A 55,973-nucleotide genomic window follows, 5' to 3' on the forward strand; every position below is an offset into this window, starting at 1 on the left:
CAAGAGCTTCCGCTCGTAAACGAGCGGGTTACTTTTGTTTCGGCAAAAGTAACCAAAACCATTCGCTCCTGACGCGATCCGCCGCTACGCGGCGGTTCCCTGCGCTCCTCACTGGAAAGGGAGCGCCGCGCGAACGGACCTCGCCACATCCATGTGGCGAGCCTGCGCTCTGCGCAGGCGCCTGCGGCGGTCCAAATCGTTCCAGACGATTTGTCGCTGCGCTCAGACAGCGCGCGGCTCTTCGCCCCTTTCCAGCTCCGGTGCTCGGCTCGCTTTAAGTCGCTGGCAGATCACGAGCGTGAAGCGCAGAGCCAAAGCAGGAGCGCAACGCGCGAACCCAGGTCGTCGTCCCGGCGAAGGCCGGGATCCAGGCCCGTACGCTCGGGCACACTTCAACAACAAACGATCACATCGTCATTCCAGCGAATACTGGAATTCATTTGTTGTTGCTTCTGCGTGGTGGCGAAGAGCACCGCGAGTGCCATCGTGAACGCTCGCCCCAACCCTCACCCCAACCCCTCTCCCGGTGGGAGAGGGGCTAAAACGCGCACCGTCTTTCCAGCGAATGTCGGGATCCACCTGATCCTGCTGTTGCTGTTGCTGTTGCTGTTGAACAGCCTGACAAGTCGCAAGCCCCGAGGGGCGCCGCACAGGATGTGCGGCGGTGAGCGCTGAGCCATGGATGGCGAATCGCGAACGCGCCTACTCGCTTTCCGGTCGTGGGATTGATTTGGGCAAATGGAAGGCCCTTTCTTTTGGTTACTTTTCTTTGGGCAAACAAAGAAAAGTGACCCGAACGCCGTAGGCGATCGGAAGCTTGGCTAGTGATTCTTCTTTCTTTGCCGGGCTACGGGGAAAGCGTGGAACGTCCCTGGATTCCCGCCTTCGCGGGAATGACGGTGAGGTGCAGAACCGTCGAGAGAGTGCCCGAACGCTACAGGCCTGGATCCCGGCCTTCGCCGGGATGACGGTGAAGTGGATTACCGGCACAAGAGTGCGCTAGCTCTACGGGCCTGCGTCCCGGCTTTCGCCGGGATGACGATGAAGGGCGGCATGACGCGTGAGGTTGGCCGAACGACGGCCAGCCGGCTCACATCCGGTTGACCCGGAACTTCCGCCCCTTGATCTTCCCCTCGCGCAAGCGCGACAGCGCGTGCGTCGCCTGCCCGCGTGCAACCGCGACGTAGGAACGCGTCGGGAACACGTCGATCTTGCCCACGGAATCGGCCTTCAGGCCTGCGTCGCCCGTCAGCGCGCCGAGGATGTCGCCGGGGCGCAGCTTGTCGGTGCGGCCTGCGTCGATGCGCAGCGTCACCATCGCGGCAGGCGGCACGTTGTTCGGCTTGCCGGAAAGCGGCGTCGCCTTGAACCAGTCCAGCGGCGCGCCCTGCCGTTCCTCGATCGCCGACACGCGGCCCTGTTCGCGAGGGCCCACCAGCGTCAACGCGAGGCCATCGCGTCCGGCGCGTCCCGTGCGGCCGATGCGATGCACGTAGGTGTCCGCATCGGAGGGCACGTCGAAGTTCACCACCATCGCCAGCTCCTTCACGTCGAGCCCGCGCGCGGCGACGTCGCTGGCGACGAGCACGTTGCAGCTTCGATTCGCGAACTGCACGAACACTTCGTCGCGATCGCGCTGCTCCATGTCGCCGTGCAGCGCGAGCGCGGTGAAGCCGTAATGCGACAGCGAACCGGCGACCTCGTCGACGTCGCGGCGCATGTTGCAGAACACGACGCACGATTCCGGCTTCTCCTGCAGCAGCAGCGCGGCGAGCAACTGCACCTTGCGCGCGGGATCGACCTCGTAGAAACGCTGTTCGATCGCGGCATGACGTTCGCCGCCCTCGACGGTGACTTCCACCGGATCGCGCAGCATCGCGCGGCTGATCTCGCGCACGGCATCCGGGAACGTCGCCGAAAACAGCAGCCCCTGTCGCGACGAAGGCGTGGCGCGGACGATCTCGCGGATGGGTTCCTCGAAGCCCATGTCGAGCATGCGATCGGCTTCGTCGAACACGAGCGTGCGCACGTTCTTCAGGTCCAGTGCGCGCTTGCGCAGCAGTTCCTGCACTCGACCCGGCGTGCCGACGACAATCTGCGGCGCGTGCTGGGCCAGCGAATCCAGCTGCGGCTGCAGCGGCATGCCGCCGCACAGGATCGACAGCTTGAGGTTCGGAATCGCGAATGCGAGCTTGCGCAGCTGGCGGCCGACCTGGTCGGCGAGTTCGCGCGTGGGGCACAGCACCAGCGCCTGCGTCGCGGTGGAGGCCGGATCGAGGCGGTGCAGCAGGCCCAGGCCGAAGGCGGCGGTCTTGCCGCTACCGGTGGGCGCCTGCGCGATGAGGTCGCGGCCGTCGAGGATCGCCGGCAACGCCTGCGCCTGCACCGGCGTCATCTGCGTGTAGCCCAGCGCCTGCACGCCCTGCAGCAGCGCGGGCGTGAGCGGGAGGCGGTCGAAGGCGGCCGCCGGGGCCGCGGAGTCGGGGGAATCGGTCATGCCGCCATGATCGCAGCTGGCGGCGTGAATGCGCCACGCGGCGGCGGTGTTTATCCTCGCGGCATCGGCTACAGGCCCTCGCACGCGCCATGGAAACGACCGTCGCCGCCAGCGATCCGCAGTTCGCGCACATCCGCATCGTGCTGGGCATCGTGCTGGGCCTGGCGCTCACCACCCTGCTCAAGGGAATGGCGAAGTTCGTCCAGCACCCGGGACGCGAGCGCATCTACGGCGTGCACCTGGGCTGGGCGCTGTCGATGTTCATCCTGCTGGTGCATTTCTGGTGGTGGGAATTCGGACTGGTGCGCGTGCACCCGTGGAGCTTCACGTCCTACGCGTTCCTGGTCCTCTACGTGGTGGTGCTGTTCCTGCTGTGCACGCTGCTGTTCCCGGACGACCTGGCCGATTACAGCGGGTGGCGCGATTACTTCCAGTCACGACGCAGCTGGTTCTTCGGAATCATGGCCGCGCTGTACGTGATCGACTTCGTCGACACGCTGATCAAGGGCAAGCCCTACTACGAGCACTTCGGCGTCGAATACCCGATCCGCAACGCGATCATGGTCGTACTCAGCCTCGTTGCGATGAAGGTGCGCAGCGAACGCTTCCACCGCGCGTTCGTGATCTTCGCGATCGTCTACGAGCTGTCGTGGATCTACCGGCTGTACGATTACCTGCCATGAGTTCCGACGCCGACATCGCCGCGCCCTGGTACGTCTACCTGCTGGAATGCCGCGACGGCAGCCTGTACACGGGCATCACGACCGATGTCGCGCGGCGCTACGCGCAGCACTTGGCGGGAAAAGGCGCGCGCTACACGCGCTCGCGCCCGCCGGTGCGGTTGCTGGGGCAGTTCCCGCATCCGGACCGCGCATCGGCCAGCCGCGCCGAACACGCGATCAAGCAGCTTCGCCCCGAGCAGAAACGTGCGCTCTGCGCGGGCGCATGAGCGTATCCTGAGCGCCCTCGCACGCCGGCCCTTTCCATGCAGCACATCGATTTCGAACTCGACCGCGACCACGACCACGTCGAACTCAACCAGCTGCTCAAGCTGGTCGGCCTGTGCGACAGCGGCGGCGCGGGCAAGGCGATCGTCGCCAGCGGCGCGGTGGCGGTGGACGGCGAGGTCGAGCTGCGCAAGACCGCCAAGATCCGCGCGGGGCAGACGGTGGTGCTGGACGACGTGGAAATCCGCGTCCGCGGCGTCTGATCAGACCAGCATCGAGAACAGTTTCCGCACCAGGTCTTCCAGCGGCATGACCAGCAACCCGAGCGGCAGCAGCGGGATCACCGTCGCGCCGATGAACTGCAGCAGGATCCAGCGCTGCACCGGCACCGTCCCCATGCTGCTCGCCGTGGCATAGACGGCGGTGAGGTCCGCCAGCGCCGAGGGGTCGCCGCCATCGAGGATCGGCGCCGCCTTCCGCCGCGCAAGGCCGAGCCAGCGGTGTTCGAATTCCTCCGACGAATCGGTGCCCAGCGCGCCGTAGGCGAGCAGGCTGTTGCGCTTGAGCGCGGCGAGCTTCGGCGTGAGCAGCAGCAGCGGCGCGAGTATCACGCCCAGCATGAGCACGGCGTAGCCGCCGAGGAGCATGTGCAGGCTGGCGAAGGGAACGCCGAGGTATTTGACCTCCACCGCGCAGCTGCCGGCGACGAGCAGGCTCGCGACCAGCGGCATCACCAGGAACGCCGCGTGCGCATAGCCGAGGAAACCGACGCCGCCGTAACCGTCGGGATGCGACGCATGCAGCGAGAGGTTCAACCGCGAGAAACGCGTGAGCAGGACGACCCACAGCACGAAACGCCACAGCCACAGGAACGCCAGGAACCGGAACACCGGGAAACCGACCCACCACAGCCACGCGCCCGCACGCGTGAACTGCGGGCCGTCGTTGCGCCAGTTGGTGGCCTGCTCGTACAGCGGCAGGGACGGCGCGCCGAACGAGGCGCCGATCGCCAGCGCGAACAGGATCAGCTCGGGCCACGGCGAATCGCGCAAGCGCCGCAGCGTCGAGAGTGCGCGTTTGAAGTTCGCGTTGTCGCCTGGCTCCACCAGGTTGCGCAGATGTTCGAGCGAACGCCACATGCGCTCGTCCGCGAGCGGCGCGGCGAGAACGAGCATCGGCAGCGCCAGCACGAACCGCGCCCAGACGTTGTAGTCGCGCAGCAGCGGCACCGATACGCCACGCAGGAGGCGCCCATCCACCGCGCTGAGCACGATCACCGGAAGCAGCACGATCAGCAGCAGTGCACCGGCGATCCACGGCGCGTATGCGCGCGCGGTCCACGCGACGCCTCCGGCATGCGACAGCCGGTACAGCAGGCCGCCGCGCATCAACGACAGACGCTCGTCCATTCGCGCACCACGCAGGGTGGGTGGATTGCGGCGAACCTTAGCAGGCGCGGGTTGACGCGGAGTGAGAACGTCCCGCCGTCAGAACGGCTTGGCGAGCACCAGGAAGACGATCGCCACCAGCAGCAGTACCGGCAATTCGTTGAACCAGCGCAGCGCCGTCGACGACGGCAGCGTGCGGCCGGCATCCACGCCCTTCAACCAGCGCCCGGCGACGGTGAAATGGGCGAGCATCAGCACGACCAGCGCCAGCTTCGCGTGCAACCAGCCGGCACCGGGGCCGACCATCGTCGGGAAGCCCGGCAACACCTTGTAGCCCAGCCACAGCACCAGTCCGAACGCGAACGCCAGCCCGAACATCATGTGCCCGAAGCGGTACAGGCGGCGGCCCATCAGCACCAGCCGCGCACGCACCGCGGGCTCGTTCCCGGCTTCGGCGATGTTCACCAGGATGCGCGGCAGGTAGAACACCCCGCCCATCCAGGCCATCACGAACACGAGGTGGGCGGTCTTGATCCAGAAATAGGCCATGGAAATCCTCGGCGGATGGCAGGTGGCTGTCGCGAGCGGCGCACAGGATCGCATAGCGCACGCGCAGATCGCTCACGGTGAGCGCGCCCGTACAATCGCCCGATGACCAAACACTACGATCAGGCCTACTTCGAACGCTGGTATCGCGAATCCTCGAAGAAGGACCACGCCGTCGGCAGCGCCGCGCGGCTCACGCGCAAGGTGGCCCTCGCCGTGGCCACTGCCGAGTACCACCTCGAACGCCCGATCCGCACCGTGCTCGACATCGGCTGCGGCGAAGGCGCATGGCGTGCGCCGCTGCTGAAGCTTCGGCCGAAGGCGTCCTACCTCGGCTTCGACAGCAGCGAGTACGCGGTGCGTCGCTTCGGTGCGCGACGCAACCTGCACTTCGCGCGTTTCGCCGATTTCGCGCAGTTGCGCCCCTGCCCGCCCGTCGACCTGCTGGTCTGCAGCGACGTCATGCACTACCTGGAAAGCCGCGAGCTCGATCGCGGCCTGCCGGGTCTCGCGGAGTTGTGTGGCGGCGTCGCGTTCCTGGAGACCTTCACTGGCGAGGACGAGACCGACGGCGACAACGTCGATTTCCATCCTCGCCCGGCCCGGTTCTATCGCCAGCGGTTCGCGAAGGCGGGTTTCGTGCCGCTGGGCTCGCACCTGTGGCTGTCGCCGGCCATGACCGACCGCCTGGTCGCGCTCGAACGACCGTCCTGAGGCACCTCACGCCCATTCAGCCGCCCCATTAACGTGTCGCCCGGATCGTTCCGTTATGCTGCGACGCAGCATGCGGCCCGACCCGGGCCCGCCACCGGATTCGAACCGATGCTCTATCAGATGCACGAACTGGGCCGCGCGTGGATGGCCCCGATGACGTACTGGGCTGAAGCGTGCGCCAAGATGTTCGGCGCGCAGGGCGGTTGGCTGTCGTCCCTGCCCGGCGCCGCGCAGACCGCGGCCGGATGCGAGCTGCTGTACCGCATCGGCAAGGACTACGAGAAGCCCGAGTTCGGCATCCACTCCATCGACATCGACGGCACCGTGTATCCGGTGATCGAGCGCGAGATGGCGCGCAAGCCGTTCTGCCGGCTGCTGCGCTTCAAGCGTTACGCCGACGACGCCGGCAACCTGCGCGACCTGAAGGAGCAGCAGCCTGTCCTGGTCGTCGCGCCGCTGTCCGGGCATCACGCGACGCTGCTGCGCGACACCGTGCGCACGCTGCTGCGCGACCACAAGGTCTACATAACCGACTGGGTCGACGCGCGCATGGTGCCGGTGGGCGACGGCGAGTTCTCGCTCGACGATTACATCGAGTACGTGCAGGACTTCATCCGCCAGATCGGCGCCGAGACGCTGCACGTGGTGAGCGTGTGCCAGCCGACGGTGCCGGTGCTCGCCGCGATCTCGCTGATGGCGGCACGTGGTGAAACGACGCCGCGCTCGATGGTGATGATGGGCGGCCCGATCGACACGCGCCAGAACCCGACGAAGGTCAACGACCTGGCCACGCACGAGCCGCTGTCGTGGTTCGAGGACAACCTGATCCAGCACGTGCCGGCGAACTATTCCGGCCACGGTCGCCGCGTGTATCCCGGCTTCCTGCAGCACGGCGGCTTCGTCGCGATGAATCCCGAGCGGCATTTCCAGTCGCACTGGGATTTCTACATGCACCTGGTGAAGGGCGACCTCGACGACGCCGCTGCGCATCGCCGCTTCTACGACGAATACAACGCGGTGCTCGACATGCCCGCCGAGTACTACCTGCAAACGGTGCGCATCGTCTTCCAGGAACACCTGCTGCCGCGCGGCGAGTGGGACGTGCGCGGCGAACGCGTGGATCCGTCGAAGATCCACCGCACCGCGCTGCTCACCATCGAGGGCGAGCTGGACGACATCTCCGGCCAGGGCCAGACGCGCGCCGCGCACACGCTGTGCACGGGCATCGCGGAAGAGGATCGCGAACACCTCACCGTGGACGGCGCCGGGCATTACGGCATCTTCAGCGGCCGCCGCTGGCGCACGCAGGTGTACCCGCAGGTGCGCGACTTCATCGCCCGCCATGCTGAACGGCGCGTTCCGGAAGCGCCTTGACGTAGGGGCCGCGCGCCCTGAAAACAGGGGTTCCCCCGACGCGAGGCCCCCCCCCATGGATTGTCCCGTCTGCCGTGACGTCAAACTGGCGATGACCGATCGCCAGGGCATCGAAATCGACTACTGCCCGCAATGCCGCGGCGTCTGGCTGGATCGCGGCGAGCTCGACAAGCTGATCGAACGCGCCTCCGCCGATGCGCCGCCGTCGCGTGCGCAGGCCTCGCCGCCTCCGCCGCCTCCGATGCGCGAGCAGCCGCGCGGGTATGGGCACTCGGACGAGTACAAGTCCGGACACTACAAGTCCGATTACAAGTACAAGAAGAAGAAAAATCTGCTCGGCGAGTTGTTCGATTTTTGAGGAGCATTGCCACTCCCACCGGTCATCCCGGCGAAGGCCGGGATCCAGGCTCCTGGCGCTTGGGCACTGCATCGACGATGCACGGTGTCATCGTCATTCCAGCGGAAGCTGGAATCCATCTCGCTTCTGCGTTCGAGACCTGAAGCAGCAGCGCAGCGCTGCATGACACGGGTCGTTCGCCACTGCGGCTTCGTTGCCCCTCACCCCAACCCCTCTCCCGCTGGGAGAGGGGCTGAAAGCGGCCAGACTCACGCCCGCAACTGCAGGAACTCATCCACCGTCACCGGATGCCCCAGCCAGTAGCCCTGGGCGAAATCGCATCCGCGTTCGCGCAGGATCGCGTACTGGCCTTCCTTCTCCACGCCCTCGGCGACGACCAGGATGCCCAGCGAATGCGCCATCGCGATGATCGCGGTCGTCAGCGCCAGGTCGTCCGGATCGCGCAACACGTCGGCGACGAAGCTGCGGTCGATCTTCACGCCGTCGACCGGTACGCGGCGCAGGTGGCTCAGGCCCGAGAAGCCGGTGCCGAAATCGTCCAGCCACACGCGTACGCCCATGCCGCGCAGCTCCGACAGCAGCGCGCTCGCGTGCAGTTCGTCGCCGATGACGGCCGTCTCGGTGAGTTCCAGATGGAGCAGGTCGGCGGCCAGTCCCGTGTCGCGCAGGCACGCCGATACGACGTTCGGCAAATCGCCGTTGCGCAGCTGGCGCGGCGAGACGTTCACCGCGACGAACAGCGGCTCGGCATCCTTGCGCACCTTCTGCCACGCCACCGCGTCCGAACACGCCGCGTGCAGCACCTGCGGGCCGAGCACTTCGATCAGGCCGCTCTGCTCGGCCACGTCGATGAAGACCGACGGCGCGACGAAACCCAGTTCCGGATGGCGCCAGCGCAGCAGCGCTTCGGCGCCGATCATCGCGCCATCGACCAGGCGGAACACCGGCTGGTACACCAGGCTCAGTTCGCCGCGATCCCACGCGCCGCGCAGTTCCTGTTCCAGGTGCACGCGACGCTCGACTGCCTGGTTCATCGCGCGGCTGTAGAAGCGGAAGCAGTTCTTGCCGGCGACCTTCGCCTGGTACATCGCGATGTCGCCGTTCTTCATCAGCGTGGTACCGCTGGCGGCGTCTTCGGGGAAGAGAGTGATGCCGATGGACGTGCCAAGGAACACCTGCCGCCCCTGCACTTCCACCGGTGCGCCGAGGTCGACGACCAGCGTTTCGGCGAGCTTCGTCGCCAGCGTGCGCACGTCGTCCTGCGGGTCGTCCTTGCCCTGCACGAGGATCACGAACTCGTCGCCGCCGAAGCGGGCCAGCAGCGCATCCTCGCCGCCCACGCGCGCGACCGCGCTCTCGATGCGGTGCGCGCACTCGAGCAGGACGTCGTCGCCGGCATCGTGGCCGAGCGTGTCGTTCACACGCTTGAAGTCGTCGATGTCGGCGAACAACAGCGCGAGCTGCCGGCTGTCGCTCTGTGCGAGGCGTTCGTCCAGCGATTCGCGGAACGCGAGCCGGTTCGCCAGCCCCGTCAGCGCATCGGTGTAGGCCATGCGGCGGATCTCGCGATCGTGCCGCGCGAGGCTGCGGCTCATGCGATCGAACGCGCGCATCAGGTCGCCGACTTCGTCGTTGCGGCCGTCGGCCGGCGTCGTGGTGTCGAAGTGGCCGGCTTCGATTTCCTGCGCCGATTCGGCCAGTCGCCGGATCGGTCGCACCAGCAGGCGCTGGATCAGCCACAGCGAAAGCGCGCCGAACACCAGCAGGCCCACGCCGAGCAGGCCGATCCAGATCACGTGCCGCTGACCCAACGTATCCAGCCGCGAGCGCAGCCGGTCGACGGACTGGTCCTGCAGGCGGCGCATGGCCTGCATGTCGTAACCGATGCGCACCCCGCCCACGCGCTGCTGGCCGATGAGGATCGGCATCGACACGTCCATGACGCGATCGTCGAACTGCGTGTGCAGCGCGGTCGATGCGATGACCTGCTTCGCCATCGCGTCGTCCATGTGGCGACCGTAATGCGCGATGTCCTCGCTGCCGTCGTGCACGACCTTGCCGTCCTCGTCGTAGACGATGACGTAGCGCACGTCGGGCGCGGCGAGCGTCGAGCGCGCGAGCGCGCCGACGGCATCGAGGTCGGAGTAATACAGCGGGTTGGTCAGGCCGGCGGCGAGCTGCGTGACGGCCGCTTCGCCCTGACGGCGCAGGCTCTGCCCGACCATGGTGCGCATGGCCTGGCGGCTGACGCCTTCGACCTCGCGGCGCATCTGCTCCTGCCGGTTGAGCAGCAGGGCGACCAGCGCGATCACCACCAGCATCGCCACGCCCATCAGGGCGAGGAAGCGCGCCTGCAGCCCCATGCGCAGCTTCATTCGACCTCCGCGCGCACGCGTGCGACGCCTTCGGAAATGCCGTCGAGCGCCTTCTGCGACGCCGGATCCACCGGCATGAAGCGCGTGGTGTTGAAGAAGCGCAGCAGTGCGTCGCCGGCGTCGGGATCGCCGGCGGCGTCGATCAGCACCTCGCGCAGGCGGGCCTGGACGCGCGGATCCAGGCCGTCGCGCACCATCTCCACCGCGCGGGGGTAATCGACGGTCTCGCCGATCACCATCAGATCGTCGCGGAACGACGGCGGCATGCGGTGCGGGTTGGCCCAGTCGAGGTTGCTCATCACGCCCACGTCGGCCAGGCCCTTGTGCACCCAGGTCGAGATGTTGAGTTCCGACCAGGCGAACAGGTAACCGACCTCGTCGCTTGCGATGCGGTCTTCCGGCGACAGCAGGATTTCCAGCGAGAGCCCGCGGCGCAGCAGTTCGGCCGCCGGCACGAAGTACGCGCTGGTCGAGTTGGGGCGCTGGAAGGCGATGCTGTGTCCGCGCAGGTCGTCCAGCGAGGACAGCCCGCTGTCGCGGCGGGCGAAGAAGACGCTGCGGTAGTGGCTCACGCCATCGCGCTCGGTCAGCAGCAGCGTGCGTGCGCCGGCTCGCTGTCGCAGCAGCATCGCGGTGCCGGCGGTCTCGGTGACCCAGTCGACGCGGCCGCGGCGCAGGTAGCTGGCCATCTGCTGCGTGTCCTTGGCCATCAGGATCCGGCCCTCGCGGATGCCCACGTCGGCCAGGCGCGGAACCACGTAGTCCAGCAGCGGCTTGAGCTGCTCGTAGTTCTTCTTCGGATCGTCGCTGATGCGGCCAAGCACGAGCACGCCGGAGTCGTCGGCCGCCAACACCGGAAGCGGCGCCGCGGCCATGGCCAGCATGCAAAGGGTCAACAGGGCGGTACGACGCAGGCTGGCGATCAAGAACGACGACCCATCGGGATGCCGTCCGGCAGCGTAATCGAAAGGCGTGCGACCCGAAACGGCAAACCGCCCGGCCATCAGCAGATCAGCGTTTTGACCCGGCGAGCATTGCCATGCGCTGCGCGTCGGCCAGGATCCCGCGCAGGATCCGGACCTCGCGCGCATCCAGACCGGCGCGCAGGTACAGCCGGCGCAGCTTGCGCATCGCCGACTCGGGCGCGCGCCCCTTGTGGAAATCGATCGCGTCCAGGGTTTCGGCCAGCTGCGCGAAGAAGCCTTCCATCTCGGCGTGCGAGGCCGGCAGGTCGCGCGGGTCTTCGCTGCCTGCGCTTTCCCCTTCGGCCGAGGCGCCTTCGAGCAGCGCCAGTCGCAGCTCGTAGCTCAGCACCTGCACGGCGGCGGCAAGATTCAGCGAGCTGTAGTCCGGATTGGCCGGGATGTGCACGGCAGCGTGGCAGAGCTGGAGCTCCTCGTTGGTCAGGCCCGTACGTTCGCGGCCGAAGACCAGCGCGACCTCCGCCCCGCCGGCGGCCTGCGCTACGGCGCGGCTCGCGGCGTCGCGGGGCATCAGTTCCTCCAGCTGGACGCGGCGGCTGCGCGCGGTGCAGCCCAGGACCAGGCGGCAGTCGGCGACCGCTTCGGCCAGCGTCTCGCAGATCACCGCGTCGCCCAGCACGTCGTCGGCGCCGGCGGCCAGCGCGTAGGACTCCTCGTTGGGACGTTTTTCCGGGGCGACCAGGACCAGGCGGGCCAGGCCCATGGTCTTCATGGCCCGGGCGGCGGAGCCCATGTTGCCGGGATGCTGGGTGCCGACCAGGACGATGCGCAGGCGCTGTGCGGGCGTATGGGAAGGATTCACGGATTTCGATTCGGAACTCATGGCGCGCAATGGTAAACTCCGCGCCCCGGCCACAGCGCCGGCGACGCTCTTTCACCCCCGCCAGTCCATTCTCCCCCGTCCCCCGAACGAGGCGCCGTACCCATGCAGAAACCCGCAATCACCCTCATGGTCAAGGCCGCCCGCTCCGCCGGCAACGTGCTGTTGCGCCACATGAACAAGCTCGACGCCCTGAACATCATCGAGAAGGACCGGATGGACTACGCCAGCGAAGTCGACGGCCTGGCGGAGAAGGAGATCATCAAGGAATTCCGCCGCTCCACGCCGGACTACGCGATCCTGGGCGAGGAAACCGGCTCGATCGGCCACAACCGCTTCACCTGGGTGATCGATCCGCTCGACGGCACCAGCAACTACCTGCACGGCATCCCGCATTTCTGCGTGTCGATCGCGCTGGTGGAAAACGGCGAGCCGATCCACGCAGTCATCTTCGACCCGCTGCGCAACGACCTGTTCACCGCCAGCCGCGGCAGCGGCGCGACGCTCAACGAGCGCCGCATCCGCGTGGCCGACCGCAAGGAACTCGGCGGCGCGATGGTGCTGACCGGCTTCCCGCCGCGCGAACGCGAGCGCGTGTCCGCGCAGCTCAAGTGCATCGACAACCTGCTGCTGGAGGCGGAGGACATCCGCCGCACCGGTTCGGCCGCCCTGGATCTGGCGTACGTCGCCTGCGGTCGCGCCGACGCGTACTTCGAGGCCGGCGTGAAGCCGTGGGACATCGCCGCCGGCGTGCTGCTGGTGCGCGAGGCGGGCGGCAAGGTCAGCGACTTCCGCGGCCGCACCACCGGCCCGATGGACAACCGCGGCCTGGCCACGCGCCAGCTCGTCGCAGGCAACCTCAAGGTCGCCGACCTGCTGCAGCAGAAGATCGTCAACACGGGGTATGCGGCGGCGTTTGATTGATCGGTCGCGTCCCGTTCGTGTCGTTACGAAAAGCCGCGCATTGCGCGGCTTTTTATTTGGTCGGGATGCAGTTCGGGAATATTTTGGCGCGCACCTATGCGCCGTCTTCCAGAAAACTGGAGTCCATTTCGTCCTTGCATTCGCGACGGGAAGCAGCAGCGCAGCGCTGTAAGACACGGTTAGTTCACCGCTACGGCTTCGTTGCCCCTCACCCCAACCCCTCTCCCGCTGGGAGAGGGGCTCAAGGCAAGTCCCGTCCAGCCCTGCAGAGGCTGGGTTTCAGGCTTGCAACGTTCAGGTACGCCATCAACGGCGAACCATCTCACCGTCATTCCAGCGAAAGCTGGAATCCATCTGCTGTTGCTGTCGCTGTTGCTGTCGCTGTTGCTGTCGCTGTTGCTGTCGCTGTTGCTGTCGCTGTTGCTGTTGCTGTCGAACAGCCTATCCGTCGCTAGCCCCGAAGGGCGCCGCACAGGATGTGCGGCGGTGAGCGCTGAGCCATGGATGGCGAATCGCGAACGCGCCCTTTTGCTTTCCGGTCGTAGGACTGGGTTGGACTTGTACGCACTTTCTTTGGGTTACTTTTCTTTGTGCGAGCAAAGAAAAGTGACCCGAGCGCCGCAGGCGATCGGAAGCTTGGCGGGTGATTCTTCTTTGCTTTGCCGGACTACGGGGAAAGCGTGGAAAGTCCATGGATTCCCGCCTTCGCGGGAATGACGAGCAAGAGCAAGAGCAAAGGCAAAGGCAACATCACGATGGATTCCAGCTTTCGCTGGAATGACGGTGAGGTCGGTCACCGTAGTCGGAGTGCCCGAACGTTACGGGCCTGGATCCGGCCTTCGCCGGGATGACGGTGAAGTGGATTACCGGCACAAGAGTGCGCTGGCGCTTGGGCCTGGGTCCCGGCTTTCGCCGGGATGACGGTGAAGTTGGGCGCCGTCACACAGGAGCGCTGTCACGCAGCGATGCGCCGCCGCCGATCTCGGCCATCGCGACGCTTCGGCCGGAATAACGGTGACATGGTTCACCACGACCCGGTGCCCCGCGCGACAGCGCACACCAAACCGAACCCGCATCGCGAGCGCGCCTTCGCTCCCCAACGAAGGCGCGCTCCAGCGATGCGTGCCCGAAGGCTCCATTCCCGAACGTTGGTCAGGCCGCCGCGCGCGTGACCGCCGGTGTATCGGCGAGCACGAACTGACGCACCGCGCCGGCGAGCGCCCGCGCCTGTTCCTCCATGCTGTGCGCCGATGCGGACGCTTCCTCGACCAGCGCCGCGTTCTGCTGCGTGCCCTCTTCCATGCTCGTGATCGCGCCGCTCACCAGGTCGATGCCCGCGCTCTGTTCCTGCGATGCGGTGGAGATGTCGGCCATGATGTCGGTGACGCGGCGCACCGATGTCGTGATGTCGTCCATCGTCGCGCCGGCGCGATTCACCAGCGCCGAGCCGTCGTTGACCTTTTCCACCGACGCTTCGATCAGCGTCTTGATCTCCTTCGCCGCGTTGGCCGAACGCTGCGCCAGCGCGCGCACTTCCGAGGCGACGACCGCGAAGCCGCGACCGCTCTCGCCGGCGCGCGCGGCTTCCACCGCGGCGTTGAGCGCGAGGATGTTGGTCTGGAACGCGATGCCGTCGATGGTGCCGATGATTTCGGCGATGCGGTGCGAAGCCGTTTCGATCTCGCGCATGGTCGTCACCGCCTGGCCGACCACGTGGCTGCCCTGCGCGGCGACGCTGGCGGCGTCGATCGCGAACTGGTTGGCCTGGCGCGCGGATTCGGCGTTCTGGCGAACGGTCGAAGTCAGTTCCTCCATCGACGCGGCCGTTTCCTCCAGGCTCGCAGCCTGCTGCTCGGTGCGACGCGACAGGTCGGCGTTGCCGGCGGCGATTTCCGCCGCGGCACCGTCGATCGCGTCCGACGCGTGCTGGATGCGCCCGACGATGCCCGTCAGCTGCGCGACGGTCGCGTCCGCATCGTCGCGCATGCGGGCGAACACGCCATGGAACTCGCCGTGCATGCGCGCGGTGAGGTCGCCGCGCGCGATGGCACGCAGCAGGCGCGAGACCTGATCGAGGTTCGCATCGCTCACCGACATCATCGCGTTGAGGCCGTCGACCATCGCGCGGAAGTCGTGCTCGAAGCGCGCGGCATCGCCACGCACGCCGAACTCGCCCGCGGCGGCGGCGGCGGCCAGGCGCTTGATCTCGTCGTTGATCGCCGACAGGTTGGCCTTCACCGTATCCATGGTCTGCGTGAGCACGGCCTTCTCACCGGGCAGGCGGTCCATGTCGATGGACAGGTCGCCCACGGCGTAATGCCGCATGACGTCCACCAGCTGCATCTTCACCTCGATGTGCGCCGCGACGAGCGCGTTGGTGTCGCGCACCATCTCGCCGTACTGGCCCGGGAACGCGGCGTCGTCCATGCGGAAGCTGATCTGGCCGACCTCGTGGCGCTGCGACATCTCGCGCTGCGCGGCGATGACCGACTGCACGCGCTCGCGCATGCGGCCCATCGCCTGCTGGAGACGGCCGAGTTCGTCGTGCCGCGGCGGCGGCATCGCGCCATCGAAGCGGCCCTGCGCGACGTCGTCGGCGAGCCGCGCCACCTGCTCCAGCGGCTGCGTGACGATCCGGCGCACGCACCACCACGACACCGCGAGGATGACCAGCAGCGTCATGAACGAGGCGACGGCGATCATCGCCACCAGCGCGTGCGTGGAGGCGGCGATCTGCGAGACCGGTTCGGCGGCCACGACGGCCCATTTCCAGTCGGGGAAGGTTTCCACGGCGACGAGGGTCGGCTCCGCCTCGGCGTTCGGCTTCGCCGCGAGGTCGACGGTGGCGATGCCGCGACCGGCCGCGATCGCCTCGCGCAACGACTTCAGGCCCGCGGGATCGACGAGGTCGGAGAGCGCGGCGCCCTCGGCGGCCGGATGGATCGCGAGCGTTTCCACGCCGTCCTTCGAGGTTTCCACCACGAGGAAATGGCCGTGCTCGCCGATGTGCATGGCGCGCGTGCGTTCCTTCAACGCGGTCAGCTCGGCACCGTATTCCTTGCCGACGAACAGCACGCCGACGAGCGCGCCGGCGTCGTCGAGCAGCGGGCGGTAATGGACCATGTAGTCGCGCCCGAACAGGCGCGTCTTGCCGGTGTACGGCTGGTTCTTCGCGATCGGCGCGTAGGCAGGCGAATCGTGCGCGAGCTTGGTGCCGATGACGCGCTCGCCCTTCTCGTTGCGCAGCGAGGTCGAGACGCGGACGAAGTCGTCGCCGTCGCGGGCGAAGATCGTCACGACGGCGCCGGTGTCGGCGGTGAAGCGATCGACGGCGGCGAAGGTCGCGTCGACCGCCTGGCCCTGCAGCGACAGCAGCGGCGCGCCGTCCTTCGATTGCGTCAGGGCCACCGGCCCGCCGGACAGCGCGGCCTGCAATGCACCGCCCAGGGTCGCCGTCGATTCGGTCAGGCTCTGCTCGTAGGTCGCGATGTTGTCGCGCAGGATCGAGGCGGCCGACCGCAGGTCGTCGCGGGCGCGCGTCTCGACGGCCTGCGCGGCGTAGTGGCTGACCATCACGGTCAGACCCGCCATCATCAGGACCATCGTGGCGACCAGCGGCAGCCCGATCCGCCGGCCCAGCGAGCCGCGCAATCCCTGCCAGGCGCTGGCGGACGCCGTCGATCTGCGGTGTGGGGAAGCGGTGGTTGCGGCGGCGCGGTGGGCGTCGGGCAGTGGCATCGGGGCGAGTCGGTGTGGGTTCGACTCGGTATCGGCCGTCTTTGATGTGACTTGAGTCTCAGTTTTTCCCGGCCGCCCGATCGGGGCAGATCGGGGGCATCAGGGTGCCCCGGGACGGTGACGCTTCGATGACGCGACGACGCCATCCCGAAAAGAAAAGGGCCGCACAAGGCGGCGGAGTCCCGAAAAAGAAAGGGCCGCACAAGGCGGCCCTTTCCCGGAACGGCTTTGCAGCAGGCTTACGGACGACGCGCCAGCGCGGCCTCGTCCTTCGCCTTGGGCAGCAGGTCCTGCTTGCTCACCTTGAACGGGCCGATGGCGAGCATCGGCACGGCTACCAGGATCGTCGAGAAGACCACGATCGCCGCGCCGATCATGTGCGTCAGCGCGAGGCCTTCCATGGACGAGCCGCCGTACAGGTAGAGCGCGTAGGCCGACAGGAAGAACATCACCGCCGTGATCACCGTTCGCGACAGCGTCTGGTTGATCGAGCGGTTCAGCACTTCGATCGAATCCACGCGCAACGTGCGGAAGTTCTCTCGCACGCGGTCGAAGACCACGATGATGTCGTTGATCGCAAAGCCCATCACCGACAGCAGGCCGGCCAGCACGGTCAGGTCGAACTCGCGGCCGCTGATGTAGATGTAGGCCGCGGTGACGATCAGGTCGAAGAACGCCGTCAGGCTCGCCACCACCGCGAACTTCCACTCGAAGCGGAACGCGATGTAGATGAGGAAGCCGATGAGCATGAACGCCGTGGCGTAGATGCCGTCGCGCACCAGGTCGGCGCCGACCTGCGGGCCGATGAACTCGCTGCGCTGCACGCGCGCCGGGTTCTCCTCGGTGGACACTGCCTTGACCACCTGGTTGGCGATCGACTGGCTGCCGGTGGCGTTGTTGCTCTCGCCGTGCGGCTGCAGGCGGATCATCAGGCCGTTGCCGCCGCCGAACGCCTGCACCTGGGCGTTCTCGAAGCCGGCCCTCGCCAGGTTCTCGCGGACCTGGTCGACGTCGGCCGGCTTCTGGAACGTGGTTTCCACCAGCGTGCCGCCGGTGAACTCCAGCGCGTAGGCCTCCTTCTTGAAGCCGTACGTGCCGATGACCACCAGCGAGGCGATGAACAGCAGCACCGTGATCGTCATCGACACGTAGCGCGTACGCAGGAAGTCGATCTTGGTGTCGTTGGGGATGAGATGAAGCGGGAAAAGTTTCATTGATTCGTTCTCACCCGGTCAGATGGCCACGGACTTGAGCTTCTTGCGGTTGCCGTAGATCAGCTGCGCCAGCGCGCGCGACACGGTGATCGCGGTGAACATCGAGGCGAAGATGCCGATGATCATGGTCAGCGCGAAGCCCTTCAGCGGGCCGGTGCCGAACACGTACAGCGCCACGCCCACGATCAGGCCGGTCAGGTTGGCGTCCATGATGGTGCCGCCCGCCTTCTCGTAACCGGCCGCGATCGCCGCCTTCGGCGGCACGCCGTGGCGCAGCTCCTCGCGGATTCGCTCGTTGATCAGCACGTTCGCGTCGACCGAGAGGCCGACCGACAGCGCAAGGCCGGCGAAGCCCGGCAGCGTCATCGTCGCGCCGAACATCGACATCACCGCCACCACGATCAGCAGGTTCATCAGCAGCGCGACCGAGGTGATCACGCCGAACATGCGGTAGTAGATGGTGAAGAAGGCCAGCGTGAACACGAAGGCGTACAGCACGGCGGTGATGCCGCGCTCGACGTTCTCCGCGCCCAGGCTCGGGCCGATGATGCGTTCCTCGACGAAGTCCATCGGCGCGGCGAGCGAACCGGCGCTGAGCAGCTTGGCCAGCGTCTCGGCCTCGACCTTCTCGAGACCGGTGGTCTGGAAGTTCTTGCCGAACACACCGGCGATGCGGGTCGGCGACAGCGCCTCTTCCTGCACGCGCACGCTGCGCACTTCCTGGCCGTTGACCATGGTCACGGTCGGGATGCGCTCGATGTACACCACCGACATCAGCTTGCCGACGTTCTCGCTGGTGAAGTCGAACATGCGCTGGCCAGCGATGCTGTTGAGCGTGATGTCCACCGCCGGCAGGCCATTCTGGTCGCGGCCGACCTTCGCGCCGACCATCTGGTCGCCCGAGGCCAGCACGCGCTTGCTCAGCAGCACCGGCTGGTCGGTGTTGCGGATGGTGTAAAGGCGCGCGCCCGGCGGCATGACGCCGGTGCGCTTGGCTTCCATCGCGTCGCCATCGACGACGGCGCGGAATTCCAGCGTCGCGGTGGCGCCGATCAGGCGCTTGGCTTCGGCCGTGTCCTGCACGCCCGGCAGCTGGACGACGATGCGGTCCTCGCCCTGGCGCTGGATGATCGGCTCGGCCACGCCCAGCTGGTTGACGCGGTTGCGCAGCGTGGTGACGTTCTGCTCGATGGCGCCGGCGGCGATGGCACGCAGCTCCGCCTCGGGGATCGTGACCGCCACGTTGTTGCCGGTGACGTCGAAGTTGAGCACCGGCATCAGGCGGGCGAGCTCGTTGCGCGCGCGCTCGGCGTCCTGGCCCGGGGCGAGCATCGCGAGGATGCTGTTGTCCGGACGACGCTCGACCGACTGGTAGGCGATCTTGGCGTCGCGCAGGCTCACGCGGATGTCTTCGGCATAGGCGTCGACGCGCTTTTCCAGCGCGGCGCGCTGGTCGACCTGCATCACGAAGTGCACGCCGCCCTGGAGGTCCAGGCCCAGCACCATCGGCTTGCCGCCGAGGTTGGCCAGCCAGTCCGGCACGGTCGAGGCGAGGTTCAGCGCGACGGTGTAGTTCTCGCCGAGCGAGGTGCGCAGGGTGTTGTTGGCCTTGCTCTGCGCGTCCAGCGACGGCAGGCGCACCATCAGGTTGTCGCCTTCGATCTCCACCGAGCGCGGCGTGATGCCGGCCTGGGCGAGCTCGGCCTTGACGCGCGTGCGCAGGGCTTCATCGAGCTGGCCGCTGCGGTTGGCCGTGATCTGTACGGAAGGATCCTTCTGGTAGACGTTGGGCAGCGCATACAGCACGCCCAGGCCGAGTACGAGCAGGATCAGGAAATATTTCCACTTAGGAAATTCAAGCATCGCGGCATTCCGCGCGCGCCCGGGGGCGCACGCTCAGGTGGGATCGGGAAAGCGGGCTTACGCCGACTTCAGGGTGCCCTTGGGCAGCACGTTGGCGATGGCGCCCTTCTGCACGCGGATGCGCACGTTGTCGGCGATCTCCACGGTGATGAAGTTCTCGCCAATGTCGCTCACCGTGCCGGCGATGCCGCCGTTGGTGATGACTTCGTCGCCCTTGGAGAGCTTCTCCAGCATCGCGCGGTGTTCCTTCTGGCGCTTCATCTGCGGGCGGATCATGAGGAAGTACATGACCGCGATCAGCAGGATGGGGAACAGCAGCGACATGCCGAAGCCGCCGGCGCCAGCCTGCGGGGCGGCCTGGGCGTAGGCGGGGGAAATCACGAGGTCGAGCAGATTCATGACGGTCGTCCTGATCGAAAAATAGCGGGGGATTATGCCACGGGGCGGCAGGCGGGCCCCGGACGGCCGGAAGATCCGTCCCGCCCCTGCCCTGCGCTGCTCCCGCCCTCCCCGTGCGGGTCATGCGTAAACCGTGCGCGGATCCCTATTCCGGCGTCCGCGAGGCGTAGAAGGACTCGCGGAAGGCGGCGAAGGTTCCCTGCGCGATGGCCTCGCGCATCTGCGCCATCAGGCGCTGGTAGTAGCGCAGGTTGTGCAGGGTGCCCAGCATCGGCCCGAGCATCTCGTTGCAGCGGTCCAGGTGGCGCAGGTAGCTGCGGGTGAAGCCGTTGCGGCAGGTGTAGCAGTCGCAGCCCTCCTCGATCGGGCGCAGGTCGCGCTCGTACTTGGCGTTGCGCACGCGCACCGTGCCGAAGGAGGTGAAGTAGTGGCCGTTGCGGGCGTTGCGGGTAGGCATCACGCAATCGAACATGTCGATGCCGCGCGCGACGCCTTCGACCAGGTCCTCCGGGCGGCCCACGCCCATCAGGTAGCGCGGCTGGTCGGCCGGAAGCTGCGGGCAGGTGTGTTCGAGCATGTGGTTGCGCTCGGCTTCCGGCTCGCCCACGGCGAGGCCGCCGATGGCGTACCCGTCGAAACCGATGTCGACGAGCGCCGCCGCCGAACGCGTGCGCAGCGCTTCATGCACCCCGCCCTGCACGATGCCGAACAGCGCCGCGTCGCTGCCCTCATGCGCGCGCTTGCTGCGCTCGGCCCAGCGCAGGCTCAGTTCCATCGAGCGCCGCGCGACGTCCTCCGTGGCCGGGTACGGCGTGCATTCGTCGAAGATCATGACGACGTCCGAATCCAGCACCTTCTGGATCCGCATGCTTTCCTCCGGCCCGAGGAAGACCTTGCTGCCGTCGGTCGGCGCGGCGAAGGTCACGCCCTGTTCGGTGATCTTGCGCTTGTGCGCCAGCGAGAAGACCTGGAATCCGCCCGAGTCGGTCAGGATCGGCCCGTTCCAGCCGGTGAAGCGATGCAGCCCGCCGTGGTCGCCGATGACGTCCAGGCCCGGCCGCAGGTACAGGTGGAAGGTGTTGCCGAGGATCATTTCCGCGCCGAGTTCGCGGACCTGCTCGGGCAGCACGCCCTTGACCGAGCCGTAGGTGCCCACCGGCATGAACGTCGGCGTTTCCACCGTGCCGCGCGGGAAGGTCAGGCGGCCGCGACGCGCGGCGCCGTCCGTGCGCAACAGTTCGAAGGACAGCCGGCTCATTCGGCCTGCTCCCTTTCATCGTGCGACTGCGGGAACAGCAGCATCGCGTCGCCGTAGGAGAAGAAGCGGTAGCGCTCCGCGATGGCGTGGTCGTAGGCGGCGAACACGCGCGCCTTGCCGGCGAAGGCGGAAACAAGCATCAGCAGGGTGCTCTCGGGCAGGTGGAAATTGGTGATCAGCGCATCCACCGAGCGGATGCGGTAGCCGGGCAGGATGAACAGGCGCGTCTCGCCGGCGTACGGCTGGAGTTCGCCCTCGCCGTCGTCGTTGCGGCGCATCGCGCTTTCCAGCGCGCGAACGACCGTCGTGCCGACCGCGATCACGCGACCGCCCGCCGCGCGCGTGCGACGGATCTGTTCGATCAGCGCCGCGCCGACGTTCAGCCATTCGCTGTGCATGACGTGCTGGTCGAGTTCGTCCACGCGCACCGGCTGGAACGTGCCGGCGCCGACGTGCAGCGTCACGTGGCCGAACTCGACGCCGCGCGCCTTCAGCGCGTCCAGCAGAGCTTCGTCGAAATGCAGCCCGGCGGTGGGCGCGGCGACGGCGCCGACCTCGCGCGCGAAAACGGTCTGGTACCGGGTGTCGTCGTCCGTGCCAGCCTCGCGCTGGATGTACGGCGGCAGCGGCAGGCGGCCGGCATGCAGCAGGTACTTCTCCAGCGATTCGTCGATGTGGAACCGCAGGCGGTAGAACTCGCCGTCCCGGCCGAGCACCTCCGCCTCGCCACCGGCGTCGAGCGCGATGCGCGCGCCTTCCTTCGGCGACTTGCTCACGCCCAGCTGCGCGCGGACCTCGAAACCGCCGAGCATGCGCTCGATCAGGATTTCCACGCGGCCGCCGGTGGTCTTCTGCCCGTACAGGCGCGCCGGGATCACGCGGGTGTCGTTGAACACCAGCAGGTCGCCGGGCTGCAGCAGGTCGGGCAGGTCACGGAAGACGCGATCCTGGAAGCCGCTGTCGAAGGCATTGCCGCGCGTGGGCGGCACCACCAGCAGGCGGCTGGCCGAACGCTCGGGCAGCGGCGCCTGGGCGATCAGCTCCGGCGGCAGGTCGTAGTGGAAGTCGGATTTCTTCAAGGCGTTGGGCCGGCGAGACAGGCCGGTCGGGCGCGGGAGGGGGTTGGCTATTGTATGGGGTTCGGGCGAGGCGGCTTGTTCCGCCTTGTTCGACATCCCGGCGAACGCCGGGATCCAGGCTGATGGCGCTCGGGCACTCCCGGCTTGGCCGTCATTCCAGCGAAAGCTGGAATCCATTTTGATTTTTCGGGCGGTCAACAGGGACATCGCGAGGGCGAGCATGGCCGCATGCCCCGCCCCTCACCCCAACCCCTCTCCCGGCGGGAGAGGGGCTCAACGTCAGCGTCCGCCCCAAGCCGCCGCTGCTCAAACCCTCACCGCTCGAACTTCGCCGACAGCACGATCGCCGACGTCGTCCGCTCCACGCCGTCGATGGCGCCGATGCGGTCGGTCAACTCGTCCATCGCCTCCACCGACGGCGCCACGCCCAGCGCCACCAGGTCGAAGGGCCCGCTCACCGAATGCAGCGCACGCACTTCCGGCATCGCGTGCAGCGCGGCGGCGACAGACGGCGCCCGCTTGGGCAGGACGGTGATCATGATGTGGGCGCGGAGGTAGCCGCGCTCGGCGGCGTCGTGGACGCGCACCGTGTAGCCCTGGATGACGCCCTCGCGTTCCAGGCGATCGATCCGGCTGTGGACGGTGGTGCGCGAGAGCTTCAGCCGTCGCGCGATGTCCGCCGTCGAGGCGCGGGCGTTCTCGCGCAGGACCGAGAGCACTTGCTGGTCGGCATCGGTGATCTTCACGATTCGCCTTCACATTTCGTCGAAACGACGAAATTATCCACGAATTCGTACAAATCCGTACTGTCTATCGACGATTTAATCCAGATAATGGACGGGTCACCCCCCCTGTTTCGACCCCGGAGGACCTCATGGCCGTCATCGACCGTCTCGCCCCCCTGCGCGCCCATGGTGGCCGCCGCCGTACCCACGGCCTGGATGACGCGACCATCTCGCGCTTCGCCCACACGCATGCCGAGCTGATCGAAGCGATCGAAGCGGCCGAGCAGGAATACCAGCGCGTGAAGGACGACTTCGCCGACCTGCTGGAGCTCGATGAAGACGCCCAGGTGCACGCCGTCCAGGGCGGTTACGTCAATTTCTATCCCGACGACGCGGTGAACCCGTACGTCGCGCTCGTCGCGCGCGGCCCTTGGGTGGTCACGCTGAAGGGCGCCGTGCTGCACGATTCGGGCGGCTACGGAATGCTCGGCTTCGGCCATGCGCCCAAGCCCGTGCTGGCCGCGATGGCCCGCCCGCAGGCGATGGCCAACATCATGACGCCCTCGCTGTCGCAGCTGCGCTTCGACCAGGCGCTGCGCGCCGCCATCGGCGCCGAACGCGGCGGCTGTCCGTACGAGAAGTTCTTCTGCCTGAATTCCGGTTCCGAATCGGTCTCGCTCGCCGCGCGCATCGCCGATGCCAACACCAAGCTGATGACCGACACCGGCGGTCGCCACGCGGGGCGCACGATCAAGCGCGTCGTGGTGAAGGGCAGCTTCCACGGCCGCACCGAACGCCCGGCGCTGTATTCGGACTCCTCGCGCAAGACCTACCTGCAGCACCTGGCGAGCTTCCGCGGCGAGGATTCGGTGCTCACCGTCGAGCCCTACGATGTCGACGCGCTGAAGAAGGTGTTCGCCGATGCCGACGCGAACGGCTGGTTCATCGAGGCGATGTTCCTGGAACCGGTCATGGGCGAAGGCGATCCGGGCCGCAGCGTGCCGCCGGCGTTCTATGCCGCCGCGCGCGAGCTGACCCGTTCGCATGGCGCGTTGCTGCTGGTGGATTCGATCCAGGCCGGCCTGCGTGCGCATGGCGTGCTGTCGATCATCGATTACCCCGGCTTCGAGCAGCTCGATCCGCCGGACATGGAAACCTATTCGAAGGCGCTCAACGCCGGCCAGTACCCGCTGTCGGTGCTCGCCGTCGGCGCGCAGGCCGCGCAGCTCTACAAGAAGGGCCTGTACGGCAACACGATGACGACCAACCCGCGCGCGCTCGATGTCGCCTGCGCGGTGCTGGCGCAGGTGACGCCGCAACTTCGCGAGAACATCCGCGCGCGCGGCGTCGAGTCGCTGCAGAAGCTGGAAAAGCTCAAGGCCGAACTCGGCGGCATGATCACCAAGGTGCAGGGAACCGGCCTGCTGTTCTCGTGCGAACTCTCGCCGCAGTTCAAGTGCTACGGCACCGGCTCGACGGAAGAGTGGCTGCGCGAACAGGGCATCGGCGTCATCCACGGCGGCGCGAATTCGCTGCGCTTCACCCCCACCTTCACCATCACCAGCGAGGAAATCAACCTGCTGGTCGCGATGGTCGCTCGTGCGCTGCGGGAAGGCCCCCGCGCGCAGCAGGCAGCGGCGGCCTGACCTCCCCCGGACGCCGCCGCGAAGGCGGCGGGTGCCCCCACACCCGCCGTCTTCGCCTGCTCTTACGCACTACTCTTTCTTCGCCGTCATTCCCACGAAGGGGCAATCCATCGCCCAGCGATGGCAGCCTTTCCGCAGCCGTGATGACGCGGATGGATGGATCCCCGCCTTCGCGGGGATGACAGCAAACGACTTCGTTCTGCACCCGCGCGGCCAGCGCCCTGCTCGCGAACGCCATGTGCGCGAGCAGCTGCCTGACATCGCGGACGGACGTCACTCCGCCTTGCACGCCGGCAACGACAGCGCACGCGCGATGTCGCGCCAGTCGAACGCCGCGACCGCCTGGTCGTCGTCCACCGCGTAGAACACGCCCTGCGGGAAACGCTTGTCGCCGCTCTGGTCGAGCCACACGCCGTCGGTGTTGGCCGTCTTGTTGCCGGCGAACGCGCCCTGGTGCTGCAGCGTCACGCGATCGAATACGTGGAACAGGCTGCGATCCTTGAACTGGTCGGTGGCAATCCAGTAACCCGCACCCCCCTCGCAGCGATACAGCGCCATGCCTTCGGCCTGCGCCTTGAACAGGTCGGCTCCGATATCGCGACCGCGGTACGTGCCGTCCAGGCCGTACTCGCGAATGCGCGTGCCCGTGGCGATGTCCTCTTCGGCCAGCAGCAGGCGATCGTGGCGGATGTCGCCGAACACCGACTCGGCGATGCGGATCGCGCCCGCTTCACCCGTGTCGCCGAAGGTTTCCATCAGCCGCGCCTGCCAGCCGTCCGGCACACGGCGCAGCTGGTAACGCTTGAAGCGCTTGTCGAGTTCGGCCAGCGGCGGCGGCACGTCCTCGTTCTGCGGCGACATGTAGTTGTCGCTCACGATGACCTCGTAGCTGTCGCGCTGCGCACGCACCCATAGTCCGTACGGCTGCTTCAGGTCGTCGGCGCCGAACGCGAGCAGCGGCTTGAAATCCGGCAGCTGGAACATCTGAACGCGATGGTTGTCGCGTTCGACGACGAGCACGTAGTGGTCGATCACGCTGATGCCATTGGGCCGTTGCAGCTGGCCCAGCGCGGTGCCGGGGCCGCTGACGGTGCGCAGCGTCGCGCCGGTGTCGCCGTCGTACACGATGAGGCGGTCGCTCGCCTTGCCGGTCGCGATCAGCCAGCGCTTGCCGTCCGGCGCCCGCCAGCTGGCGGGCGAATCGACGTTCTCATTCGGCGTGGACGCAGTGAGGAACGCTTCGGCCACGACCTGGTGTGCGATGCCCGCCTGCGCGAGCAGCGGATCGACTTCCATCGCCTCATCAGGCTCGCGATCGTGCTGCGCCACCGGTGCGGTGCTCGTCGTCGCACACGCGGTCAAACCACATGCGAGCGCCAGCGCGGCCCATCGCATCTTCATCGAATCGGACATGCCTTCCCCTGAGCCGTCGTAACAAACCGCGAATTTCTACGCGCGCATTGTGACGCTCGCGTGTCATGCGGCGCGTGCGCACGTTGTCATGTTTCCGCCATGCGCCGCGGCTACAAAACGCGGCTTGGGCGGCCGCAGGGGGCGTGTCGCCTGCCGCCTTCCATTACCTGGGGATGCCACTTCGATGAAACGTAACGTGCTGGCCGCGGCGATGTCGCGTGCGCTGGTGTGCGCACTGATCGCGCCGATGAGCCTTGCTGCCGCCTTCAATACCGCTGTCGCCGCCGAGGCGCCGGCCGATGCGTCGCCGGATCCGAAGCAGCTGGATTCGGTCGTCGTGCAGGCGGACATCGCGTACCGCAACCGCACCGATTCGGTCGCGCCGGTGCTCTCGTATGACCTTGAGTACTTCCAGCGTTTCGAACCGCTGACCGTCGGCGACATGCTCAAGCGCGTGCCGAGCGTGGCATTCGTGTCCGACGTGCTCGAGTACGACGGCGCCCAGCTGCGCGGCCTGGATCCGGGCTATACGCAGATCCTCATCAACGGCAAGAAGGTGCCGGGCGCGGGCAACGACCGCTCGTTCTTCGTCGACCGCATCCCGGCCGAACTCGTCGAGCGCATCGAGATCATCCGCAGCACCAGCGCGAACCGCTCGGGCGACGCGGTCGCGGGCGCGCTGAACATCGTGCTGCGCGACGCGTACGAGTTCGACGGAAAGTACGTGCGCCTGGGCGCGCTGCGCTTCGACGACGGCGAGGTCAAGCCGACCTACGGCGCCGTCGCCAGCGGCGAAGTCGGCGGCGGCCGCCTGCTCGGCGGCTTCAACGTGCAGGGCCGCTACAACCCGAAGGTCAAGCGCAGCGACCGCTTCGAAGAGCCCGGCGGCGACTTCGTCGATCGCGAAGACCAGGACGACACGCGCGACGGCGACGACTATTCGGCCAACCTGTCGTACACGCGCGACATCGGCACCGGTCGGCTTTCGGTGGATGGCTTCTACGTGCGCACCGACCGCACCGAGACCGAGCATTCGGTCGAATACAACGACCCGACCAGCACCGACCGCGACAACCTGCTGTCGATCAACGACCAGGTCGAGAAGATCAGGCAGGACAACTGGTCGCTCGGCGTGGAATACGCGTTCGACATGGCCGGCGGTCGTACGGAATTCGACATCGATTACGCGCGCTTCGACGACGACACGCGTTCCACCGAGGAGGAAAGCGGTTTCGACGACGAGGACATGCCGCCGTCGTTCGACGAACGCGAAGGCACGCGCACGCTGACCGACACGCGCGACAGCGAAGGCTCGTTCAAGCTCTCGCACAAGCGCGGCGTGGGTGGCGCGACGATGGAGTTCGGCGTGAACTACCTGGACAAGCGCCGCGATACCACGCTCCAGGTCAGCGAGGTCGACACCGACGAGGAAGGCGCCGCGCTGCCGCCGTACGACGAGTTCGACCGCAACGACAGCCGTATCGACGAGACGCGCGTCGATCCGTACCTGATGTTCTCCGGCACCGCAGGCGCGCTGGCGTGGGAAGCGGGCCTTCGCTACGAGACGACCGATGTGGACGTCGCGTTCGATGACGAGGCCGCAAGCAACGACTACAACACGCTGCTGCCGTCGGCGCACCTGAAGTGGGATTTCACCGGCGCCGACCGCCTGCTGTTCTCCGTCGGCCGCACGGTGCGTCGTCCGAACTTCGACCAGATCCTGCCGCTCACGCTGGAAGAAGAATTCGGCGACAACGACTTCACCGGCAATCCGACACTCGATCCCGAGCGCGCCTGGGGCGTGGATTTCGGCTACGAACGTCGCCTCGGCGCGCGCGGCGTGTTCGGTGTGAACGTGTTCTATCGCGACGTGAAGGACCTGATCGAGATCGTCAACACGGGCGAGCCGAGTTCGACCGCGATCGGCGACTACGAGGATGAAGTGGAGGACTTCCTCGACGAGAATCCGGGCGCGACGCCGACCACGCCCGGCTATCCGCAGTTCGATCCGGACAGCTTCGTCTACACCGCGCGCAACGTCGGCGACGGCAGCGTGTACGGCATCGAGTTCGATCTGTCGACGCCGCTCACCGCGCTGGGCCTGCCGGACACGGGCCTGTTCGTGAACTACTCGTGGCTCGACAGCGACGTGAAGGACGACTTCGGCGAGCGCCGTTTCAACAACCAGGCGAAGTACGTCTACAACGTCGGCTTCATCCAGGACCTCCCCGAATGGGGCATGTCCTTCGGTGCGAGCTACCGCCGCCAGGGCGATGCGTTCTCGCGCATGCTCGCCGAGGAAGTGAGCACGCATTACGGCGGCGATCTGGAAGTCTTCATCGAGAAGCGCTTCGGCGACGACCTGTCGCTGCGCCTGACCGGTTCGAACCTTCTGGACGCGCACAAGGACGAGGTCTTCCACAAGTTCGACAACGCCGCCGACCAGTTCGACCGCGACTACGACGAGTTCGAGCTTGAGACCGAGTCATCCGGCCGGGTTTACCAGCTGATCATGCGGTACTCGTTCTGATCGGATGGGGCGTTCGCCCGTGCCCCTTCCACCCGGAAGGGGCTTCGACGATCACGGCGCGTGAGGCACACTGGCGGCTTCCCGCGCCCGGTATCGCCCATGAAAGTCGTCGAAGTCCGTCACCCGCTGGTGCAGCACAAGCTCGGCCTGATGCGCGTGGGCGACATCAGCACGAAGGCGTTTCGCGAACTCGCCTCCGAAGTCGCCACGCTGCTCACCTACGAGGCCACGGCGGACCTCGAAACCGAGGAGGCCGTCGTGGAAGGCTGGGCCGGCCCCGTGACGACGCGCCGCATCAAGGGCGCGAAGGTCACGCTGGTGCCGATCCTGCGCGCGGGCCTGGGCATGCTGCCCGGCGTGCTCGAACTGATTCCCGCCGCGAAAGTCGGCGTGGTCGGCCTGCAGCGCGACGAGCGCACGCTGCAACCGGTGGGCTATTACGAGAAGCTCACCGGCCGCATGGACGAGCGCACGGCGCTGATCCTCGACCCGATGCTCGCCACCGGCGGCACGCTGGTCGCAACGGTGGACATGCTCAAGGCGGCCGGCTGCAGGCGCATCAAGGGCCTGTTCCTGGTCGCCGCGCCCGAAGGCCTGCGCGTGCTGGAAGCCAGGCATCCGGACGTCGAGGTCTACACCGCGTCGGTCGATGAACGCCTGAATGACGTGGGCTACATCCTTCCGGGCCTGGGGGATGCGGGCGACAAGATCTTTGGGACTCGGCACGGGTAAGACGGGCTTTATCCGCGGCGCCTCCGCCCTTTTTCGGCATCCCCGCGGAGGGGGGATCCATGCGTCCGGCGCATCAGACTTTCCGTCGAGCGTGATGGGTCGGACAGATGGATTCCCGCCTTCGCGGGAATGGCAGCATGGGTGAGCGCGGCGCTTCGCTTCGCCGCGTCAGCTCTCCGCCGCGTCGCCGGTTGCCCGCTCTGCCGCTTCGCCGCTCCACCGCTTCGCCGGTCCGTCTCTCCACCGTCATCCCGGCGAAAGCCGGGATCCAGGCCGACAGCGCATTCGCGCTTCTCACGTCATCCCCGCGAAGGCGGGGATCGATGCGTCAGTTGCATCACGCTTTCCGTCGACCGTGATGGTTCTGACAGATGGATTCCCGCCTTCGCGGGAATGACAGCAAAAAGTTGAACTGCTTCCACTGCAAGTCGTGATGACCGCCGAAGGAAGCCGCGCTCGTGAACGCGCTCACCAGTTGTTCCGACCATCCATCTGCTCGATGGCGATCTTCGACCAGTCCAGGTCGTCGACGAGCCGCAGGTTGATCGCATAGATCCGCTGCGTCGGCATCGTGCCGGGCGTGAAGCCTTCCTTCGCGCTGCCGTCGGCGTTGTAGGCCGACGCCCAGTCCGGCGAGTCGCCCCAGGTCTGCATGCCGCAGACACCGCAGAAATGGTGCTGGTTCATGCCGCGCGCCGAATACGTGCGCTCGTCGTCCTGGGACAGGAAGGTCAGCTCGCCCGGCGCGTAATACGCCCACACCGCGCCGGTGCGCGCGCAGAAACTGCAGTTGCATTGCTTGGCCGAACGCGGCGTTTCGGCCGCCTGGATCTTCGTGGCACCGCAGTGGCAGGACGCGATCATCGACATGGCACGGCTCCTTTCCGATGGAGCCGCGATCATGGCACGGGCCACTGACAGGTTCTGGCAGCAGCGCGCGTGATTCCACCCATTCACGAGCACAGCCCGTGGTTTGCCGGTACAACGCGCTGCGGCGCGTTCATTTCGGTAGTTGTTTCACTTCATCGGCGAGCGGCGTGAACAGCAGGTCCTGGTAGTCGTAGCTGAAATCCGCGATCGGCGAGGCGGCCTTCAGCGTGATGCGATCCACCTTGCCCTCCGCACCCAGGCCGAAGGTGACGAACGCGGGCTCGATGGTCGCGTCGTCCCACACGGTCCGGAAGGTGTCGTGGTGAACATGCTCGAGGCGGCCGGCCATGCCGGGCGTCTGCGTGAAGTCGATGCGCAGCCCACCCTTGTCGTTCGTGATCCCGATGGGCCCATACCAGGCATCGCTGTAACGCCCTGCGTACTGCGCGATCGGAAGCGACGGCTTGCCGCCCGACGCCGGCTTCGTTTTCGCTGCCGCATCCAGTGCCTTGAGGCCGCCTTCGATGCGAAGGTCCATGAACTCGTCGAACGCCGCAACCCAATCGGTTTCCGGCAGGCCGAGCGCGTGATCGATGATTTCCAGCGCGACGCCGCGCATCGCCTGCGTGTCTTCCGAATTCATCAGCACCGCGACGCCGAAGTTCCGGTCGGGGATCATCGCCACGTACGCCTGCACGCCGAACACCGCGCCGCCGTGGTCGAGCATCTTCTCGCCGCGGTAATCGCGCACGTTCCAGCCCAGCGCGTAGGACGAGAACTTCGGCGCCGCGGACGCGAGCTTGCCGGGCCAGGTCGGCGTGGGCGTGAGCACCGCGGGCGTCCACATCTGCTTCGACTGCGCCTCGCTGAAGACCTTCACCGGCGCGCCGGCGTCATTCGTCCACGTGCCCTTGCCCAGCTGTACCTGCAGCCAGTGCGCCATGTCGTTCGCGCTGGACGACAGGCCGCCGGCCGGTGCGCCGTTGTCGCCCAGCGTCTTGCGTTCGTCGAGCACCGCCTGCGGCCCCATGCCGCGCATCACGCCGCTGGTGCGCGCATGCGGCCACGCGCGGTTCGGATTCGCGAAGCGCGCCGCCTGTTCGGTGACCGAATCGACCATGCCCGCAGGCTTGAGCACGCGTTCGCGCGTGAAGACTTCCCACGTCTGCCCGCTGACTTCCTCGATCAGCTGGCCGGCCACCGCATACAGCAGGTTGTCGTAGGCGTAACCGCTGCGGAAGCTCGTCGCAGGCTTGAGATGGCGCAGCGCGCGCACGGTGTCGGCGCGGCTGCGCGAGGACGACGGCACGAACATCAGGTCGCCCGCGCCCAGGCCGAGTCCACTGCGATGCACGAGCAGGTCGCGCACGGTCATCTCGCTGGTGACCCACGGGTCGTACATGCGGAACCACGGCATGTGGTCGATGACCTTGTCGTCCCAGCCTAGCTTGCCGTCGTCGACGAGGACGGCCAGCGCCGCGGCCGTGATCGCCTTTCCGGTCGAACCGGTCGGGAAGATCGTGTCGGCGTCCACGCGTTCGGTTCCGCCAAGCTTGCGCACGCCATAGCCCTTCGCGAGCACCGGCTTGCCGTTCTCGACGATGGCGATCGCCATGCCGGGCACGCCGTGTTCGCGCATCGCCGCGTCGACGCGCGCGTCGAGATCCGGCGGCGGCGCGGCGAAGGCGGGAAGCGTGCACAACGCCGCCGCGAGTGCGGCCAATCGAACCGGTGCGAACAGGGTCATGGTGGATGTCCTTGTGGAGTTCACGACAGGCACGCGTCGACCAGTTGCTCGAATGCGTCGCCGCCGCGCATCGGATCGGCGACGGGCAACCCGAGGCGATCGGATTCATGCGCGATCACGCGCGCCGCGGCGTTCGCATCTAGGCGCGCGGTGTTGAGGCTGACGCCGCCGCAGCGGATGCGCGGGTTCGTTCGCGACCCAAGGCGCAACGCGAGGTCAATGGTGTCCTCGATCGATGGCAGTGCGTAACCGGGATGGCCGAGCACGCGCTCGCGCCCGGGCTCGTGGCAGACGACGATCACGTCCGGCTGGCTGCCGTGCAGCAACGCGAGCGACACGCCGGCGTATGCCGGATGGAACAGCGAACCCTGCCCTTCGATGACGTCCCAGTGGGTTTCAGCCGCATCGGGCGACAGCATCTCGGCGGCGCCCGCGGCGAAATCGGCGATCACCGCGTCCATCGGAATGCCGCCGCCGGCGATGAGGATGCCGGTCTGCCCCGTGGCGCGGAACGTCGCATCGACACCGCGTGCATTCATCGCACGCGCCAGCGCAAGCGCGGTGTACTTCTTGCCGAGCGCGCAATCGGTGCCGAGCGTCAGCAGGCGCTTGCCCGTACGCGGCTTGCCGGTGGCGATCGGGATGTTCGCGGGCGGCTCGCGCACGTCGATCAGGCGTCGCCCGAGGCGCTGTGCCGCATCGCGCAGCACGTCGATATCGCGAAGACGCGCGTGCATGCCGCTGACGATGTCGAGCCCGGCTTCCATCGCGCGCACCAGCGCGGGCCACCATGTCGGCGGAATGAAACCGCCGGCGTTGGCGACACCGATCACGATCGCCTTCGCGCCCATCGTCGCGGCCTGCTCCGGCGTGAGCGATGGAAGGCCGGTGGTGACGGTCGCGCCGTCAATGGCGAACTCGCCGACGCAGCGCTCGCCGGCCCAGTCGCGCAGGCCGAAGGCGGTTTTCGCGTAGCCGGGCTCGGTCGTGTCGCCGAGGAACAGCAGGTACGGTTGCGGCAGAACAACGTCGGACTTCAAGTGATTCACCCCAATGGACGCACGCGCGGGCGCGCCGCAACGCGCGGGCGACCGTTGCGGCCGCCCGCGTCCCACAGGCTTCAGAAGCGGTAATCGACTTCCACGCCGAACGTGCGCGGCTGGATCGGCGTCGCCGCGGTGTGGTGCGTTTCGTCGGTGACCTGGTTGATGACGTCGTTCATCGTCGAATACGCGCGCTCGTCGGTCGCGTTCTTCAGGTACGCACGCAGTGTCCAGTTGTCGTTGGAGAACGCCGCGTACAGGTCGAACGCGGTGTAGCTGTCGATGACCAGCGGCTCGGTGATGGTTTCGTCCAGCACCGTCGGCGGATCGAGCAGGCGCACGATCTGGCGTTCGGTCGTGGCGTTGGTGCGGTCATCCACCCAGCGCACGCCGCCACCGAAATTCGCGCTCCAGTTGCCGCCCAGCGGGACGTACCAGTCGGCGGTGAGCGACCAGGTCAGGTCCGGCACGTACGGCATGCGATCGTTCTTCAGGCCGGTGTTGACCTCGACCTGCGCGGGGCCGGCGGGCACGACGATCGTCGGGAAATCCTCGTCGATCTTCGCGTCGTTGTAGGCGGCGTTGAGGCCGAGCGTCAGACCGTCGATGGGGCGGACCTGCAGCGAGGCCTCGATACCGCGGCTCGTCGCTTCGCCGCCGTTGACCAGGCCGCTGACGCCGTTGACCTGCGAGGCGACCTGGATGTCTTCCCAGTCGATCTGGTACGCGGTGAGGTCCAGCGCGACGCGGTTGTCGGCGAACGCGGACTTCATGCCGATCTCGTAGCTGGTGAGCATCGAGGAATCGACCACCGGCGGCAGGCCCGGCGCGAGCACGTTCGGGCCGCCGGGCTGATAGCCGGTCGCGGCCTTCGCGTAGACCATCACGTCCTCGTTGAGCTGGAACTGCGGCGTGATGCTCCAGGTGAAGACGTCCTCGCTGGAAGAGTTCACGTTGGTGCCGATCGGCAGCAACACGCCGTCGGTGACGATCTGCGCGAAATCCTGCTCGTTGCGCGAGAAGCGCACGCCGGCGCCGAGCTTGAACCAGTCGTTGAACTTGTAGGAACCGTTGGCGAAGACCGCCGTTTCCTCGTACGTGCTCGGGATCGACAGGTCGCCCAGCGTGCTCAGCCCCGGGATCGGCGAGCCGTCGGCCTGCATGATCGGCACGGTCTGGAAGTTGTCGCCGTCCTCGTCGGAATAGAACGTGCCGACCAGCCATTCGAACGGCTGCCCGGACTTGGAGGTGAGGCGGAATTCCTGCGTGAACTGGTCGAGGTCGAGCGTGTAGTTCAGCCGCGCCCTGCCCGCTTCCGGCAACCCGAGCACCTGCGTGAAAGGTCCGTAGGTCAGCGTCTGGTCGGTGGTGATGCTGGTATGCGTCTCGGAGTAGCTCGTCGCCGAGACGAAGTCCGCGAAGCCCAGGTCCCAGTCGACCGTCAGCGAGTAATGATCGAGGTCCTTGATGAACGGCTCGTTCTCGTACACGTAGTTGCTGAGGCCCGCGATGGGTTCATGCGTTTCCGGATCCAGCGCGATGGTCGCGTTGTTCTTGCTGTCGATCTCCTGCCGCATGGCGGCGAACTGCACGTCGACGACGTCGCTTTCCCACGCGAGCGCCGCGCGGGCGCTGGTCTGGTCGCCTTCGTTGATGTCCTTTCGTCCATCGACGAGGTTGTCGACGTAGCCGGCGATGTCGTTGCGCGCGTAGCTCACGCGCAGTGCGAGGCTGTCCTGCACCAGCGGCAGGTTCATGCCGACGCGGTAGTTGGTGCCCAGGTCGCCCGCGCCTTCGGTGTCGGACACGCCGCCGCCGATGCGGAACTCGGTCTTCGACGTGTCGGGCTTGCGCGTCATGTACTTGAGCAGGCCGCCCATCGCGCCGGCGCCGTACAGCGTGCCCTGCGGCCCGCGCAGCACTTCGATGCGCTCGATGTCGTACGGGAACAGGTCGAGGGAAAACAGCGTCGCCTGCTGGTAAAGACTGTTGGAACCCACCGGCGTTTCGTCGAGGTACGTGCCGATCGTGGAGCCGGGCGACAGCGCGGCGATGCCGCGCATCGAGACCTGCGTCTGCCCCGGCGTGCCGCTGGACTGCAGCTGCAGCCCGGGCACGTAACTGGCGTAGTCGGACATCTGCGTCGCGCCGAGGTTTTCCAGCTGCTCGCCGCCCAGCACGGTGATGGCGGTGGCGACCTCGCGGATGTTTTCCACGCGCTTGTTCGCGGTGACCGTCATGTTGTCGAGCGTGGTGATCGCCTGCTGCGATCCGACGTCGTCGGCCGGCGCCTGCGTCGCGCCCTGCTGCGCCATGGCCGGTGCGGCCAGCGCGACGGCCAGCGTCGTCACCGCCAGCGACCGGGTGATCGCCTTCGTCAGCGGGCGACGTCGCATCGCCATCTCGCGCGTGTCGTGCATGTGCATTCCCCTCTCCCCAGAGTTCGCCGGTTTCGACCGGTCTGTCAGCCCAAGACGTCGCGGTGCGGGCGGTTCTGGCCGCCCTGCACGGATGCGAAGTCGACGTAGGAACGACCGCGGGCGTGCGCCCGGGCCGGATCGTGTTGGTGGTCTTGCGGAAGCGCGGGGCGCTCGATCAATGGCCCGGGCTGCGACGCCGCGGCGCCCATCACTTCGGGCCGCTGGCGTCTGTCATTGAAGGGAAACCCGGTCGCCATGCTGCGCTCCTCAACTCCCTATCAGGATATAAACATCCTGATCGGAAACATGTCAATCCGATTGGGCGTGTTCAGCCGCAAGTCTTGATGCCGGCGCGGGAAGGTTGCCCGCCTCCGCCCGCCCGACCGCGCCGTCCAGCAGGCGCAGCAGCGTCCCCGCCGCCGCGGCGACGAGTGCCATCGCGCCGAAAAACGCCGACGGGCCGAACGAGGTCCACAGCATCCCCAGCGCACCGGCCAGCAGGTTTCCGCCGAAGGAGGTGAAGAACCAGCCGGCGATCGTGGTCGCGCCATGCCCCTTGGGCGCGAGCCGCGCGAACAGGCCCAACCCGATCGGCAGGATGAAAAGCTCGCCGGTCGTGAGCACGAGGAAGAACAGCGCGAGCCAGATCCAGTTCGCCTGCCCGTGCGCCGAGGCGTCGACGACGGCGAGCATCGCGAACGCCGCGCCTACGCCGAACGCGCCCATCGCCATCTTCCGGGCGGGCGTCGGCTCGCGACCACGACGCGCCTGTCGCACCCAGTGCGCGACCAGCACCGGCGTCAGCGCGATCACCAGCAACGGGTTCAAGGCCTGGAACCACGTCATCGGGATCGCCAGGCCGAAGAAGCTCCGGTCTATCCCCGCGTCGGCCCACAGCGCGATCGTGTTGCCGGTCTGCTCGTACGCGCCGCGGAACACCATCACGCACAGTGCGACGGCCACCAGCGCCATCACGCGTTGCTTCAATGCGTGGCGCGGCGTGGCATCGGTCGTCGTTTCCACGACGCGGGCCGGACGCGGCGGCTCCTGCGGCAGCCAGCGCTGGCCGAACACGTACAGCAGCAATCCGCCGAGCATGCCGATGCCCGCCGCACCGAAGCCCCAGTGCCAGCCATACACCTCGCCCAGCGTGCCGCACACCAGCGGCGCAAGCAGGCCGCCGAGGTTCAGGCCGACGTAGTAGAAGTTGTAGGCCGAACCGCGTCGCGGATCGTCCTTCGCGTAGAGCCCGTCGATCTGGCTCGGCAGGCTCGGCAGGAACAGGCCATTGCCCAGCGCGATGGCGGCGAGCGCGAAGAAGAACAGCGATTCGGACGCCATCAGGAAATGGCCGAACGCCATGATCGCGCCGCCGATGATCACGGCGCGTCGCCGGCCGAGCCAGCGGTCGGCGATGACGCCGCCGACGATCGGCGTGAAGTACACCGTCGCGGTGTAGACGCCGTAGATCATCGACGCCTGCTGCTGGCCGATGAGCAGTTGCTTGGTCATGTAATAGACCAGCAGCGCGCGCATGCCGAAGTAGGAGAACGTCTCCCACATTTGCGTGAGGAACAGGATCGCCAGCCCCGGCGGCTGGTTGAAGAACCAGCGCACACCGTCGCGCGGGGCGGCCGGCGCGCTCACGCGATCACCGCGTCCGGCGTACCCCACACCGTGTCGGGGCAATCGACGTGTCCGTCGGCGTAGACCACGCCCGGCTTTCGGTCGTGATCGAGGAACAGCGGGCCGTCGAGGTCGACGATGTCGCAGAACTGGCCGAGCAGGAACGCCGGCGCCATCGCCAGGCTCGTGCCGACCATATTGCCGACCATCACGCGCTTGCCGAGTTCGCGCGCGCGGCGGGCCATCATCAGGCCTTCAGTCAGGCCGCCGCACTTGTCGAGCTTGATATTCACCACGTCGAACCAGTGCGCGCGTTCTTCCAGTTCGTCCAGGTCGAGGATGCTTTCGTCCGCGGCGATCGGCACCGCGCGATCGACACCATCGAGTTCGGCTTCGTAACCACGACGACACGGTTGTTCCAGCAGCGACACGCCTTCGTCGACGAGCACCGGCAACAGCTGCGAGAGCGTGTCGGGCACGTAGCCCTGGTTCGCGTCCACGCCGATCCAGACTTCAGGTCGCGCCGCACGCACCGCACGCAGCCGCGCGATGTCGAGATCGGCTTCGCCGGTGAGCTTGAGCTTGATCGCGCGCGCATGCGTGTAGGCGCGGGCGCGCTCGGCCATGACGCCGGGATCGTCCGCGCCGACCGTGAAGGTCGTGAGCAGCGGCTTGGGCTTCTCCATCTTCGCCAGTTCCCACGCAGGCACGCCGGCGATGGCGGCTTCGAGTTCCCACAATGCGCAATCGACCGCGTTGCGCGCCCCACCGGACGGCAGCAGCGTGCGCAGTTCCTGCCGGCCGATGCCGCGTTCGAGCACATCGCGCAGTTTCTCGATCATCAGCAGCATCAGCGCGGGCGTGTCGCGCGTGTAATACACGCCGGCCGCTTCGCCACGCCCCACGCGCCCGTTTTTCTGCAGGGTGACCAGCGTCACCGGCGATACTTCGAAGACGTGTCCGGAGATGCGGAACGGTGCGGACAGGCGCAGGTCCTCGTTCCGCAGTCCGAGCTGGACGCGGGCGGTCTTGGTCACGGCAATGCTCCCTGTAATGCGCGGCGGCATCGCGCCGCCGCGCAGGTGGGTTCGTCAGTAGTTGGCGCTGAAGCCGATGAGGTGCGTGGCGAAGCCGATCCACAGCAGCGACAGGCAGGCCGCCGCGAGCACCAGGCTCCACAACTTCGCCCACCACGAACGCGGGCTGCGCAGCACGACCCACGCATTCCACAATGCGATGAGCGCACCCAGCGGCAGCACGATGGTGCAGAGCAGGCGCAGCGCGATCACGTACGCGTCGCTGGCCGGCGACATCATCGACAGGTCGGACATCATCGCGAAGACCATGCCGATCATCGCGCCCACCGACACCAGCACCGCGAGCGAGGCGATGCGGACCCAGCGATGCGCGCGGGCGTCCTGTCCGGCCAGCGGATAACGCGCGCCGTAGTGGCGACGCACCATCGCCGACACCGGCCACGCGAGCACCGTGAACAGCAGCGCGGCAAGGCTGCCGAAGAGCATCGTCAGGAACACGCCCGGCGTCTGCCACCACGCGGCGCGCTGGAAGACCATGATCGCGGCGATGGGTTCGGCGCTGAAGCGCACCACGCGCCCGTCGACGACTTCCGCCGCGAGGCGGTCGCCGCTCCCGGTGTCCTGCCACACGAACGGGGCGATCTCGCGCCACTTCTTCGGCGCGCCGCTGTAGCCGGCGAGCATCGGCACGCTGATGGTGCCGTCCTCGTTCGCGACGACCTTGGTCTGCCCCAGCATGTAGACCAGGTTCATGAAGTTGGAATCGGCGCGGCGGCTGCTGTTGTACGAGCCGGCCATCAGTTGGGCGTGTTCCTTCGCGGTCGCCTCGTCGATGCCCTTCGCGACGCTCGCTGGACCCGGCAGGTAGCGGTTGACGAAACCGGTGACCAGACCGTCGCGGATCAAACGTGCGCTGCCGTCCTTGCCGGCGCTGTTGGTCGACACATAGATGCCGATGTTGTCGTCCGGGAACAGCTGCAGGTCGCTGTGGAACCACTGCGTGTCGCCGCCGTGCGCGATCGCGCGATGGCCGTTCACGCTGGTCTCGTAGAAGCCCAGCATCATGCGATTGAGCGGCTTGATCGACTCCTGGCCGGTCTCGTGCATCTGGCGCGCAGTGGCTTCACCGAGAATGCGCGCCTCGCCGAACGCGCCATTGTTCAGGTGCGCGATCATGAAATTGCCCATGTCCGCGCCCGTCGACGCCAGGCTGCCGGCCGGCGCCAGGTTGATGTATTCGTACGGCTGCGGCTTGCCGTCGGACGCCGTCTTGTAGCCCTTGGACACCATCGGCTGCAGGTCCTTCTCCAGCGGCTGCGAGAAGCTGGAGTGCTGCATCTGCAGCGGCGCGAAGATGTGGTTGGCGACGTACTTCTCGAACGGTTCGCCCGACACGCGCTGGACGATGTAGCCGGCCAGCGCGGTGGCGTAGTTCGAATAGGCGGGCGTGCTGCCGGGTTCGTAGATGCGCTCGGGAATCCAGTGCTTGAGCGTTGCATCCAGCGGCGCGATTTCCTTCTCGTTGTTCGCGATGAGGCCGCGGATCACCTCTTCCATGCCCGAGGTGTGGGTCATCACGTTGCGCAGCGTGACCGGCTTGCCGTCGTACGGCGGAATCTTGAAGTCGAGGTAGGTGTTGATGTCCTTGTCGAGGTCGAGCTTGCCCTGCTCGACCAGCTGCATCACCGCGGTCCAGGTGAACAGCTTGGACACCGAGCCCGGGCGGAACAGTGTCTGCGCCGGATCGACCGGCTTGCGCGTGGCGAGGTCCGAATAGCCGTAGCCCTTCTGGAACAGCACCTTGCCGTCCTTCACCACGACGACCACGGAGCCGGCGACATCGGTCTGCTCCAGCGCGTACGGCATGAAGCCGTCGACCCAGGCTTCCAGATCGGCGGCGGTCAGGCGTTCGTTGGCGGCAGGCACCGGCACGGCGACCGAGGTGGCATCGCCCGGCGGCAGCGGCAGCGCGGGTTCGGCCTTGGGCGGAACCGGCGCCTGGCCGGCGGGCCCGGCCGCGATGGCGGACATCGACATGGCCAGCGACAGCAGCGCCGCGGCGACGGGACGCGAGACACCGCGCCTGTTCGGACTCTTCATCAACGAAAAACTCCCCACCCAGTGATTGCAGCCCCGTGCGGCAGGCACGGCCCGACACCAACCAACCCCGTTGGAGATAATGATCCTGATTGGAAAATTGTCAACCGAGTCCGGACGTCACCTAGAATTGCAGGCACGCGGCCTTCGGCCGACCGGACGCCGGCCCCACGCCGGCCCTGCAGGAGCGTTCACCGGCATGACCCAGCAGCACCCGACCATCGGCAGCCTCCTGCGCGCCCTTCGCGCGCGCAACGACTGGACGCTCAAGGAAATGAGCCAGCGCTGCGGCATTCCGCTGTCGACGTTGTCGAAGGTCGAGAACGACCGCCTGACGCTCACCTACGACAAGCTCCAGCAGATCAGCCAGCGGCTCAACATCCGCATGTCGGAGTTGTTCGCCGAGGACGACAACACGCCCGAACCGCCGGTCACGGCGCGCCGGAGCATCGGCCGCATCGAGGACGCGGTGCGTGTCACCACGCCCAATTACGACTACTTCTATCTGTGCCCGGAACTTCGCCGCAAGCGCATGATCCCGGTGATCACGCGCGTGCGCGCCAAGAGCATCGAGGAATTCGGCGAGCTGGTGCACCACTCGGGCGAGGAATACATCCACGTGCTCGAAGGCCGCGCCGAAGTGCACACCGAGTTCTACGACCCGATCATCCTGGAGGCCGGGCAATCGGTGTACATCGATTCGAACATGGGCCACGCCTACATCGCCGCCGACGGCTGCGAGGAAGTGGTGCTGCTGGGCGTGTGTTCGAGCGCGGACGAGGCGCTGATGGAATCGTTGATGCACCTGCACGGCGACACCAACCTGCGCACCGGCACGCGCTGACGCGCGTCGCTTTCGCAACCCAGGTAAGCGAAGCGCCCGGGGAAGAGCGGCGGTACTAAGCTTCGCGCCGACGCCGGACGCGACGCCAGATCAACCCCGCGATTACCACCACCGTGGCGCCGCCCAGCAACCACGGCAGCAGCGCGCGGTCCTGGTTCTCGGGCAGTTCCACCGCATTTGACGCGTTCGCCGCGCTGAGCGCCGCCTGCGCCGCGCTCGACGACAGGCGCCAGCGGCCGTCGCGCAATTCGACCTTTCCTTCCAGCGGCGGCAGCTGGAGTTCGCGCCAGTGGATGCGCAGATCGCCCACGCGCGGTTCCAGTGGATTCTCCGCGCTGCCCAGGCCATCGCCTTCCGGCTGGAACGACGCCGCGAGGTTCGCCGGCAGGCGCGAGAAGTTCGGGCGGAACACGCGCCACTGTCCGAGCGTCTGCAGCACGCTCGCATCGATGGGGTGGCCGTCGAGCGTGGCTTCGCTCGCCCACCAGCGGCGGCTTTCGATCGGCAGTTTCGGCGGGTTGGCGCGGTCGGGCGCGAAGCCGCGCGAATCGATCGGCGCAGCGTTCCACACCTGCGTGTAGCCGTCGCCGCTGGCGCGCCACTGGTACATCTCGACCTGCCGGTCGAGGCCGAATTGGCGCGTGACCACGCCGAAATCGCGATCGCGCAGACCTGCGCCGGATTGCGGAATGCCGATGGGTTCCTCGGCCTCCACCTGTGCGAATGCGACGCCAGCGGCCAGCGCGCAGAAGCACGACAGCGCGAACGCCGCCCGCATCAACCTCATGCCGCCAGCGCCCTCGCGTGCAGCGCCGGCACGTCGTGCGCGGTGCCGAACTTGCCCTTCTCGTCGCGCACGACCTGCGCGAGCGCGCATTGCGGATCGTGGGTGAAGAACAGATGCACGTTGCGACGCAGCTTGTCGGCGAGGAAGGCCTTCTTCTCGTCGATGAGAAGCTCGGCGTTGCGGTCGTATCCCATCGTGATCGGCACGTGCACCCACGGACGGCCCGGGATGAGATCGGCGCAGAACACCACGCCGCCGTGCGTCTCGCCGTCCACGCGGTCGGGACCGACGATCTCCGCCAGCATCAGCCCCGGCGTATGGCCGTCGCTGTAGTGGAAACGCACGGTATCGCCGAGCGCGTTCGAGTATTCGCCATCGACCAGTTCCAGCCGGCCGGTGGCTTCCAGCAGCGCGGGCAGCTCGGGAATGAAGCTGGCGCGGTCGCGCGCGTGCGGTTCCAGCGCGCGTTCGTAATGACGGCGACCGACGATGTAGGTCGCGTTCGGGAACAGCAGCGCCGGCGACTGTCCTTCGCTCCACGGTGCGAGCAGCCCGCCGGCGTGGTCGAAATGCAGGTGCGAGAGGACGACGACGTCGACGTCCGCTGGCTTGAAGCCCGCCGCAGCCAGCGAGTCGACCAGCACGTGGCGGTCTTCCACCACGCCGTAGCGTTCGCGCAGCTTGGGTTCGAAGAACGCACCGATGCCGGTCTCGAACAGCACGGTCTTCCCGTTCAGCGGCGAGGCGAGCAGCGCGCGGCATGCGAGATCGATGCGGTTCTCGTCGTCCGGCGACGCCCAACGCGCCCACATCGCACGCGGCGCGTTGCCGAACATCGCACCGCCGTCGAGCTTCTGGCTGTTGCCGAGGATGGACCAGAGTTTCATGGCGTCACCGTTGCGTCAGACGGGTCGATTTTAGCGCCGGTGGCGTTGAATTCGAATGGAGCTTCGCTCAAGCCCCTCTCCCGCCGGGAGAGGGGTTGGGGTGAGGGGCAACGAAGGGGAAGCATCGGATCGCCAGTGCAAAAAAAAGCGCTGTCGATTTGTTGGGTGGCTTTGCGGCGAGCGCCAGACGTCCCAGCCCGGATTCCGGCCTTCGCTGAATCATGCTCCGCCAAAGCCGCGACGCCACGCGGGCCGGAGCGTCACTTCACCAGCACGTCCGCCTTGCCCACCGGATTGCGCGGATCGGTGCCGCCTTCCAGCGTGTTGGCGCGCTTGTCCCACGACACCGTCTGCAGGTTGCCCCACGGCTTCTCGCCGGCGTTGACCTTGTGGCCCATCGCTTCCAGCGCCTTCACCGTTTCGGGCGACAGCGCGCCCTGTTCGGCGGAGATCACGTCGGGCATCCACTGGTGGTGGATGCGCGGCTTCGCGGCGACCTGTTGCGCATTCAGGCCGTCGTCGTAACCGAGGATGCCCAGCAGCACCTCGGTGATGATGCGGCTGCCGCCCGGCGCGCCGAGCACGGCCAGTTCGTCCTTCGACTCGATGAAGCTCGGCGTCATCGAGCTGAGCATGCGCTTGCCCGGTGCCGGCGCGTTGGCTTCGAAACCCATCACGCCGAACGCATTGGGCGTGCCCGGACGCAGTGCGAAGTCGTCCATCTCGTCGTTCAGCAGCACGCCGGTGCCGGGCGCGACCAGGCCCGAGCCGTACAGCAGGTTCACCGTCTGCGTCGTCGAAACACGATTGCCGTCGCCATCGATGATCGAGTAATGCGTCGTCTCGTCGTCTTCCAGCGGCGCCGGCTGGCCCGGCAGCAGGTCGCTCGGCGTCGCCTTCGAGGGGTGGATGCTCGAACGCTGGCCGGCGGCGTAATCGGCGCTGATCAGGCGGGCAAGCGGCATCTTCACGAAATCCGGATCGCCAAGATAAATCGTGCGATCGCGGAAGGCGCGGCGCATGGATTCGACGATGAGATGCGTGCGCGTGGCTTCATCGAGCGTCTTGAGGTCCCAGCCCGAAAGCATCTGCAGCATCTGCGCGATCGCCACGCCGCCCGACGACGGCGGCGGCGCGGTGGTGATGTCCCAGCCGCGATACTTCAGACGCAGCGGTTCGCGTTCCTTCACGCGGTAACCGCTCAGTTCCTCGGCGCGCCAGCGACCGCCTTCTTCCTTCACCGCGGCCAGCAGCTTCTTCGCCACCTCGCCCTTGTAGAAGCCGTCGAAACCCTTGTCGGCGAGCAACTGCAGCGTGTTCGCCAGGTCCGGCTGCTTGAGGATCTCGCCGGCCTTCGGCGGCGTGCCGTCGGCGAGGAACACCTCGCGCGTGCCGCGGTAGCGCTCCATCACTTCACGACGACTGGCGTAGCCGCGCTCCAGGCGCGGGTAGATCTCGAAGCCCTCGCGCGCGACGCGGATCGCCGGGGCGAGCGCGGTCTTCAGCGGCAGGCGGCCGTATTTCTGCGAGACGTGCACCAGCGCGGCGGGCAGGCCCGGGATGCCGGCCGACCACGGGCCGTTGGTCGCGCGATCGTTGTCGAGCTGGCCGTCCTTGGTGAGGAAGACCTGCGGCGTGGCGGATTCGGGCGCGGTTTCGCGCGCGTCGACGAAGACGTCCTTGCCCGTCTTCGCGTCGTGCAGCAGGAAGAAGCCGCCGCCGCCGATGCCTGAGCTGATGGGCTCGACGACCGACAGCATCGCCGACACCGCGACGGCGGCGTCGAAGGCGTTGCCGCCCTGGCGGATCATCTCCATGCCGGCATCCGTCGCGAGCGCGTGCGCGCTGGCGATGGCCGCGCCCGGCGGATGCTGCGCCGCGGTTTTCGCCGGCGCGGTCTTCGGCGCGGCCTGGAGCGGGGATGTCGTCGCGAGGAACAACAGGCTTGCGGTCAACAGGGTCCGGCCGGCCAGCACGCGCAACGCATTCCGCATCAGGGGTTCTCCAGTCGCAGTCCGGCCAGCTTGGCCAGCAGTTGTTGTTCGGTCTCGGGATGGTCCGGGTCGGGATCGATGCACTCGACCGGACAGACGACCACGCATTGCGGTTCGTCGAAATGGCCGACGCATTCGGTGCAGCGCGCCGGATCGATCACGTAGATCGTCTCGCCCTGCGCGATGGCCTGGTTCGGACAGGCCGGTTCGCAGACGTCGCAATTGACGCAGAGCTCGTTGATCTTCAGGGACATGCGGGCATTGTCGCATGAGGGGATGCGTAGGGCTTTTCGCGGGCGGGCACGCTGTGTCCCATCGCGCCCCGAAAAAGCACGGGCCCGCTTTCGCGGGCCCGTTCCGGATTCCGGCTTTCGCCGGGGTGACGTTTCGGCAAAGCCCCGTCCGCGAGCGGACGCGGGCCGGAACGTCACTTGGCTTCGACGAACTCGAACTTGGCGCCCGACGGCTCGACGGCGGCCTTGACGCGATCGGCATCGGCCTGCGCGCCGATGAACATCACGCGCACGCCCTTCATCGTGCCCGGCTGGGCCTGGGCGAACGACGCGATGGCGAGGTCGGCCGACTTGGCCGAGTTCTGCGACCCGAACGCCAGCAGCGTGCCGTCCACGCCGCCGCGGGCAACGTCGCCCTGCGCCTTCTCCAGCTGGCGGTCGTACTCGCCCTGGAAGTTGGCGCCGGCCGGATCGGGCAGCGTGTACAGGTAGACGTTGGTCGCGCCTTCGATCTTCTGCGTGACCACCTTCGTCAGGTACGTATCCCACGCCGTGCTGTCGTTGGAGGTCGGCGCGGCCAGCGGGGCCTCGGCGACGGCTTCGGTCTTCTCTTCCTGCTTGTTGCAGGCGGCCAGCAGCGGCATCGACAGGCAGGCGATCAACAGCAAACGGGTGGTGGTCTTCATCGGGTTCCCCTCGGTTTGTTCCGGGTGTTGGTGGTGATGGAGCGTCTGTTCCGGCGGCGCCGGATCAGCGTGGAGCGCGTTGCCACTGCGCCTGGAGCGCGGCGTCGACCGCCGGCGGCACGAAGCCGGAGACATCGCCGCCGAGGCGGGAGATCTCGCGCACAAGCGACGAGGAAATGAAGCCGTACTGTTCCGCGGGGGTGAGGAACAGCGTCTCCACGTCCGGGATGAGATGGCGATTCATGCTGGCCAGCTGGAATTCGTATTCGAAGTCCGACACGGCGCGCAGCCCGCGCAGCAGGACGCCCGCGCCGACCTGCGCGACGAAATGCGCCAACAGGCAGTCGAAGCCGCGGACTTCGACGTTGTCGTGGTGGGCAGTGGCCTTCTTCGCCAGTTCCACGCGCAGCGCCAACGGGAGGGCGGGGCCCTTCGCCGGGCTTTCGGCCACGCCGATGATCAGGCGTTCGAACAACGGGGCGGCGCGGTCGACCAGGTCGATGTGGCCGTTGGTGATCGGGTCGAAGGTGCCGGGGTAGACGGCGATTCGGTTTCGGGCCGCGGTCATTCGAAGGTCAGGCAAGGGCGCCGGAATCCGGGCTGGCCGGCGCGGCCGGCAGTGTAGCAGTGGCGGAACCGGGCGCGGGCGCGGCCGTTGCGGGGCCGCCGGGAGCGCGCCGATAGAGCGCGTAGCGCACCTCGCGGGTGCGGCCTTCGCGATGCGGACGCCAGTCCGGCGGCAGGTCGAAGGCGGCCTCGTGCGGAGCTTCGACGTACAGCCAGCCGTCCGGCTTCACGACCCGCGCGATGCCGGGAAGCACCGCATCCCACAGCCCGGCCGCGAACGGCGGATCGACGAAGGCGAGGTCGAAGCCGCCCGCCGGCTGCGAGGTCAACCACGTGAGTGCGTCAGCCTGCGCGACCGTCGCGGCCTCGCCGCCGGGCAGGCGTGCGGCCGTGGCGCGCAACGCGGCGGCAAGCGTCGGATCGCGTTCGACGAGCACGGCGCTGGCGGCGCCACGCGACAGGGCTTCGAGTCCGAGCGCGCCGCTGCCGGCGAACAGGTCCAGCACGCGCGCGCCGGGCAGCACCGGCATCAGCCAGTTGAACAAGGTTTCGCGCACGCGATCGGAGGTCGGCCGAAGGCCCGCGACGTCCGGCACGCCCAGCCGGGTGCCGCGCCAACGCCCGCCGATGATGCGAACCTTGCCGGCATTGGCGGACGTGCTGGCCGCGCCGGGCGGGCGTCCGGGCGCTTTGTTCATCGGGGGCTCGCTGGGGCCGGTGCTAGCATGTGCGCATTCTCGCGCATTCCCCCACGCCGCCTCGATGTTCGACATTTTCCGTCGCAAGAAAGCCCAGTCCCCGACCGATGCGGCAAAGCCCGGTGGCGCGCAGGAACGCTACAGCGTCGAGGAACTGGCGGCGGCGTTCCCGTCGCGTCAGGCCGAAAGCGACACCGTCGAACGCGATGTCGTCGAACAGGTCGAACCGGCTCCAGTGACGCCGGCTCCCGCGGCGATCGAACCCGAAGCGCCTCGCGCCGTCGAGCCGGTCGCCGAGCCCGCCCGCCCCGCAGCCCCGGAACCCGTTCCCGCCGAAGTGATCGCCGCCGCGCTCGAGGTCGAGCCGGTCGCGGTCGTCGCCGAGGCCGACGTCGCCCCCATCGCGTTCGATCATCCCGTCGCCGAACCGGCCGCACCGGGCAAGACCGGCTGGCGCGATCGTCTGCGCGGTTCGGCCTTCGCGCGCAGCTTCAGCGGGCTGTTCTCGCGTCATCCGCGCCTGGACGACGACCTGCTCGACGAGATCGAAACCGCGCTGATCACCGCCGACGTCGGCGTGGGCGCGACCACGCAGCTGGTCGAATCGCTGCGCAAGCGAATGAAGGCGCGCGAGTTCGCCGACGCCGGCGCGCTGCTCGCCGCGTTGCGGAGCGACCTGGTCGCGATGCTCAAGCCCGTCGCGCAGCCGCTTCAGATCGACGTCGACGCCAAGCCTTTCGTCCTGCTGACCGTCGGCGTTAACGGCGTCGGCAAGACCACGACGATCGGCAAGCTCGCCAAGCGCTTCAAGGACGAGAACCGCCCGCTGATGCTCGCCGCTGGCGACACCTTCCGCGCGGCCGCCGTCGCGCAGTTGCAGGCGTGGGGCGATCGCAACGGCGTGCCCGTCGTCGCGCAGGGGCAGAACGCCGATGCGGCGTCCGTCGCGTTCGACGCATTGCAGGCCGCCAAGGCGCGCGGCACGCAGGTGCTGATCGCCGACACCGCCGGCCGTCTGCACACGCAGCAGGGCCTGATGGCCGAACTGGGCAAGATCAAGCGCGTGCTGCAGAAACTCGACACCGCCGCGCCGCATGAGGTGTTGATGGTGATCGACGGCACGACCGGCCAGAACGCGCTGTCGCAGCTGCGCCAGTTCCATGCGGCCGTCGGCGTGACCGGCCTGGTGGTGACCAAGCTCGACGGCACGGCGAAGGGCGGCGTGGTGTTCGCGCTCGCGCGCGAGTTCGGCATCCCGATCCGTTTCGCCGGCATTGGCGAACGCCCGGAAGACCTGCGCGTGTTCGACGCCGAAGCCTTCGTCGACGCGCTGCTGCCCGAATCGCTCGGCGCCTGACGCGACGCCGGCACCGCATGGCCGCGCCGGAGCCCGAAACCCCACCGCGCCGCCGCCGCTTCGGGCTGCTGGCGCTGCTGGTCGCGCTGGCGATGCTGGCGCTCGCATTGCATTGGATATCCCAACCCGAACGCGTGGCCCGGCTGATCCTCGCGCAGGTCGGCAACGCGCTCGGGCTGGAAATCACGTCGAGTGGCGCCAGCGAATACCGCCTGCGCGCTACGCCGATGCTGACGATCCGCGGTGTAGTCGCGCGCAAGCCGGGCGATGCGACACCGCTGCTGCGCGCCGATCGAATCCGGCTCGAGCTGCCGTGGTCGACGATCCGCGCACGCGGCGCCGACCTCACCGTGCGCCGCATCGAACTGGACGCGCCGCAACTCGATCTGCCCGCCTTGCAACGCTGGCTTGCGACGCGTCCGCCATCGAAGGAACCGCGCCTACCGACGCTGACCGACGGCCTGCGCATCGTCCGCGGCAATGTTGCCGGCGATGGTTGGCGCGTCGAACAGATCCATGTCGACGTGCCGTCGTTCCATCCCGATCGCGCGGTGCGTGCGCGCCTGCTCGGTCGCTTCGCCACCGGCGAACTGCGCGTGCCGTTCGACGTGCGCGCCGCGCTGACGCGCCCGGCGGCGCAGGCGGGACTTGGCGTGGTCGGCAACGTCAACGTGCTGTCGCCGCCGTGGACGATGCCGATGCGCACGCGGCTTTCCGGTCGACTGCACAACGGGGCCAACGGCATCGGCCTCGACGGCATGCGCGTGGGCGCCGACGCGACGTATCGCAACGGAGAGACCGATCTTGCATTCACCTACGGCCTCGCCGGCCCGCTGCGCGTGCGCGATGGAACGCTGCGCATCTCGCCGCTCGGTGCGGTCGTGTACGGCAGCGGTGCGGTGCCGAACCTGCAGGGCACAGGCGCGTTCGCGTTCGGCGATTCGCTGAACCTGCAGCTCGACGGCACGCTGTCGTCGTGGCCGCGCGCCTGGCCGGCGCTGCCATCGCCGCTGGGCGAATCCATCTCGCCCCTGCCCTTCGCGCTCGACTATCGCGGGCGCGCGGATCTGTCTTCCCGCACCGCGCTGAAACTGCGGCGCGACACGACGGATTTCGACGGCGAATTCCGCCTGCCCGCGATCCTGCGCTGGATCGACACGTTCGATCGCGCGTCGCCGCTGCCACCATTGAAGGGACACCTGAGCACCCCGAAGCTCGAGATCGCCGGTGCCACGCTGGAAGGCGTGGAAGTCGAGTTCGGCGAAGACGAAACGCCATGACCGAACGAAATACCAACGACTTCGCCGCCCGCCTGCTCGCCTGGTTCGACGTCAGCGGCCGCCACGACCTGCCTTGGCAGCATCCGCGCACGCCGTACCGCGTGTGGTTGTCGGAAATCATGCTGCAGCAGACGCAGGTGAAAACCGCCGCGCCGTATTTCGAACGCTTCGTCCAGGCATTGCCGACGCTGCGCGATCTCGCCGCGGCGCCGCTCGACGACGTGCTCGCGCTGTGGTCGGGCCTCGGCTACTACGCGCGTGCCCGCAACCTGCATGCGGCGGCGAAGCGTTGCGTCGAACTGCATGGCGGCGAGCTGCCGCGCGATCTGGATGCACTTACCGCGCTGCCAGGCGTGGGTCGCAGCACGGCAGCGGCGATCGCATCGCAGGCGTGGAACGACCGGCACGCGATCCTCGATGGCAACGTCAAGCGTGTGATGAGTCGTTACCACGGCGTCGAGGGCTATCCCGGCCTTCCGGCAGTCGAGAAAAAGCTGTGGGCGCTGGTCGATGCGCACGTCGCCAGCCCACAATTGCCCGATACACGACTGGCCGACTACACGCAGGCGCAGATGGACCTCGGCGCAACGCTCTGCACGCGCAGCGACCCGGCTTGCGTGCTGTGTCCGCTGCAGGACGAGTGCGTCGCGCGTCGCGAAGGTCGCGTCGCCGAACTGCCGACGCCCAAGCCCAGCAAGACGCCGCCGCAGAAATACGCTCACGTCCTGTGGGCCGAAGACGCGCAGGGCCGCATCCTGATGCTGCGCCGCCCACCGACCGGCATCTGGGCATCGTTGTGGACGCTGCCCCAGGCCGACGACGCGGATGCAGCGCGCCAGTGGTTCGACGAACATCTTTCCGGCGATTACGCCGGCGCGCAGGCATTGTCGCCGATCGACCACGCCTTCAGCCACTACAAGCTGCAGTTGCAGCCGCTGCGCGTGCGTGCCGAATCGCGTGCGCGCATCGGCGACAATGACGACCTGCGCTGGGTCGCGCGCGAGGAACTGACTTCGCTCGGCATTCCGGCGCCGATCCGCAAACTGCTAACGAATCAAGGCACCTGACATGCCCCGTACCGTCTACTGCGAATACGAGAAGCGCGAAACCGAAGGCCTGGACTTCGTCCCATGGCCCGGCGAACTGGGCAAGCGCGTATTCGCCCACGTCGGCAAGGCCGCATGGGCGGCGTGGCTCGCGCACCAGACGATGCTCATCAACGAAAACCGCCTCTCGCCGATGAACCCGGAGCACCGCGCATTCCTCGAAGGCGAGATGCAGAAGTTCCTCTTCGGCGGCGACGCGGCCAAGCCTGCCGGCTACGTGCCCGAAGGTTCGGGCGAAAGCTAGGTCGTCTTCTCGCGCTCGGCCGTCTGCGCCTGGCGCTTTTCCTGCTCGGCGGCCTTTAGCGCCTTGACGTCGATCGGGCGCATTTCCCTGATCCAACACGGCATCTGGTTCATCCCCCGGCCGAGGACGATGACCTTGTCGAAGTTCGCGTACACGCGGCCGGACTGGTTGGTGACGGTAATGGCGTTGGCGAAGTCGAGATCCTGGCAGGTGCCCTTCAGTTCGATCAGGTAGGCCGTGCTCGGCTTCGTCCATACGGCGAGCGCGGAATCGCCCAGCGGTGTCCAGCCGTCGAGCCGTCCGAAGTACTGGAAGTTCGCGACCGGCTGCCCCGCATTGGCGCGATAGAGAGCGAGGCGATCGGCGTCGCTGACGCGCGCATCGGCCGCGCACGCGCTGAAGGCCAAGGTGGAAAGAACCGCGAAAACAAGCGCTTTCATGGGATTTCCTTGCAGCCCGCACGGCTGCGGCATGGACTGTCGGCCCATCATGCACCCGCCACAAGCACGCGCCAGACGCCCCTCCTGGACCCGTTCAGCGCATATCCGGCTTGCGCACTCCGCCGCCCGTCCGTATCATTCCGCTTCTCGCACGGCCTGCCCGTTGCGGAATGGCCGGGTAGCTCAGTTGGTAGAGCAGGGGATTGAAAATCCCCGTGTCGGGGGTTCGATTCCCTCCCCGGCCACCATGATCAAACGCAAGCCCAGTAAGGCTCTCAGGCCGTACTGGGCTTTTTGTTTTGGTCTGGCCGCCAGACCGTGGGTAGCACCTGGGTAGCACCGCTGATCGACTGCCCCAGTCCGCTCAGGCAGGATCTGCGGCATCAACGATGTAGGAGCGCGCGCTAGCTGCTGGTTCGCTGGCATCTTTGTACGCTTCCCCCTCTAGCCGATGGATGCCATGTGGCATCCATATGGCATCCATATGGCATCCATGCGGGTGCCACGCGCGTAACGCGCTGTGCTGCGTGCGCCTTCAACAAGGTCTAACCCGCCCCTACGCGGCGTGGGTTCCGATATTGCGCGTCGAAAAGCACCCTGTACTCTGGTCGCAGATCGAACGGACGGCCCGTTAGCCGACAGAGAAAGTGACGCGACTTAGTAGGGGCCATCCCTGCCCGTCATTTCCCCCGCTACGCCTGGCGCAGAGCCGCTGAGGCGCGGACGGTTGAGATTGTGAAACTGCGTACCGAGCGCCCCGGATGGGCCTTAGGCGCCCTCACTGATACGGCTTGTTCTCAGTCGGCCCAGGCCGCCTTTGATTGATTGGTTTAATTCAGCCGGTGGGCGTTCGACGGGCGCCACGGCTCAATTGATACGCGTTGTTTGCAATGGCCCTAGGGCCTGACAAACCCGCCGCGGCCCGCGGTCACACCTGTCCACATACGTCTACGTTGCTGCTCGAGCCAAACAGCCGGACCGTGTCCCACTGGCGCCCGCCTGTCCATGCCGGCATGATCGGCCTAGACCGGATCAGGGGCCGGACATCCATGCAGCTCATCCTTACCCAGGTGGTTCCCACCTTGGCCCACGCTCTTGGCGGCTTTGCCGTGGCAGCGCTCGTTACGTCCGCGACGGGGGCCGTTGGGGACGGGTTAAGTGCCTTCCTGCTCCGCACTTGGCTCGACTAATTCGGCCGGCCAGCTGGCAGCTCCAGCCGTGGCACGCAGCCGCTGGACGGCCGAACCTCGTTCGGTGCATCTCACTCGCGGGCTAATGTCCGCTTTCGACCCATAGCGGACATCGAGGTTGACCTCATTGCATGGATAGCCTTTCTCTCTCAACTGGCGACTCCGGGGTAACGTTCTGCGAGCCAATTCGGGATGACGACGGCTGGCTGGACAGCTTTTCGGTACGCATCGACGAAACCGGACTTCGCGCTGAGGCTCGCGTCGAAAACTCTGGTGTCATCCAAGCTCCGGAGGGCTTCTTCAGCGAGTTGGCACAAAGCTGGAGGGGCTGGACGGGCGAGAAGACGTGGCGTTCGCTCGAAGCCGAGCTTGCGCTCGTTGCCACCACAGACTCCTGTGGGCACGTCACCCTTGAGGTTCGGCTCCGGCCTGATGCAGGACCCGGTGCGTGGAGGGTCATCTCCTATGCCTATTTCGAGGCCGGCCAGCTCGCTTCACTCGCCTGTCGTGCCGCCCAGTTCTTTGGACGCAGGCTGGACTGAACACTCGCGCTCGGCCGAGTGGGTCCGACGAACGTCCGCTACTGGCCGATAGCGGACATTGGCCAAGGCGCGAGTGCTAATGTCCGAATCCAGTCATCCAGGACGGTGTCCAGTGGGCCAGGGATTAGGGAACGCTCATCGAGTAACGGTGCTTGCAATGGCGGCGCTACTGCAGGTCGCTGGATGCAGCCGTGAGCGCGCACCGGCAAGTCCTCAGGTGGTCCGCGACCAGGACGTCGGGGCCATCGTGGCGCCATCGGTGCCGGAACCCGTGCGCGTCATGGAAGGGGCGGTGCCACTCCCCCAGGGCAGGACGGCGCGCGAAGTAACGGCGATCCTTCGCCAACGGATGGAAGCAGGCGATTCCCAAGCTGCCTGCCAGCTCGCCCGAGAGGTGGAATTCTGCGCAGATTCCGAAGCGGTAAGTCTTCGCATGGGCACGATAGCGGACCGATTGAAGGCGGAAGCGGCCGCGGGCGCGGTGGTTCTGAACAAGAACGACGTACTGCAGACAATGGCGGACCTTGCGCGCGTTCGTAGCGAGTACTGCACCGGCATGCCTCCAGTCACCCCGGCGGAAACCGTCGACCTGTGGCGACAAGCTGCGTTACGGGGCGACCTTCCATCCATGTTGCGATACGGAACCGGCCTGGCGTTCCGGCACGACAGCCTGCTTGATACGCTGGACGAACTGAAGGTCTACCGACGCGAGGGCGTCGACATGACCAAGCGCGTTGCACAAAGCGGGAGTATCGAAGCCGCTATTGCGCTCGCACGCGCCTACGCGCCACGTCATGTGGGACCCGATCGAACGCCCCTGCTGCGCCAGGCAGTGAAGCGTGATGCCGCGCAATCGCTTGCCTACTATCTGTTTGCACAGGATCTTTTGCCGAGGGCGACCTCGTCCCGTGTGACGGCTCTCGCGCTTCAATCCGAAACTCGCGGGCTGCAGTTGATGATGGCGCCCGACGAGGTGCGTGAAGGCGAGCAACGATACAAGGACCTGCAGCGCGCTTCGATGCCACAGCCTGCCGCCGATTTCGATCTGATGGCGCAGGACGAACGGGACATGTACCAGCCGGTTCCCGGTACGGGCCTATGCGAGCGAAGCAAGGCGGTCGCTGGCAGGTAGGGACGGAAGCCGACTGGGCTCGACAGGGCTGACGTACCCATTGGCAGCGAAGCTTGGAAGGCGTAAGTCGAACGTCCGCTGCCGCCCGCCAGCGGAGGCAGGACGGGCGACGCCGTTTGGGTGGTGCTAATGTCCGCTTTCGACCCAAAGCGGACATCCCGGTTTATGACGACCCCGAACCTCGATGACGGGCGTTTTGATCGCTTGGTCACCCTGCGTGATGCCTACCGGATCATGGAGCGCTTTGCCCAGAGTTACCGAGAGCGCGGTGACACACCGATATCCGACTTCCTCGATTGCTACGCCTCGGAGACGGGCGGAGGGCTGACAACCGATCCTGCTGCCCCGGATGACTTCGCCGACGCCGCGGCCAGCGTTTTGGGGAAGTGACGACGTCCGCTTCTGGCCGATAGCGGACATTATTCTGGCGTGACGCCCATGGGCCGGGAGAGGAGCCATGTCGGACGAAGGTGAAACCATGCTCGAGCTCTTCGGAGCCCTCACCAACTGCCTCTCACGTGCGATCGCCCAGATGACGCTTCGCCAGCTCGATGCGTACGAGGCAGAGGTCCTTGAGATGCTCCGCCTGCGTGACGACGAGTCGCCCGCCGCGAATGCGTTCCGGTCGGTAATCCGAGACATTGCGAGCCGCCGAGCGCATCACTTTCTCCAGTAGGTGCCAACATCGTCCGGGGGATATCGGCCATGCGTATCAAACCTCAAGCGGAAAAGGCGTCGTGCGTGAATGACTTCCTGGATCTGGCGCGCGTCCGGCAAGGCATGACTTCAGACAGGCAACTCGCAGCCGCACTTCAAGTCGGATCACCCGCCGTGTCGAACTGGCACCGCGGGAATAGCCACCCGAGTCCAATGACATGCATGAAGCTTGCGGAACTGGCGGAACTCCCCCTCGCGCTGGTCCTCGGCACGATCTGCGAGGCGAATGCACCAAAGGAAGAGGAAGCGGCGGTTTGGCGCAAGCTCGCAGACGAATCTGTCGCCGCCAAAGCAGCAGTCGCGGCACTTCGTCAATCAACCCGGCAAAACCGGAATTGATGGACCGGCACGCGAAGGAGCTACCTCTAACACCCAGCGCCCCTTCTCGTCTTCGTGCCAGCGGCCGGACCGGATGCTGTATCCCGCGGCTTCCTCGATGTCGACGAAGCGCCCTGGTCTCCCCGGACCGGCGGGCGGGCCGTCGAGCACGATTCGCATCACTAGCTGCTCCGGAACCCACGCCCACGAGAAGGCTTCCCATAGAGGCACTTCTCATCGTCTGGTAGCTCGCCGTACTCACGCGTACTCAGAAACGCTGCGAACGCTTCCCTGGCTTTCGGATCGTCTTGCGCTTTCTTCGGCCAAGCCCAGTTTGGCTAGGCCAACTTAGCCGCTGGTCAGGACAGGCTCCGTGACCGTGGCGCAATATTGAGGTGAAGAGTCTTCAGCCGGAGCGGCCATGTGCTATTCCGCCCAGATCTGGGCCGACTACAAGAAGTTCACCCGCCAGTTCGGGGCCATCCTGAGCATCGGCGACTTCACCCGCATCTTCTGGGAGCGCCGGGAGGGCGGCAGCCCGAAGATCCCTAAGGCGATCGAGCTGGCCTTTGCCGAGCCGCGGGACGA

General features: G+C 67.1%; 51 protein-coding genes, 1 tRNA gene and 1 pseudogene (1 of these 53 running past the window's edge). 22 read left to right on the top strand and 31 right to left on the bottom strand.

Annotated features, from left to right (window positions below; all coding sequences use genetic code 11):
* Positions 1-1,090: 1,090 nt before the first annotated feature.
* A complete protein-coding gene (gene dbpA, locus DX912_RS09925; RefSeq protein ID WP_115842364.1) occupies positions 1,091-2,497 on the bottom strand; it encodes an ATP-dependent RNA helicase DbpA in 1,407 nt (468 codons plus the stop codon).
* An 89-nt stretch (positions 2,498-2,586) separates the two neighbouring features.
* Here dbpA and DX912_RS09930 point away from each other — a divergent pair, with 89 nt between their 5' ends.
* The 3 genes from DX912_RS09930 to DX912_RS09940 are packed head-to-tail and all read left to right on the top strand — an operon-like array spanning position 2,587 to position 3,707.
* Positions 2,587-3,180: a hypothetical protein gene (locus DX912_RS09930; RefSeq protein ID WP_115842365.1), complete on the top strand. Its 594-nt coding sequence runs from the start codon at positions 2,587-2,589 to the stop codon at positions 3,178-3,180.
* Positions 3,177-3,446: a GIY-YIG nuclease family protein gene (locus DX912_RS09935; protein WP_115842366.1), complete on the top strand. Its 270-nt coding sequence runs from the start codon at positions 3,177-3,179 to the stop codon at positions 3,444-3,446. The genes DX912_RS09930 and DX912_RS09935 overlap by 4 nt, the downstream gene beginning before the upstream one ends.
* A 36-nt stretch (positions 3,447-3,482) precedes the next feature.
* Entirely contained in the window at positions 3,483-3,707 is a 225-nt protein-coding gene (locus DX912_RS09940) for an RNA-binding S4 domain-containing protein (protein WP_115842367.1), read from the top strand.
* Here the strand turns inward: DX912_RS09940 and DX912_RS09945 are convergent, their stop codons facing one another.
* On the bottom strand, positions 3,708-4,853 hold the full coding sequence (locus DX912_RS09945) for a hypothetical protein (RefSeq protein ID WP_115842368.1): 1,146 nt from the start codon (positions 4,851-4,853) through the stop codon (positions 3,708-3,710).
* 78 nt (positions 4,854-4,931) lie between these two features.
* Positions 4,932-5,381, bottom strand: coding sequence for a CopD family protein (locus DX912_RS09950; protein WP_115842369.1), 450 nt, complete (start codon positions 5,379-5,381; stop codon positions 4,932-4,934).
* Between the two features lie 102 nt (positions 5,382-5,483).
* Between DX912_RS09950 and DX912_RS09955 the strand changes: the two genes are divergently transcribed.
* The 3 genes from DX912_RS09955 to DX912_RS09965 all read left to right on the top strand — a co-directional run bounded on the left by DX912_RS09955 (position 5,484) and on the right by DX912_RS09965 (position 7,824).
* The gene (locus DX912_RS09955; protein WP_115842370.1) at positions 5,484-6,092 is read left to right on the top strand and encodes a class I SAM-dependent DNA methyltransferase; all 609 of its coding nucleotides are present in this window, start codon (positions 5,484-5,486) and stop codon (positions 6,090-6,092) included.
* 108 nt (positions 6,093-6,200) lie between these two features.
* Complete coding sequence (locus DX912_RS09960; RefSeq protein ID WP_115842371.1) at positions 6,201-7,466, top strand: polyhydroxyalkanoate depolymerase; 1,266 nt, start codon at positions 6,201-6,203, stop codon at positions 7,464-7,466.
* A 55-nt stretch (positions 7,467-7,521) separates the two neighbouring features.
* Positions 7,522-7,824, top strand: a complete 303-nt coding sequence (locus tag DX912_RS09965; protein ID WP_115842372.1) for a TFIIB-type zinc ribbon-containing protein — start codon at positions 7,522-7,524, stop codon at positions 7,822-7,824.
* Between the two features lie 248 nt (positions 7,825-8,072).
* Here DX912_RS09965 and DX912_RS09970 read toward each other — a convergent pair whose 3' ends face one another.
* From DX912_RS09970 to DX912_RS09980, 3 genes are all read right to left on the bottom strand, one after another.
* Positions 8,073-10,199, bottom strand: a complete 2,127-nt coding sequence (locus DX912_RS09970; protein WP_115842373.1) for a putative bifunctional diguanylate cyclase/phosphodiesterase — start codon at positions 10,197-10,199, stop codon at positions 8,073-8,075.
* The gene (locus DX912_RS09975) at positions 10,196-11,083 is read right to left on the bottom strand and encodes a phosphate/phosphite/phosphonate ABC transporter substrate-binding protein (RefSeq protein WP_115842374.1); all 888 of its coding nucleotides are present in this window, start codon (positions 11,081-11,083) and stop codon (positions 10,196-10,198) included. The genes DX912_RS09970 and DX912_RS09975 overlap by 4 nt, the downstream gene beginning before the upstream one ends.
* 127 nt (positions 11,084-11,210) lie before the next feature.
* Positions 11,211-12,005 carry an RNA methyltransferase gene (locus DX912_RS09980; protein WP_115842375.1) on the bottom strand — a complete coding sequence of 265 codons (795 nt, stop codon included), beginning with the start codon at positions 12,003-12,005 and terminating at the stop codon, positions 11,211-11,213.
* Between the two features lie 102 nt (positions 12,006-12,107).
* Here DX912_RS09980 and DX912_RS09985 point away from each other — a divergent pair, with 102 nt between their 5' ends.
* The gene (locus DX912_RS09985) at positions 12,108-12,926 is read left to right on the top strand and encodes an inositol monophosphatase family protein (protein ID WP_115842376.1); all 819 of its coding nucleotides are present in this window, start codon (positions 12,108-12,110) and stop codon (positions 12,924-12,926) included.
* Positions 12,927-13,211: 285 nt separating this feature from the next.
* Positions 13,212-13,643 (top strand): hypothetical protein, encoded by a 432-nt coding sequence (locus tag DX912_RS18395; RefSeq protein WP_181902787.1) that lies wholly within the window; start codon positions 13,212-13,214, stop codon positions 13,641-13,643.
* Between the two features lie 435 nt (positions 13,644-14,078).
* On the opposite strand, the gene DX912_RS09995 is transcribed toward DX912_RS18395, so the two are convergent.
* From DX912_RS09995 to DX912_RS10025, 7 genes are all read right to left on the bottom strand, one after another.
* A complete protein-coding gene (locus DX912_RS09995) occupies positions 14,079-16,664 on the bottom strand; it encodes a Cache 3/Cache 2 fusion domain-containing protein (protein ID WP_115842378.1) in 2,586 nt (861 codons plus the stop codon).
* Positions 16,665-16,903: 239 nt separating this feature from the next.
* Positions 16,904-17,878: a protein translocase subunit SecF gene (secF, locus tag DX912_RS10000; protein WP_115842379.1), complete on the bottom strand. Its 975-nt coding sequence runs from the start codon at positions 17,876-17,878 to the stop codon at positions 16,904-16,906.
* An 18-nt stretch (positions 17,879-17,896) separates the two neighbouring features.
* A complete protein-coding gene (gene secD, locus DX912_RS10005; RefSeq protein WP_115842380.1) occupies positions 17,897-19,741 on the bottom strand; it encodes a protein translocase subunit SecD in 1,845 nt (614 codons plus the stop codon).
* Positions 19,742-19,798: 57 nt separating this feature from the next.
* Entirely contained in the window at positions 19,799-20,140 is a 342-nt protein-coding gene (gene yajC, locus DX912_RS10010; RefSeq protein ID WP_115842381.1) for a preprotein translocase subunit YajC, read from the bottom strand.
* Between the two features lie 145 nt (positions 20,141-20,285).
* Positions 20,286-21,398: a tRNA guanosine(34) transglycosylase Tgt gene (tgt, locus tag DX912_RS10015; RefSeq protein ID WP_115842382.1), complete on the bottom strand. Its 1,113-nt coding sequence runs from the start codon at positions 21,396-21,398 to the stop codon at positions 20,286-20,288.
* Positions 21,395-22,477, bottom strand: coding sequence for a tRNA preQ1(34) S-adenosylmethionine ribosyltransferase-isomerase QueA (queA, locus tag DX912_RS10020; RefSeq protein ID WP_115842383.1), 1,083 nt, complete (start codon positions 22,475-22,477; stop codon positions 21,395-21,397). The genes tgt and queA overlap by 4 nt, the downstream gene beginning before the upstream one ends.
* A gap of 314 nt (positions 22,478-22,791) precedes the next feature.
* Positions 22,792-23,223, bottom strand: coding sequence for an Lrp/AsnC family transcriptional regulator (locus DX912_RS10025; protein WP_115842384.1), 432 nt, complete (start codon positions 23,221-23,223; stop codon positions 22,792-22,794).
* Between the two features lie 128 nt (positions 23,224-23,351).
* Between DX912_RS10025 and DX912_RS10030 the strand changes: the two genes are divergently transcribed.
* The gene (locus tag DX912_RS10030; protein ID WP_115842385.1) at positions 23,352-24,848 is read left to right on the top strand and encodes an aminotransferase class III-fold pyridoxal phosphate-dependent enzyme; all 1,497 of its coding nucleotides are present in this window, start codon (positions 23,352-23,354) and stop codon (positions 24,846-24,848) included.
* A gap of 273 nt (positions 24,849-25,121) precedes the next feature.
* Here DX912_RS10030 and DX912_RS10035 read toward each other — a convergent pair whose 3' ends face one another.
* Positions 25,122-26,261, bottom strand: coding sequence for a phytase (locus DX912_RS10035; RefSeq protein WP_425477927.1), 1,140 nt, complete (start codon positions 26,259-26,261; stop codon positions 25,122-25,124).
* A gap of 184 nt (positions 26,262-26,445) precedes the next feature.
* On the opposite strand from DX912_RS10035, the gene DX912_RS10040 reads away from it, so the two are divergent.
* Both DX912_RS10040 and upp read left to right on the top strand, forming a co-directional pair.
* Positions 26,446-28,791 (top strand): TonB-dependent receptor plug domain-containing protein, encoded by a 2,346-nt coding sequence (locus tag DX912_RS10040; protein ID WP_115842386.1) that lies wholly within the window; start codon positions 26,446-26,448, stop codon positions 28,789-28,791.
* Between the two features lie 99 nt (positions 28,792-28,890).
* Positions 28,891-29,523: a uracil phosphoribosyltransferase gene (upp, locus tag DX912_RS10045; protein WP_115842387.1), complete on the top strand. Its 633-nt coding sequence runs from the start codon at positions 28,891-28,893 to the stop codon at positions 29,521-29,523.
* A 468-nt stretch (positions 29,524-29,991) separates the two neighbouring features.
* Here upp and DX912_RS10050 read toward each other — a convergent pair whose 3' ends face one another.
* The 8 genes from DX912_RS10050 to DX912_RS10080 form a co-directional block, all read right to left on the bottom strand.
* Entirely contained in the window at positions 29,992-30,393 is a 402-nt protein-coding gene (locus DX912_RS10050) for a GFA family protein (RefSeq protein WP_115842388.1), read from the bottom strand.
* A 130-nt stretch (positions 30,394-30,523) separates the two neighbouring features.
* Positions 30,524-32,140: a serine hydrolase gene (locus tag DX912_RS10055; protein ID WP_115842389.1), complete on the bottom strand. Its 1,617-nt coding sequence runs from the start codon at positions 32,138-32,140 to the stop codon at positions 30,524-30,526.
* Positions 32,141-32,160: 20 nt separating this feature from the next.
* Positions 32,161-33,180, bottom strand: a complete 1,020-nt coding sequence (locus DX912_RS10060) for an N-acetyltransferase DgcN family protein (protein WP_425477928.1) — start codon at positions 33,178-33,180, stop codon at positions 32,161-32,163.
* A gap of 80 nt (positions 33,181-33,260) precedes the next feature.
* Entirely contained in the window at positions 33,261-35,603 is a 2,343-nt protein-coding gene (locus DX912_RS10065; protein WP_181902788.1) for a TonB-dependent receptor, read from the bottom strand.
* Positions 35,604-35,647: 44 nt separating this feature from the next.
* On the bottom strand, positions 35,648-35,860 hold the full coding sequence (locus tag DX912_RS18180) for a hypothetical protein (RefSeq protein WP_147298622.1): 213 nt from the start codon (positions 35,858-35,860) through the stop codon (positions 35,648-35,650).
* A 52-nt stretch (positions 35,861-35,912) separates the two neighbouring features.
* On the bottom strand, positions 35,913-37,250 hold the full coding sequence (locus tag DX912_RS10070) for a peptide MFS transporter (protein WP_220340793.1): 1,338 nt from the start codon (positions 37,248-37,250) through the stop codon (positions 35,913-35,915).
* Positions 37,247-38,266 carry a dipeptide epimerase gene (locus tag DX912_RS10075; RefSeq protein ID WP_233433557.1) on the bottom strand — a complete coding sequence of 340 codons (1,020 nt, stop codon included), beginning with the start codon at positions 38,264-38,266 and terminating at the stop codon, positions 37,247-37,249. The genes DX912_RS10070 and DX912_RS10075 overlap by 4 nt, the downstream gene beginning before the upstream one ends.
* Before the next feature lie 54 nt (positions 38,267-38,320).
* On the bottom strand, positions 38,321-40,366 hold the full coding sequence (locus tag DX912_RS10080; protein WP_115842394.1) for a serine hydrolase: 2,046 nt from the start codon (positions 40,364-40,366) through the stop codon (positions 38,321-38,323).
* A gap of 196 nt (positions 40,367-40,562) precedes the next feature.
* Between DX912_RS10080 and DX912_RS10085 the strand changes: the two genes are divergently transcribed.
* Complete coding sequence (locus DX912_RS10085) at positions 40,563-41,207, top strand: helix-turn-helix domain-containing protein (protein WP_115842395.1); 645 nt, start codon at positions 40,563-40,565, stop codon at positions 41,205-41,207.
* A 55-nt stretch (positions 41,208-41,262) separates the two neighbouring features.
* Here the strand turns inward: DX912_RS10085 and DX912_RS10090 are convergent, their stop codons facing one another.
* The 7 genes from DX912_RS10090 to rsmD form a co-directional block, all read right to left on the bottom strand.
* Entirely contained in the window at positions 41,263-41,994 is a 732-nt protein-coding gene (locus tag DX912_RS10090; protein WP_181902789.1) for a TMEM43 family protein, read from the bottom strand.
* Complete coding sequence (locus tag DX912_RS10095) at positions 41,991-42,881, bottom strand: MBL fold metallo-hydrolase (protein WP_115842397.1); 891 nt, start codon at positions 42,879-42,881, stop codon at positions 41,991-41,993. The genes DX912_RS10090 and DX912_RS10095 overlap by 4 nt, the downstream gene beginning before the upstream one ends.
* A 260-nt stretch (positions 42,882-43,141) precedes the next feature.
* Positions 43,142-44,875, bottom strand: a complete 1,734-nt coding sequence (ggt, locus tag DX912_RS10100) for a gamma-glutamyltransferase (RefSeq protein WP_115842398.1) — start codon at positions 44,873-44,875, stop codon at positions 43,142-43,144.
* Positions 44,875-45,129, bottom strand: coding sequence for a YfhL family 4Fe-4S dicluster ferredoxin (locus DX912_RS10105; protein WP_115842399.1), 255 nt, complete (start codon positions 45,127-45,129; stop codon positions 44,875-44,877). Before DX912_RS10105 ends, ggt begins: the two co-directional genes overlap by 1 nt.
* A gap of 173 nt (positions 45,130-45,302) precedes the next feature.
* Positions 45,303-45,794 (bottom strand): hypothetical protein, encoded by a 492-nt coding sequence (locus DX912_RS10110; RefSeq protein ID WP_115842400.1) that lies wholly within the window; start codon positions 45,792-45,794, stop codon positions 45,303-45,305.
* Positions 45,795-45,858: 64 nt separating this feature from the next.
* Complete coding sequence (coaD, locus tag DX912_RS10115; RefSeq protein WP_115842401.1) at positions 45,859-46,362, bottom strand: pantetheine-phosphate adenylyltransferase; 504 nt, start codon at positions 46,360-46,362, stop codon at positions 45,859-45,861.
* A 7-nt stretch (positions 46,363-46,369) separates the two neighbouring features.
* Positions 46,370-47,059 carry a 16S rRNA (guanine(966)-N(2))-methyltransferase RsmD gene (gene rsmD / locus DX912_RS10120; RefSeq protein ID WP_115842402.1) on the bottom strand — a complete coding sequence of 230 codons (690 nt, stop codon included), beginning with the start codon at positions 47,057-47,059 and terminating at the stop codon, positions 46,370-46,372.
* A 208-nt stretch (positions 47,060-47,267) separates the two neighbouring features.
* On the opposite strand from rsmD, the pseudogene ftsY reads away from it, so the two are divergent.
* From ftsY to DX912_RS10140, 4 genes and pseudogenes are all read left to right on the top strand, one after another.
* Positions 47,268-48,416, top strand: a pseudogene (gene ftsY, locus DX912_RS10125) (signal recognition particle-docking protein FtsY); the annotation flags it as partial.
* 17 nt (positions 48,417-48,433) lie between these two features.
* A complete protein-coding gene (locus DX912_RS10130) occupies positions 48,434-49,696 on the top strand; it encodes an AsmA family protein (protein ID WP_115842404.1) in 1,263 nt (420 codons plus the stop codon).
* Positions 49,693-50,763: an A/G-specific adenine glycosylase gene (gene mutY / locus DX912_RS10135; protein ID WP_115842405.1), complete on the top strand. Its 1,071-nt coding sequence runs from the start codon at positions 49,693-49,695 to the stop codon at positions 50,761-50,763. Before DX912_RS10130 ends, mutY begins: the two co-directional genes overlap by 4 nt.
* A gap of 1 nt (position 50,764) precedes the next feature.
* A complete protein-coding gene (locus DX912_RS10140) occupies positions 50,765-51,046 on the top strand; it encodes an oxidative damage protection protein (protein WP_115842406.1) in 282 nt (93 codons plus the stop codon).
* Here DX912_RS10140 and DX912_RS10145 read toward each other — a convergent pair.
* A complete protein-coding gene (locus DX912_RS10145) occupies positions 51,043-51,486 on the bottom strand; it encodes a DUF6491 family protein (protein WP_115842407.1) in 444 nt (147 codons plus the stop codon). The genes DX912_RS10140 and DX912_RS10145 overlap by 4 nt on opposite strands.
* A 172-nt stretch (positions 51,487-51,658) precedes the next feature.
* Here DX912_RS10145 and DX912_RS10150 point away from each other — a divergent pair.
* The 4 genes from DX912_RS10150 to DX912_RS10165 all read left to right on the top strand — a co-directional run bounded on the left by DX912_RS10150 (position 51,659) and on the right by DX912_RS10165 (position 54,740).
* Positions 51,659-51,734 (top strand) — tRNA-Phe (locus DX912_RS10150).
* Positions 51,735-52,807: 1,073 nt separating this feature from the next.
* Positions 52,808-53,218: a DUF6228 family protein gene (locus tag DX912_RS10155; RefSeq protein ID WP_115842408.1), complete on the top strand. Its 411-nt coding sequence runs from the start codon at positions 52,808-52,810 to the stop codon at positions 53,216-53,218.
* 157 nt (positions 53,219-53,375) lie between these two features.
* Positions 53,376-54,350 carry a hypothetical protein gene (locus tag DX912_RS10160; protein WP_115842409.1) on the top strand — a complete coding sequence of 325 codons (975 nt, stop codon included), beginning with the start codon at positions 53,376-53,378 and terminating at the stop codon, positions 54,348-54,350.
* Positions 54,351-54,479: 129 nt separating this feature from the next.
* Positions 54,480-54,740, top strand: coding sequence for a hypothetical protein (locus DX912_RS10165; RefSeq protein WP_147298623.1), 261 nt, complete (start codon positions 54,480-54,482; stop codon positions 54,738-54,740).
* A 124-nt stretch (positions 54,741-54,864) separates the two neighbouring features.
* Here DX912_RS10165 and DX912_RS18400 read toward each other — a convergent pair whose 3' ends face one another.
* A complete protein-coding gene (locus DX912_RS18400; protein WP_181902790.1) occupies positions 54,865-55,011 on the bottom strand; it encodes a hypothetical protein in 147 nt (48 codons plus the stop codon).
* Between the two features lie 44 nt (positions 55,012-55,055).
* Between DX912_RS18400 and DX912_RS10175 the strand changes: the two genes are divergently transcribed.
* Together DX912_RS10175 and DX912_RS10180 are read left to right on the top strand one after the other, a co-directional pair.
* On the top strand, positions 55,056-55,406 hold the full coding sequence (locus DX912_RS10175; protein WP_115842412.1) for a helix-turn-helix domain-containing protein: 351 nt from the start codon (positions 55,056-55,058) through the stop codon (positions 55,404-55,406).
* Between the two features lie 400 nt (positions 55,407-55,806).
* A protein-coding gene (locus DX912_RS10180) for an SOS response-associated peptidase family protein (RefSeq protein WP_115842413.1) crosses the window boundary here: on the top strand, positions 55,807-55,973 show its beginning. 673 nt of this gene lie beyond the right edge of the window; the window shows 167 of its 840 coding nt (coding positions 1-167); it begins with the start codon at positions 55,807-55,809; its stop codon lies beyond the right edge, outside the window.

Origin of the sequence: Lysobacter soli (assembly GCF_003382285.1) — a bacterium.
In the GTDB taxonomy this organism is placed as follows: domain Bacteria; phylum Pseudomonadota; class Gammaproteobacteria; order Xanthomonadales; family Xanthomonadaceae; genus Lysobacter_J; species Lysobacter_J soli.

What these genes read in the sequence shown, in the direction of transcription:
- yajC (WP_115842381.1), bottom strand. Translation starts at nt 20,140, where the DNA reads ATGAATCTGCTCGACCTCGTGATTTCCCCCGCCTACGCCCAGGCCGCC.
- mutY (WP_115842405.1), top strand. Translation starts at nt 49,693, where the DNA reads ATGACCGAACGAAATACCAACGACTTCGCCGCCCGCCTGCTCGCCTGG.
- DX912_RS10095 (WP_115842397.1), bottom strand. Translation starts at nt 42,881, where the DNA reads ATGAAACTCTGGTCCATCCTCGGCAACAGCCAGAAGCTCGACGGCGGT.
- DX912_RS09975 (WP_115842374.1), bottom strand. Translation starts at nt 11,083, where the DNA reads ATGCTGGCCATGGCCGCGGCGCCGCTTCCGGTGTTGGCGGCCGACGAC.
- secD (WP_115842380.1), bottom strand. Translation starts at nt 19,741, where the DNA reads ATGCTTGAATTTCCTAAGTGGAAATATTTCCTGATCCTGCTCGTACTC.
- DX912_RS10085 (WP_115842395.1), top strand. Translation starts at nt 40,563, where the DNA reads ATGACCCAGCAGCACCCGACCATCGGCAGCCTCCTGCGCGCCCTTCGC.
- secF (WP_115842379.1), bottom strand. Translation starts at nt 17,878, where the DNA reads ATGAAACTTTTCCCGCTTCATCTCATCCCCAACGACACCAAGATCGAC.
- DX912_RS10140 (WP_115842406.1), top strand. Translation starts at nt 50,765, where the DNA reads ATGCCCCGTACCGTCTACTGCGAATACGAGAAGCGCGAAACCGAAGGC.
- DX912_RS10035 (WP_425477927.1), bottom strand. Translation starts at nt 26,261, where the DNA reads ATGTCCGATTCGATGAAGATGCGATGGGCCGCGCTGGCGCTCGCATGT.
- DX912_RS10110 (WP_115842400.1), bottom strand. Translation starts at nt 45,794, where the DNA reads ATGAAGACCACCACCCGTTTGCTGTTGATCGCCTGCCTGTCGATGCCG.
- DX912_RS10130 (WP_115842404.1), top strand. Translation starts at nt 48,434, where the DNA reads ATGGCCGCGCCGGAGCCCGAAACCCCACCGCGCCGCCGCCGCTTCGGG.
- DX912_RS10050 (WP_115842388.1), bottom strand. Translation starts at nt 30,393, where the DNA reads ATGTCGATGATCGCGTCCTGCCACTGCGGTGCCACGAAGATCCAGGCG.
- DX912_RS09985 (WP_115842376.1), top strand. Translation starts at nt 12,108, where the DNA reads ATGCAGAAACCCGCAATCACCCTCATGGTCAAGGCCGCCCGCTCCGCC.
- DX912_RS09965 (WP_115842372.1), top strand. Translation starts at nt 7,522, where the DNA reads ATGGATTGTCCCGTCTGCCGTGACGTCAAACTGGCGATGACCGATCGC.
- DX912_RS09930 (WP_115842365.1), top strand. Translation starts at nt 2,587, where the DNA reads ATGGAAACGACCGTCGCCGCCAGCGATCCGCAGTTCGCGCACATCCGC.
- DX912_RS10105 (WP_115842399.1), bottom strand. Translation starts at nt 45,129, where the DNA reads ATGTCCCTGAAGATCAACGAGCTCTGCGTCAATTGCGACGTCTGCGAA.
- DX912_RS10080 (WP_115842394.1), bottom strand. Translation starts at nt 40,366, where the DNA reads ATGAAGAGTCCGAACAGGCGCGGTGTCTCGCGTCCCGTCGCCGCGGCG.
- DX912_RS10175 (WP_115842412.1), top strand. Translation starts at nt 55,056, where the DNA reads ATGCGTATCAAACCTCAAGCGGAAAAGGCGTCGTGCGTGAATGACTTC.
- tgt (WP_115842382.1), bottom strand. Translation starts at nt 21,398, where the DNA reads ATGAGCCGGCTGTCCTTCGAACTGTTGCGCACGGACGGCGCCGCGCGT.
- DX912_RS10155 (WP_115842408.1), top strand. Translation starts at nt 52,808, where the DNA reads ATGGATAGCCTTTCTCTCTCAACTGGCGACTCCGGGGTAACGTTCTGC.
- rsmD (WP_115842402.1), bottom strand. Translation starts at nt 47,059, where the DNA reads ATGAACAAAGCGCCCGGACGCCCGCCCGGCGCGGCCAGCACGTCCGCC.
- dbpA (WP_115842364.1), bottom strand. Translation starts at nt 2,497, where the DNA reads ATGACCGATTCCCCCGACTCCGCGGCCCCGGCGGCCGCCTTCGACCGC.
- DX912_RS10160 (WP_115842409.1), top strand. Translation starts at nt 53,376, where the DNA reads ATGGCGGCGCTACTGCAGGTCGCTGGATGCAGCCGTGAGCGCGCACCG.
- DX912_RS10165 (WP_147298623.1), top strand. Translation starts at nt 54,480, where the DNA reads ATGTCCGCTTTCGACCCAAAGCGGACATCCCGGTTTATGACGACCCCG.
- DX912_RS09995 (WP_115842378.1), bottom strand. Translation starts at nt 16,664, where the DNA reads ATGCCACTGCCCGACGCCCACCGCGCCGCCGCAACCACCGCTTCCCCA.
- DX912_RS09950 (WP_115842369.1), bottom strand. Translation starts at nt 5,381, where the DNA reads ATGGCCTATTTCTGGATCAAGACCGCCCACCTCGTGTTCGTGATGGCC.
- DX912_RS09940 (WP_115842367.1), top strand. Translation starts at nt 3,483, where the DNA reads ATGCAGCACATCGATTTCGAACTCGACCGCGACCACGACCACGTCGAA.
- DX912_RS09955 (WP_115842370.1), top strand. Translation starts at nt 5,484, where the DNA reads ATGACCAAACACTACGATCAGGCCTACTTCGAACGCTGGTATCGCGAA.
- coaD (WP_115842401.1), bottom strand. Translation starts at nt 46,362, where the DNA reads ATGACCGCGGCCCGAAACCGAATCGCCGTCTACCCCGGCACCTTCGAC.
- ggt (WP_115842398.1), bottom strand. Translation starts at nt 44,875, where the DNA reads ATGCGGAATGCGTTGCGCGTGCTGGCCGGCCGGACCCTGTTGACCGCA.
- DX912_RS10030 (WP_115842385.1), top strand. Translation starts at nt 23,352, where the DNA reads ATGGCCGTCATCGACCGTCTCGCCCCCCTGCGCGCCCATGGTGGCCGC.
- DX912_RS10065 (WP_181902788.1), bottom strand. Translation starts at nt 35,603, where the DNA reads ATGCACGACACGCGCGAGATGGCGATGCGACGTCGCCCGCTGACGAAG.
- DX912_RS09970 (WP_115842373.1), bottom strand. Translation starts at nt 10,199, where the DNA reads ATGAAGCTGCGCATGGGGCTGCAGGCGCGCTTCCTCGCCCTGATGGGC.
- DX912_RS18400 (WP_181902790.1), bottom strand. Translation starts at nt 55,011, where the DNA reads ATGCGCTCGGCGGCTCGCAATGTCTCGGATTACCGACCGGAACGCATT.
- DX912_RS09935 (WP_115842366.1), top strand. Translation starts at nt 3,177, where the DNA reads ATGAGTTCCGACGCCGACATCGCCGCGCCCTGGTACGTCTACCTGCTG.
- upp (WP_115842387.1), top strand. Translation starts at nt 28,891, where the DNA reads ATGAAAGTCGTCGAAGTCCGTCACCCGCTGGTGCAGCACAAGCTCGGC.
- DX912_RS09960 (WP_115842371.1), top strand. Translation starts at nt 6,201, where the DNA reads ATGCTCTATCAGATGCACGAACTGGGCCGCGCGTGGATGGCCCCGATG.
- DX912_RS09945 (WP_115842368.1), bottom strand. Translation starts at nt 4,853, where the DNA reads ATGGACGAGCGTCTGTCGTTGATGCGCGGCGGCCTGCTGTACCGGCTG.
- DX912_RS10145 (WP_115842407.1), bottom strand. Translation starts at nt 51,486, where the DNA reads ATGAAAGCGCTTGTTTTCGCGGTTCTTTCCACCTTGGCCTTCAGCGCG.
- DX912_RS09980 (WP_115842375.1), bottom strand. Translation starts at nt 12,005, where the DNA reads ATGAGTTCCGAATCGAAATCCGTGAATCCTTCCCATACGCCCGCACAG.
- DX912_RS10040 (WP_115842386.1), top strand. Translation starts at nt 26,446, where the DNA reads ATGAAACGTAACGTGCTGGCCGCGGCGATGTCGCGTGCGCTGGTGTGC.
- DX912_RS18180 (WP_147298622.1), bottom strand. Translation starts at nt 35,860, where the DNA reads ATGGCGACCGGGTTTCCCTTCAATGACAGACGCCAGCGGCCCGAAGTG.
- DX912_RS10090 (WP_181902789.1), bottom strand. Translation starts at nt 41,994, where the DNA reads ATGAGGTTGATGCGGGCGGCGTTCGCGCTGTCGTGCTTCTGCGCGCTG.
- DX912_RS10055 (WP_115842389.1), bottom strand. Translation starts at nt 32,140, where the DNA reads ATGACCCTGTTCGCACCGGTTCGATTGGCCGCACTCGCGGCGGCGTTG.